This window comes from Rhizobium sp. BR 362, from assembly GCF_036528765.1.
Classification (GTDB): Bacteria; Pseudomonadota; Alphaproteobacteria; order Rhizobiales; family Rhizobiaceae; genus Rhizobium.
The window spans coordinates 1-56,252 of record NZ_JARWGH010000021.1 but is presented as its reverse complement, the minus strand read 5'-3'; the positions used below and the strand labels follow the sequence as shown (position 1 = coordinate 56,252).

The window sequence follows — 56,252 nt, the reverse complement described above, 5'->3', positions numbered from 1 at the left end:
CGCTGACGGGCCATTCGCTCGGCGCAGCCGGCGTGCAGGAATCGATCTACTCGATCCTGATGATGCAGGAGCGCTTCATCGGTGAAAGCGCCCATATCAGCGAACTCGATCCGGAATTCGAAGATGTGCCGATCGTCCGCAAGCGTATCGACAACGCCAAGTTCGATATCGCTCTCTCCAATTCCTTCGGCTTCGGCGGCACCAACGCCACGCTCGTATTCCAGCGCTATAACGGATAAAGCAATGACGGGAATCATGCAGGGTAAGCGCGGCCTCATCATGGGCGTCGCAAACAATCACTCGATTGCCTGGGGTATTTCAAAGGCGCTTGCAGCCGAAGGCGCGGAACTGGCTTTCACATTCCAGGGCGAGGCGCTCGGCAAGCGCGTCAAGCCGCTCGCTGCCGAAGTCGGCTCCGATTTTCTGCTGCCCTGCGATGTCGAGGATTTAGCTTCGGTCGATTCTGTCTTCGACGAGATTAGGGCACGCTGGGGCAGGCTGGACTTCATCGTCCACGCCATCGGCTTTTCCGACAAGAACGAGCTGAAGGGGCTCTATGCCAACACCACGCGGGACAATTTCACCCGCACCATGGTGATTTCCTGCTTCTCCTTCACCGAAGTCGCCAAGCGCGCCGCCGACCTGATGGTCGAAGGCGGCAGCATGCTGACGCTGACCTATAACGGCTCGACGCGCGTGATACCCAACTACAACGTCATGGGCGTCGCCAAGGCCGCGCTCGAGGCTTCCGTTCGCTATCTCGCCGCCGATTACGGACCGCGCGGCATCCGCGTCAATGCCATCTCCGCCGGCCCAATCCGCACGCTCGCCGGCGCCGGCATTTCCGACGCCCGGGCCATCCTCTCCTGGAACCAGCGCAACGCCCCGCTGCGCAAGACGGTCACCATCGACAATGTCGGCTCATCGTCGCTCTATCTGCTTTCCGAGCTCTCGGCTGGTGTTACGGGCGAGATCCACTATGTCGACGCCGGATACAACATCACCTCGATGCCGACGCTGGAAGCGCTGACCAAGGCTGACGTCGAATAAATTTCCGCTCGAAATTGTCCCCCGCCGCCATCGGCTGCGGGGACAGGTTTCTCGGGAATATTGTCACCGGGATTATCAATGACGTTCAACAATGCTGAGCCTCTCGCATCCACCGAACGTCTCATTCTCCGCCGCTTCGTGCCGGAGGATTTCGAAGCCTACAGCGCCTATCGATCGCTGCCATCCGTCTATCGTTACCTTTATAGCGCTCCTCCATCGGAACAGGAGATGAAGGAGCGTTTCGACGCCGGCTTGAATACGCGTTTGTCTGAAGATGGCGATATGCTTCGCTGTGCCGTAGTAAGGCGCGAGGACAATATTCTGCTGGGGCAGGTCAGCCTCAAGCTGGCCAGCAAGGTCGCCCTTCAGGCCGAGATCGGCTACATCTTCAATCCGGCCTATTCCGGCAAGGGATATGTGACTGAGGCGGTGCGGGCGCTCATCACGCTCGGCTTCGGCAGCTTCGGCTTTCACCGGATTTTCGCACGGCTGGATGCGAAGAACATCGGATCCATCGGCGTCGTCGAACGGCTTGGTCTGCGGCGCGAAGCGCATCTGATCGAAAACGATCGCTTCGAGGGCATCTGGGGCGACGAATATGTCTATGCCGTACTGAGCCGCGAATGGACCTCAAGCCCACCGAATCGGGCGCGTTAATCTCCAATCGATAAGATTTTACGAAAATTTTAGGTTAATTCCATCTTGCCGGGGATGGCCCATTACGACGGGCCGGAATTCCGATACATCTGACGCATTCAACAGTATTTCCTGCATGTCCATCGGCATTCACCAGCTATTTACGGGAACCCCCAGCCGTGAACACCATAACTGTTGCCAGTCCCAAGCCGCTCGATCCATTGGACGAGGCGACATCGCTCGAAGCCGCAGTCAGTGCAAGGGCATTGGGCCCGGACATATTGCGCGCGCTTGCCATCCTGCTTGTCATGCTCGTGCATCTGCCGGAGGAAGCGACCCCATTGGCATTGGCCGGAATCAGGCCCTATGGATGGATCGGCGTCGACATATTCTTCGTGCTTAGCGGATATCTCATCGGAACCCGACTGATGGCGGAAGCCGCGCGTCGCAATGCCGTCGACTTCAAAGCCTTCTACCTTCGCCGGGCATTCCGCATATTGCCGGCCTTTCTGCTCGTGCTTGCCTTTTACGCGTTCATTCCCTTCTTGCGCGATGCGCCGACGATGCAATCGGACTGGCGGTTCCTGACCTTCACGGTCAATTTCGGGCTCGATCCGCGCTCGAGCGGCACGTTCACCGAGGCCTGGTCGCTGAGCGTCGAAGAGCATTTCTATTTGGTTCTGCCGGTTCTCGTCGTCTTTCTGAAACGGCGCGCGACAGCGATCTTCACCGCCTTTCTGATTACGACAATCGTAATTGCCGGCATGGGTCTGAGATTTGCGCTCTGGCAGAACGAGGTTGGCCCGGCTGCTGAAATGCACGCCTACAGGGCGGCGCTCGCTGTCTATCTGAGAGACGTTTATTATCCGACTTATAATCGACTGGATGGACTGACGTTCGGCGTCGTTCTCGCAGCGATCCGGCTGTTCAAGCCGCTGCTATGGGAAAGATACATGCCGCCATACATCGCGCTCGGGCTTGGCAGCACGTTCGCGATAGCGGCGCTTGTCATCTTTTCCATCCGCGGACCGTTCGCAGAAACCAATCTGCCGCTTGTGCTTCAGCCTCTTCCAGGCGCGGTCGTCGGTTTTCCGCTCTTCTCGGCGGGAGTGGCGTTCATTCTCGGCGCATTGCTGGATCTGCAGCCTAGGATCGCGCGCTGGCATCTTCCGGCGATATCAGGCATCGCGACGCTCTCCTACAGCCTCTATCTGACCCATAAGGGCATCTATCATCTCGACCAGATGGTATTCGGCAGGAGCAATCTTCAGGGCTTGTCCGGCTTTATCATCTATTTCGCCACTTGCTTCATCGTGGCGGCGACGCTCTGGTTTGTCGTGGAAAGAAACTTCCTGATCCTGAGGGATCACCTGCTGCCCCGTTCGAACCGAACCGGCTAAATCACGCGCGTATAAAAAAGGCGGTCATTGGCCGCCTTCATCGCCTATTTCTTCGCCCACAGCACCTTAAAGCGAGCGTTGCGGCAGGTCTCGCCATGTTCGCGGAAATTCTCCGCCAGTACCGGCTCGTAGGGCAGGCCGCGATTGGCGACCAGCATCAGGCGGCCGCCGCTGCGCAGTGCCGAGGATGCCGCCTTGATCATTGCCTGGCCGAGCGAAGGCTCGGCGGCATGGCCTTCATGGAAGGGCGGGTTCATGATGATCAGGTCATACTTGTCCTTGACCGGCTCGCTTGCCAGATCGTGCCAGAAGAAGCGCTGGGCGACCTTCGGGCAGTTTTCCAGGAGATTGGCGCGGGCGGCCTCTAATGCGGCGTAATGAGCCTCGTAGAGGTCCAGGCGCGCGGTCCGCGGCGATCTGGTCGCCAGTTCCACGGAGAGATAGCCCCAGCCGGCGCCGAAATCGGCGGCATCGCCGGAAAAATCGGTCGGCAGACGCGATGCCAGCAATTCGGAGCCAGCGTCGATGCGATCATGCGAGAACATGCCGGCAGCGGTCGTGAACCGGCCTTCGATGCGCGTCGCGGGCTTCGACAATTGCGCGGTCAGAGCGCTCGTGTCGGCCGGACGCGCAAACCAGAACGCCACGCCGTGATATTTCGGCATGTGCTCGACATCGAGACCAAAACCTTCGACGCGCTTGCGCAACGGCTGAATGCCGTCTTCCTTGCCGCCGGCGACGACGATCAGCCCACCCGCCTTCACGCGCGTCAGAGCGTCGGCGATATGGGCCTCGTTCTCGCCCTTGTGCTTGGTGCAGAGCACCAGCGCGCCGTCATAATTCTCACCCTCGATCTGCGGCGTGACCTCGACACGTTGCGCCTGAAGCTGGCGATAGAAGGGCCTGAACCCTTGAACGGCGGAGAGCTCGGCGGCGAAGGCGTCCGGCAGCGCAAAACCGGCTTCCGCGCCGAGAAACAGGATCCGCTCACCCTCGCCGGGCGCGTCGACAGTGCCGGAGGCAAAGGGATGGAACAGGGTCTTTAAGGCGTCGCGGCTCATGGGCGTGGTCTCGTCAGTGGGAATGAGTTTCGTCTGTCGGATGCACGCGCCGTTTCGACCTCGTGCTTGCCCCTCACCCTACCCCTCTCCCCGTCGGGACGGGGAGAGGGGACGACAGAGCAAGACTAGATGCCTCGGTTTGGTGGAGAGCGATCAACGAGCACAGTCGCATTCCCCTCTCCCCGCATTGCGGGGAGAGGGCTAGGGTGAGGGGCCGGGCACGCAATTTCAACGAAATCACGCCGGACCGACGGCATCCAATATAAAAAGGGCGCGGAAAGATCCCGCGCCCCGAAACGTGCGTGAAGGCGCGGCTTATTCGGCCGCGTCGTCCTTCTTCTTTTCGGCAACGATTTCCTGGCCGGTCGCCTGGTCGACAACCTTCATGGACAGGCGAACCTTGCCGCGCTCGTCGAAGCCGAGGAGCTTGACCCAGACCTTGTCGCCTTCCTTGACGACGTCGGTCGTCTTGGCAACGCGCTCGGAGGCGAGCTGCGAGATGTGGACAAGACCGTCGCGGGCGCCGAAGAAGTTGACGAAAGCACCGAAATCAGCGGTCTTGACGACCGTGCCTTCGTAGATCTGACCGACTTCCGGCTCGGCGACGATCGAGTGGATCCACTTGCGGGCCGCTTCGATTTCCTTGCCGGAGGACGAGGCGATCTTGACGGTGCCGTCGTCTTCGATGTTGATCTTGGCGCCGGTCTTTTCGACGATTTCGCGGATGACCTTGCCGCCGGAGCCGATGACTTCGCGGATCTTGTCGACCGGGATGTTCATGACTTCGATGCGCGGAGCGAATTCACCGAGCTGGCCGCGGCTTTCGGAGATGGCCTTGGCCATTTCGCCGAGGATGTGCAGACGGCCGCCCTTCGCCTGGTTCAGGGCCACCTTCATGATCTCTTCGGTGATGCCGTCGATCTTGATGTCCATCTGCAGCGAGGTAACGCCGGCTTCCGTGCCGGCGACCTTGAAGTCCATGTCGCCGAGGTGGTCTTCGTCACCGAGAATGTCGGAGAGAACGGCGAAGCGCTCGCCTTCCTTGATCAGGCCCATGGCGATACCGGCAACCGGCTTTGCCAGCGGCACGCCGGCATCCATCAGCGCCAGCGAGGTGCCGCAAACGGTCGCCATCGAGGAGGAGCCGTTGGACTCGGTGATTTCCGAGACGACACGCAGCGTGTAGGGGAACTGTTCCGCCGACGGCAGCATCGGGTGGATGGCGCGCCATGCAAGCTTGCCGTGGCCGATTTCGCGGCGACCCGGAGACCCCATGCGGCCGGTTTCGCCGACCGAGTAGGGCGGGAAGTTGTAGTGCAGCATGAAGTTTTCTTTGTACATGCCGGTCAGACTGTCGACGAACTGTTCGTCTTCGCCGGTGCCGAGCGTGGCAACGACGATCGCCTGCGTTTCACCGCGGGTGAAGAGGGCAGAACCGTGCGTGCGCGGCAGCAGGCCGACTTCGGCGAGGATCGGACGAACCGTCTGCAGGTCTCGGCCATCGATGCGGCTGGAGGTGTCAAGAATGTTCCAGCGAACGATCTTGGCCTGCAGGTGCTTGAAGATGGCGCCGACTTCTTCGGCTGTGTACTTGGCTTCGCCTTCTTCCGGCAGGAAGTGCGCCTTGACCTTCGCCTTGACGGCGTCGACGGCGGCGTAGCGATCGGCCTTCTGGGTGATCTTGTAGGCTTCGCGCAGCTCGGCTTCGGCAAGGCCGAGCATTTCGGTTTCGAGCGCGGAGAAATCGTCCGGAGTGAAATCGCGCGGTTCCTTGGCGGCAACTTCGGCAAGCTTGATGATCGCGTCGATCACCGGCTGGAAGCCGCGATGGCCGAACATGACGGCGCCGAGCATGATGTCTTCCGGCAGTTCCTTGGCTTCGGACTCGACCATCAGAACGGCTTCCTGCGTGCCGGCGACGACGAGGTCGAGGCTCGATTCATCCATCTCGTCGAGATGCGGATTGAGCACGTATTCGCCGTTGATGTAGCCGACGCGGGCGCCGCCGATCGGGCCCATGAACGGAATGCCTGACAGCGTCAGGGCAGCCGACGTTGCGACCATGGACAGCACGTCCGGGTCATTTTCCAGGTCATGCTGGATGACGGTGACGACAACCTGCGTGTCGTTCTTGTAGCCTTCCGGGAAAAGCGGGCGGATCGGACGGTCGATCAGGCGGGAAACGAGGGTTTCGTTTTCGCTCGGGCGACCTTCGCGCTTGAAATAGCCGCCGGGGATCTTGCCGGCTGCATAGGTCTTTTCCTGGTAGTTGACGGTGAGCGGGAAGAAATCCTGGCCCGGCTTCGGCGACTTGGCGGAAACGACGGTGGCGAGAACCACGGTTTCGCCATAGGTCGCGATGACGGCGCCATCGGCCTGGCGGGCGATCTTGCCGGTCTCGAGCTTCAGCGGGCGGCCGGCCCACTCGATTTCGACGGTATGGATATCGAACATATCTTGTCCTTGCGTGGTGCGGGAAAAGGCGCCGTCGTCCATGGATCGGCAAGGCGCATCTTCAACCGCACGAAGTGTGACGTATCACGGGCAAGACAACGAGAGGCTTTCGAAGATCGGCCGAAGCATGAAGCTTCGGCTGAAAGCATCCGGCAATCCTGCCCCATGACAGGTCAACGGTTGGTGTTGGCAGAACCGGCCCATCCGGCCTGCCGGCTGTCTCACATCGCGCAATCGGAAAGCGCCACGGAAACAAGTCTGACGGGTTTCAAACCCTTCATAAGCATCCGGCGGACGTTCACGCGAACGCCCGCCGGAAATTTGATTAGCGACGGATACCGAGGCTGGAGATCAGCTTGGTATAACGGCCTTCGTCCTTCTTCTTGAGGTAATCAAGAAGCGAGCGCCGGCTGGAAACCATCGTCAGGAGACCACGGCGGGAGTGATTGTCCTTCTTGTGGTCCTTGAAGTGGTCGGTGAGGTTGTTGATGCGCTCGGTCAGGATCGCAACCTGGACTTCCGGAGAACCGGTGTCGCCTTCGGCGGTAGCGTATTCCTTGATCAGCGCAGCCTTGCGCTCAGCAGTAATCGACATCGGATGGTCCTTTCTATGAGAGGAAATAATGTCGCCAAACGCCGGGATGTCGTCCAGCATTGGCCGCGAATGCAATCGGGCAGGCCCGATGCTGGCGCTGCCTATAAACCAAATGAGCGCCAATGGAAAGAGGGTTCTCCCCTGGGCGGCTTTCAGCGCCCCGCCATTGCATCGCGGATCATCGCATCGTAACCCTCGGGATCTTGGAGCATGGCGAAATGGCTAGCGTCCTTCAGGATAACGAGCTTTGCGCCCGGAATGTCCTTCGCCATCATCTGCGTATGGTCGAGCTTGATCGCCTCGTCATGGTCACCGATGGCAAGCGTGACAGGCACCGTTATCTTTCCAAGGTCGGCTGCCGTCCATGCCGGTTGCGTCGCCCACATCTGTGAAATCTGATTGACGAAGGCATCGTATTCGTTCGGCGTCGGCGACAGCTTTCTGTAATAGTCGCCGGCGACATTGATGTAGTCGTTGAAGGTCTTGTTGTTCATGACGTCAGGCTTTACGCCATCGGTTGTGACGTTTGCCGCCTGAGCGATCACGCGCGTCAGCTTGTTGGGGTATTTCATCGCCATGTCGATGCCGATGATGCCGCCATCAGACCATCCGACCAATGTCACCTTGTCGATCTTCAGATAATCGAGCAGCGCGACGTAGTCCGCGGTCATCAGGTCGCAACCGAAGGGCTTTTGGCTGCGCGTTGAGCGGCCATGCCCGCGACTGTCGGCAACGATGACCAGATGATCTCTAGCGAAATCGGCAACCTGCCTGCCCCAGACGTCAGCATTTCCAAGTCCGCCATGGATGAAGAGGATCGGGTCGCCCGCACCGTATTCGGCATAATACATCTTTATGTCGTTGACATCGGCCATGCCGCTCTTCTCCGCCTGCGGCATCGGCGGAAAAGCCGGCAGCCCGGCCCAGCGCTCGTCGGAATGCGCGCTCGCTACGGTGAGGAACAACGAAAGGACTGCCAGTATTCCGAGGGTAATTCTGCGCATGTTCTCTCCCTTGAGGGTCGCCATGGCCCGTCGGGGAGCATATCGCATCGCCATTACCCGCAATAGCTGTATTTACGGGCTGGCCGAAGGTCAGCCGAATACGCGCTTCGGCCGGAATTCGCCCTGGCCGATCTCGCCGATGGCGATCAGTTTGCCGCGTGCCGTGGCATAGGCCTCGCTCTCGGCAACCGGCGCATCGCGCCCGCGCACGAGAATGGGATTGCCCATCTTCAGACGATGCGCCTGGTCGTCGTTGATGACGAGATGCGGCAGTGCCGACAGCGCCTCCGCCGTATCGATCAGCAGAGCATCGAGGGCGGCGAGCCGTTCGTCCATATCCTCGATTGCCTCAAGTGCGACGAGATCGGCGAGCGGCACCATCGTCTCTTCGGCGAAAGGCGCGACGAAACTGCGGCGCAGCCCGGAAATATGGCCGTAGCAGCCGAGATCGCGGCCAAAATCGCGAGCGAGCGCCCGAACATAGGTGCCCTTGCCGCATTCCACTTCGAAATGCGCCGTATTGGCATCGGGGCAGGCGAGCAGCGTCAAGCGGAAAATTTCCACCTCGCGCGACGGAATTTCGACAGTTTCGCCATCGCGGGCAAGATCATAGGCGCGCTCGCCGGCGATCTTGATCGCCGAAAACTGCGGCGGGATCTGATGGATGACGCCCGTATATTTCGCCAGCAGCGCACGAATATTCTCTTCGCTCGGGCGCTGGTCGGAGGTCGCGGTCACCTCGCCTTCGAGGTCGTCCGTGCTGCGTTCCTCACCCCAGGTGACGGTGAATTCATAGATCTTCCGGCCGTCCATGACGTAGGGAACGGTCTTGGTGGCGTCGCCAAGCGCGATCGGCAGCATGCCGGAGGCAAGCGGATCAAGCGTGCCGGCATGGCCGGCCTTCTGCGCCTTGAACAGCCACTTGATCTTGGAAACGGCCTCGGTCGAGCCGAAGTCCACCGGCTTGTCGAGGATCAGCCAGCCGGAAATCGGGCGGCCTTTGGGCTTGCGTGGTTTGGACATTCTCTGTCTCTGTTATCGGTCTTCGTCGGTGTCGGTATTGCCGTCTTCGAGGTCGCGCTGGACCTCCGGCGAGCGCAGCAGCGCATCGATCTTCTGGTAGTTGTCGAAGCTGGTATCGTCGCGGAAGCGGACTTCGGGCATGTATTTCATCTGCCGAAGCTGCGGTCCGAGACGGCCGCGGATGAACTTCGCATGGCGATTGAGCGTCTCGATGACGGTCTGATGGTCGGCGACGCCGAGCGGCGTCACATAGGCCGTGGCGATCTTCAGATCCGGCGACATGCGCACCTCGGAAATGGAGATCACCGTGCGCTCGATCAGGTCGTCGCGCACTTCGCCGCGCTGCAGAACCTGGGTGATCGCGGCACGCACCTGCTCGCCGACGCGAAGCATGCGCTGCGAGGGCGCGGAAGAAGTTGGTCTTGTTGCCATTTGTCTTGTTCCCAAAAGGTTCGGGCGCCGGACTGGATGTTCCGGCGCCCGTCCCAATGTTCCAATCTATCCTGCTTACAGCGTGCGGGTGATGTGCTCCACGCGGAAGCACTCGATCGTATCGCCGATGCGGATATCTTCGTAGTTCTCGAACGCCATGCCGCATTCCTGGCCGACATTGACTTCCGAGACTTCGTCCTTGAAGCGCTTGAGCGTCTTGAGCTTGCCTTCGTGGATGACGACGTTGTCGCGCACCAGGCGGACGCCGACGCCACGCTCGACCTTGCCCTCGGTGACGCGGCAACCCGCGACCTTGCCGACCTTGGTGATGTTGAACACCTCGAGGATTTCGGCGTTGCCGAGGAAGGTTTCGCGCCGTTCCGGAGACAAGAGGCCCGACATTGCCGCCTTCACGTCATCCACCAGATCGTAGATGATGTTGTAGTAGCGGATTTCGATGCCTTCACGCTCTGCCAGCGTACGAGCCTGGGCATTGGCGCGGACGTTGAAGCCGATGATCGCCGCGTCCGATGCTCCGGCCAGCGACACGTCGGACTCGGTGATGCCGCCTGCACCCGAATGGACGATGCGGGCACGGACTTCGTCGGTGCCGAGCTTGTCCAGCGCGCCGGCAATGGCTTCGATCGAGCCCTGCACGTCGCCCTTGATCACCAGCGGGAATTCCTTCACGCCGACAGCCTGGAGCTGGGTCATCATCTGTTCGAGCGAGCCGCGCTGACCGGACTGACGGGCAGCCGCCTTGTCGCGCGCCAGACGCTGGCGGTATTCGGAAATCTCGCGAGCGCGGCTTTCACTTTCAACGACGGCGAACTTGTCGCCTGCCGCCGGTGTGCCCGAAAGACCGAGAACCTCGACCGGCGTCGCCGGCGTCGCTTCCTTCACATGCTCGCCCTTGTCGTTGACCAGGGCACGTACGCGGCCCCACTGATCGCCGGCAACGACGATCTGGCCTGGACGCAGCGTGCCCTTCTGCACGAGGACGGTGGCGACGGAGCCACGGCCGCGGTCGAGCTGGGCTTCGATGACGGTGCCTTCCGCCGTGCGGTTCGGGTTGGCCTTGAGATCAAGGATTTCCGCCTGCAGCAGGATGGCTTCGAGCAGCTTGTCGAGGTTGGTGCCGTTCTTCGCGGAGACTTCCACGTCGAGCACTTCACCGCCCATGGATTCGACGAAGACCTCGTGCTGCAGCAATTCCGTGCGGACCTTCTGCGGATTGGCCGTCGGCTTGTCGATCTTGTTGATCGCCACGATGATCGGAACGCCCGCCGCCTTGGCATGGTTGATCGATTCGATCGTCTGCGGCATCACGCTGTCGTCGGCTGCCACCACCAGAATAGCGATGTCGGTCGCCTGGGCACCGCGGGCGCGCATTGCCGTGAAGGCGGCGTGGCCGGGCGTGTCGATGAAGGTGATCTTCTGACCGTTCTGCTCGACCTGATAGGCGCCGATGTGCTGGGTGATGCCACCGGCTTCGCCGGCCACCACGTTGGCGTGGCGGATGGCGTCGAGCAGGGAGGTCTTGCCGTGGTCGACGTGACCCATGATGGTGACGACGGGGGGACGGGAAATCAGCTCGCCATCCTCGTCGGCAACGTTGAAGATGCCCTGTTCGATATCGGATTCCGACACGCGCTTGACGGTATGACCAAATTCGCCGGCGATGAGCTCGGCCAAGTCGGCGTCGATAACGTCGCCCGGCTTCATCATCTGGCCTTCCTTCATCAGGAACTTGATGACGTCGACGGCGCGTTCGGACATGCGCTGCGACAGTTCCTGGATGGTGATGGTTTCCGGCAGCACGACTTCACGCGAGATCTTCTCACGTGTTTCCTGCATCTGGCTGCGGCGGAACTTTTCCTGACGACGGCGCATGGCCGAAAGCGAGCGGCCGCGGGCGTTGCCGTCTTCGTCGACATCGGCCGTCGTTACCGTCAGCTTGCCGCGGCGGCGGTCATCGTCCGTCTTCGGGCGCGTGGTGACAGGCTTTGCCGGCTCAGGGCGCACGAGCTTGCCACGTGCCGGGCCGCCACGCGAGGGGCCGCGATCGTCTTCCTCTTCATTGACCCGACGGCGGTTGGCCGGCGTTTCCATGATAGCAGCGCCGGGCCGTGCAGCCTGCGGAGCCGTATCCGGGCGACGGGCAACGACGGGCGCTGCAGCCGGCTGGACAGCCGGCTTCGGTGCTTCCGTCTTGGCTTCGACCGGTACGGGCGTCTCAACCTTAGCTTCAGCAGCGCGGGCAGCCTCTTCGGCGGCGCGGCGGGCAGCTTCGGCCTGTTCGGCGATGCGGCGTGCTTCTTCTTCCTGCTGGCGGCGAGCCTCTTCCTCGGCGCGGCGGACCGCATCGGCGGCGTCGCGTGCCTGGGCTTCGGCAAGTGCGCGGCGTCGCGCATCCATCTCGCCGGCCGACAGGTGGTTGAGAACCACCGGCCGCGACGAACGATCCTGCTGCGGGCGCTGCTGATTGTTCTGGTTGGATTGCTGCGGTCGCTGCTGCTGGCCGCCTGGCTGATGAATGCGCGGAGCCGGCTGCGGCGGGCGCGGCGGCTGCGGTGTCGGTTCCGCGACGCGCGTCACGGACGCCGTGGCGGCAGCCGTCGTCGTCGGGGTGATCATCGGCTTTTCGTCTTCAGGGCGTAGCGGGCGGCGCTTGCGAGTTTCGACCACGACCGCCTTGGTGCGACCGCGGCCCATGTCCTGGCGCACGGTGCCCTGGTTCACGCCTGAGGGCTTCAGGGTGAGGGTCTTCTTACCCGAAACACTCAGCGTCTTGTCGTCTTTATTGTCGGTCATTCCGTTCCCGTTCCTTCGGACAGGGTACGGAATCGTCCGTCAGACCCTGTCGTTCAATGCATGTACCTTAATGAGGCGTCCGGCATCGGCCGGTGACCGCGTCATTGTTTTCGCCGGCCAGCGCCGCCCGTTGCCCGGGACTGACCGCCGTTGCGGTACCGTTCGAGCAGGTTTGCGCGCTTCACTACACCCTCACCTGCCTGCCCCGCAAGCGCTGCGGCATGGATAAAAGCGTTCTGGCCCATCAGTTCTTCCATTTCCGCCTCCGTGAAGACACGAAATGACGGTATTTCCTTTTCAGTCTCCATGCCAAGATGCCAGGCCTTGCGTGCCTGATCGATCTTGCGAACGCCGTCGGCGGCGGCATCCATCGCATGGAACACGGCAAGTGCCGAGCCGTTGCGAACGGCGCCATCGACCTTCGACGAGCCGCTGACGAACTGGCCCGCCTTGCGCGCCATGTTCATCATCCCGGCGAGTTGCGCCGCAAGAAGCCGGTCGACGGTGGCGCCGAGCTCGCTCGGTGCCGTCACCTCCGCCTTCAGGGCGCGAGAGAACAATTTCTTCGCCACTGCCTTGTCCACCAGCGCCCTGTCGAGCTTGACCCAGCAGCCGCGTCCCGGCAGTTGCCGCTTCAGATCGGGAACAACGGTCCCGTCCGGAGCGGCGACGAAGCGGATCAGCTCATCCGGCGATCCGCTTTCGCGTGTTACGATGCACATGCGGCCGTTCACGTCGCCACCGCCGAGATCGTCGTCCTCAGGCGGTGCCTCCGGCCCCTCGGTGCTCATCATGCTTCCTGCTCGGCCTCATCCTCCGTAGCCTCTTCCGCCTCAGCGGCGAGATCGGCTTCGGTGATCCAGCCGGCCAGCAGGCGGGCCTGCACGACCATCTGCTCGGCCTCGACGCGCGAGACTTCGAGCTTGGAGAACAGGCCTTCGAACTTCTTCGTTTCGCCGTTCTTGCGTTCGGTCCAACCGACGAGATCGTCGGCGGCGCAGCCGGCGAAGTCCTCGATCGTCTTGATGCCGTCCTCGCCGAGAGCGACCATCATCTGCGCGGTCATGCCGTTGATCTGGCGCAGCTCGTCGGACACGCCGAGCGCCTTGCGCTTCTCGTCCATTTCGGCTTCCAGGCGCTCCAGATATTCGCGGGCGCGATCCTGGATTTCCTGGGCGGTCTCTTCGTCGAAACCGTCGATGGACGAAATTTCGTCGAGATCGACATAAGCCAGCTCCTCGACGGCGGCAAAGCCTTCCGAGGCCAGAACCTGGCCGACCATTTCGTCGACGTCGAGCGCATCCATGAACAGATTGGTGCGCTCGTTGAATTCCTTCTGACGGCGCTCGGATTCTTCCGCTTCCGTCATGATGTCGATGTCCCAGCCGGTGAGCTGCGAGGCGAGGCGGACGTTCTGGCCGCGGCGACCGATGGCGAGCGAGAGCTGCTCGTCCGGAACCACGACTTCGATGCGCTCGGCATCCTCATCGAGAACGACCTTGGCGACCTCGGCCGGCTGCAGCGCGTTGACGACGAAATTCGCCGGCTCGCTGGACCACGGGATGATGTCGATCTTTTCGCCCTGCAGCTCGCCGACGACCGCCTGGACGCGCGAACCGCGCATACCGACGCAGGCGCCGACCGGATCAATCGACGAATCGTTCGAGATGACGGCGATCTTGGCGCGCGAACCCGGATCGCGGGCGACCGACTTCACCTGGATGATGCCGTCGTAGATTTCAGGTACTTCCATGGTGAAGAGCTTGACCATGAACTGCGGATGCGTGCGCGACAGGAAAATCTGCGGGCCGCGCTGTTCGCGACGGACGTCGTAGACATAGGCGCGAACGCGGTCGCCATAGCGGAAGTTTTCGCGCGGGATCATCTCGTCGCGGCGGATGATGCCTTCGCCGCGGCCGAGATCGACGATGACGTTGCCGTATTCGACGCGCTTGACGGTGCCGTTGACGATTTCGCCGACGCGATCCTTGAATTCGTCGAACTGGCGGTCACGCTCGGCTTCGCGCACCTTCTGCACGATGACCTGCTTGGCCGACTGGGCCGCGATACGGCCGAAATCCATCGGCGGCAGCGGATCGGCGATGAAATCGCCAAGCGCGGCATCCGGGTTGCGGTCGCGGGCCAGCTCCAGCGGGATCTGCGTGGAATAGTCTTCAGCCTTTTCGACGACTTCGAGCAGGCGCTGCAGACGGATTTCGCCGGTCTTCGGGTTGATGTCGGCGCGGATGTTCGACTCCGTGCCGTAACGCGAACGCGCGGCCTTCTGGATCGCGTCCGCCATTGCGGCAAGCACGATCTCGCGGTCGATGACCTTTTCGCGCGCCACTGCATCTGCGATCTGCAGAAGCTCTAGCCGGTTCGCACTGACTGCCATTGTCTTTAGTCTCCGTCTTCCTGCCCTGGGGTTCCCGTCCCGTACGGCGGTTCGTTGATCGGTTATTCTTCTTCGTCGTCCGCTTCGTTCTGGTTCGCAGCCTCGGCTTTCGCCAGCTTGTCGGCGCGCAGTGCATCGCGGATGAGATCGTCCGTCAGGATCAGCTTGGCATCGGCCAGCGTGCTGAACGGAATGGTCACCTTCGGTTCTTCCCCGTAGGCAACCTGGTCGCGCTCGATCGTAAAGCCGTCGGCGCTGACATCGGCGATCTTGCCGCGGAACCGCTTGCGGTTATCAACCAGGATCGAGGTCTCGCACTTGATGAGATGGCCGATCCAGCGGCTGAAATCCGATTTGCGCACCATCGGACGATCGATGCCGGGCGAAGACACTTCCAGATGATACGCTTTATCGATCGGATCTTCCACATCCAGCACCGGCGAAATCGCCGTCGAGACCTCTTCGCAATCCTCGACGGTCATGGTGCCGTCGTTGCGCTCGGTCATGATCTGCAATGTCAGGCCGTTCTGATTGAGGAGGCGCGCGCGCACCAAGCGGAAGCCCATGCCGACGAGCACGGGCTCGATGATGGCGGCGATCCGCTGGTCGAGACCGGTTTCGACGATCAGCCGCGGTTCATTGACATTGTCTGCGTTTGTCTCTTCCGACAAGCGTTCACTCCTGCATTGTCCATGCATTTGGAGATCGAGCTAATAAAAAAGAGCGGGTCCTTGCGGCCCACTCTTCATCACACGATCAAGAATTTGATGCCGATATAAGCCCGTTCCCACCAAATTGCAAGGTCTTCGCACCGAAACCCGGCTCGGCGGATTATTTCCGGAATTCTATCCTCATATCGAGGTTCAGAGATTCAGTTCCGTTGTGAAGCGTTATTCATTCTGCGGTGCAGCAGCAAAAGACTGAAAAGCGTGCAGAAGGCAAAAATCGAGACCGCAAAGGCCAGCCACAGAGCCGCATTAGGACCGGCAGAGGTCATGATGGCGGCGAATACCGGCGGTGCAGCGGCAAAGGAAAGGTTGAGGGGCACGGCCAGCTTCGCCGATGCGCGGGCATAGGCGCCGGCGGGGAAAATCTGCAACGGTATCATGGCGTTAGTCACGGCGGCGACGCCGCTGGCAATGCCATAGAGCGCGGCGAAAAACACGGCGCCGATGAAGCTGCTGGTCAGCAAAAGAACGATGAAGCTCAGTGGAAACAGGGCAAAGGCAGCAAGGCCTGTATCGAAGCCTGACCAGCGCCGGCCGCCGAGGAAATCGACCATGCGCCCCGCCCATTTCGCAATACCGATAAAGGCCGCGGCCGCCAGCGCACTGGCGTGATCGAGGCCTGAAGCCTCGAACAGGATGATAATCGTAAGGGCAAATCCCCAGGTTACGAAGCCATTGGCGGCAAAGCTTGTGGCTAGCAGGGCGAAACTCGGCCTATCGATGCCGGTAGGTTCGGCGGCCGCCTTCACGGCCGATTTTTCCGTGGGCCGGGGGGCAAGCGTGGTCCAATGCAGTGGCATGCAGACAAGCAGCATGAGGGCGGCATAGGCCAGTGTCGTGGCGCGCCAGCCCCACTGGGCCTGCAGAAATCCCGTCAGCGGCCAGACGATGGTTGATGTTAGCCCGCCGGCCATGATCAACACGCCGAGCGCCTGCCGCGCTTTCTCGCCAGCGATCTCGGTCACCGCGATCTGCGCGGGTGTCGTTAACTGGCAGGCACCGGCGAGGCCAAGAATGATCCACGACAGAACATAAGACACCGAACCGTTCGCAAGGCCCATGATCAGCAGGCCGGCTGCGCCCACCGGCGATCCCAAGGTCATAATCGGGCGCGCGCCATGGCGCTCGAACGCGGTGCTGAGCGGCCAGGATACTAGGGCCATGATGACAAGCATTATTGTCGGTCCTGCCATGACCATGGGCAGCGCCAAGCCCAACTCGGCGGCCATGGCAGGCCCGGTCACCACTGGCAAATAGAAGGTTGCACCCCAGCCGATGAGTTGAGTCAACGACAGCGCGAGAACGGCACGAACCGTGGGCGAGCGGAACGGCATCGCGGCATTTGGTGTGAAGGGCACGATCAAGTCGCGGTAGCGATGTAGAAACATCAAAGACCTTTGGATTGGCGAAATAATAAAGGGCTGCCGCCGGCGAGCGCGGAATAAAGAAAATAATGCTGTCTCGACCACCGCCCATGCTATGGCTTTGGTATGGATGGAAGATAGGTTTGAATGCATTGCCCATGCTGATGGGCTTTTCGGGTCAACTTGTGCTCGATTTTCGTGGGATGCTCAAACGAGGAATTTGCGGGGAGCTTGAGGAAAATTCATGCAGCAAAGACATCGCGTCTCTCTCAATGCCGTCAGAGTCTTCGCGATCGTGGCACGCACCGGCAGCCTGACGGCCGCTGGCGCGGAACTCGGCGTTACCTCCGGCGCGGTGAGCCACCAGCTCAAAAAGCTAGAAGATGAGCTTGGGGTGAGCTTCTTCCGCCGCGGAAATAACACGGTTTCGCTCACCGACATGGGACGACGGTTCTATGAGGAAGTCGCACCGGCGATCAAGCTCATCGAGCGTTCGGCTGATGCCCTTTATCGCGACGAAAACGAAATCAGCGTCCATGCCACGACGTCGCTTGCGTTGCGTTGGCTCATCCCGTCACTAGATCGTTTTCGCGCGCTCTGCCCACAGGTGCGCGTTCGGGTGGAAACGAGTTCTGCACGAGGTTTTCCAGCCGTCCCCGACTCTGATGTCAGCATCCGTTATTTCCGGACAGGGGACGCGACGGAAGGATGGGAGTTCCTGACTAGCGACCTGCGCCGCGCGGTCGTTTCTCCGGGCCTGCTGGCAAAAGATGCCAATAATCGGGAGATTGCCATTCGGCATTTGCCGGCTCTTCAATGCAGTGTGGACAACTGGGATTGGAAGCTCTGGTGCGAGACGTTTAGTGTTTCGCTAACTGGACTGTCCTTCGCCCACGCTTTCGACACCGACGACGCTGCTCTTCATGCCTGTGTTGCCGGTCTAGGGATGGTGCTTGCGCCGACGATTCTGACGGGCAGAGAAACCAAATCGGGCGCACTGGTAACCCTGCCAGGATATGAGGCGGTCGAGACCGGAACCTATCGCTACCAGCGCCGCTCGGAGTCGAGAGCGGTCCGGCAATTCTGTGGCTGGATGGACACAGAAATGCGCAACCTCGAATGAACGGCTTCCATCGGGAGCTTTGATTTCACAGGTAATTCTCACCACGTTTCAAGCGGCCATGACCACACCGCCGAAAGCTGCCCCCTGCTGGCGTCTGCCGCCGAATTCCGCTTATTTCAGCACACCGAGCATGGAGCTGTCGGGATAGCAGGTGGGTTTGCGGCCGCTCTTTTCCTGCCATTGGCCGATCGAGCGCCGGGTCTTGTAGCCCGGCAATCCGTCGGTGCCGCCGACGTCGTATCCCTTGTGCTCCAATGTCATCTGCATGCCGGCGACGTCGGAGCGCAGCATCTTGCCGACATCGCCCCATTGGCCCTGGAAGGCACCGGAACCATAGGCGATACGGTCGGCGAGATTGCCGATATAGAGGCCATAGAGATCGGAATTATTATATTCCTTGATGATGTAGAAATTCGGCGTGACGATGAATTCCGGCCCGTCGCGCCCGGCCGGCACCAGCATCATGCCGCTGGCGCGCAACTCGTCTGATGGAAAAGCCTTGCCGGAAATCCTGGCAATCCCGAGCGAGCTCCAATGTGAAATTGACTTGGCGAGATCCGGCCCCTCCTGCGCGCAGGATACGTTTTCCGGGATCGTCACTTCGTAACCCCAGCCGCGGCCGCGCTGCCAACCCTTCTGCACCAGATAGTTGGCTATGGAAGCAAGCGTATCCGGCACCGACGTCCAGATGTTGCGATGGCCGTCGCCGTCAAAATCAACCGCATATTTCAGATAGCTGGTCGGCATGAACTGGGGCTGGCCGAGCGCGCCGGCCCAGGAGCCCAAGAACTGATCGGGCGTGACGTCGCCATGTTCGAGAATGCCGAGCGCTGCGATAAGTTCGGTGCGGAACATCTCCTTGCGCGTCGACATGAAGGCCTTGGTCGCAAGCACCTGGACCGCCGAATTCGGCAGCTTCGCCGCTCCGAAGCCGGTCTCCCGGCCCCAGATCGCCAGCACGATCGGCCCGGGCACACCATAGACCTTCTCGATCCTTTTCAGCGTCGGGCCATATTGCGAAGCGAAGCTGCGCCCAGTCGCCGCCAGTCTCTGCAGCCGCGCCTCGTTGAAATAGGGAGCGGGCGAGGAGAATTCCGCCTGCGTCTGCGGCTGTTCCTTAGGCTTTGGAAAACCCGGCGGCACGAGATCCGGCAGATCCCAATTCAGCGTCACGCCGGAAAAAGCGGCCTTGAAGGTCCTTTCGGAAACGCCGTCCTTCTGCGCTTCCGGCCAAAGATCCTTCTGCACCCAAGTCTGGAACTGCGCCTCGACATCGGCCTTTGAGGCGGCGAGGGCGGGGACGGGGAGGAGCGCGAGGAGGAGGATAAGCAAGCGCAGAATATGCCGAGAGATACCCCCCTCTGTCCCTTTCGGGACATCTCCCCCACAAGGGGGGAGATTGTTAGCGGCGCGCTTCATGCCATATCGATAGTTCGAAGTTTCTGCGAATGCTGCGGCAGACTGTTTGGCGAACGACGTGCTGCAAGCAACCGATCTCCCCCCTTGCGGGGGAGATGTCACGAAGTGACAGAGGGGGGTGTGTACTCTCCTCATACTCCGTCTCTCCCTCAAATCGTCGTCCGTGCCCGCAGCGCCGCCGTCAGCGTGCCTTCGTCCAGGTAATCGAGTTCGCCGCCGACCGGGACGCCGTGGGCGAGGCGGGTGATTTTCACTTCGAGGCCGGCAAGCTGGTCGGTTATATAGTGTGCTGTGGTTTGCCCTTCGACGGTGGCGTTGACGGCGATGATGATCTCGCGGATGCCGCCCTCGCTGACGCGTTCGATCAAGCCGCGGATGTTGAGATCGTCCGGGCCGATGCCGTCGAGCGGCGACAGCACGCCGCCAAGCACGTGATAGGCGGCATTCATCGCGCCGGCCCGCTCCAGCGCCCAGAGGTCGGCGACATCCTCGACGACGATGATGACGGACTGATCGCGCCGATCATCGGTGCAGACGGTGCAGGGATCGACGGTGTCGACATTGCCGCAGCGCGAGCAGATCTTCACTTTGTCATAGGCTTCGCCCATGGCATGGGAGAGGGGACCGAGCAACTGGTCCTTCTTCTTGATCAGGTGCAGCGCAGCGCGGCGCGCCGAGCGGGGACCGAGGCCCGGCACTTTTGCCAGAAGCTGGATGAGTTTTTCAATTTCGGGGCCGGTGACTCGCTTTGCCATGGGAGGCTTTTAGCTCATATGCTGACGGAACGGAATCGCGGAAGGGATGATCGCCCTATGAAAATTCTGGCCGTCTGCATCGGTGCCGCCGAAAAACTCCCCGGCAAGAGCTACAGGACCGGGATCAACAAGCATGCGGTCGGCGGTGCGGTCATGATCGACGCCGAGGGTATCATCGGCGACGCCGTCTGCAACGGTCAACATCACGGCGGACGCGATCAGGCCGTCTATGTCGAGGGTTCGCTGACACTGGATTGGTGGTCGAACGAACTGGGACGCAAATTGGAACCCGGTACGTTCGGCGAAAATATCGTCATCGAAGGGCTCGACAACCGCGAGGTCGCGGTCGGAGACAGATTCATAACCGACGATCTGGTTTTGGAGGTAACCTCGGCCCGCATTCCCTGCGCAACGTTTGCGGCAAAGATGGGCGATCCGAAATTCGTCAAGCGCTATACGCAGGCAGGCCGTCCCGGCATCTATTGCCGCGTCATCAACAACGGTACCGCCACCGCCGGAACGCCGGTGACCTATATCCCCTATGCTGGAGCCAAGGTCACTATGCCGGAATTGATGGTAACCTTTGGCAGGCGTTTGTCCCCGGAGGATCGGGCGCGTTATCTCTCCGCACCCATTCACTATAAGCTGAGAGCGCTTCTTAACGACAATCCCTAGGCAAGCCCGGTGCGGAAACGGTCGAACAGCGCCCGCCCTTCCGGCCAATCGCCGATTCCCGAATTTGCATTGATATGGCCGAGCGCGCCGGCATTTATCAATTCGCTGCCCCAGACCGTAGCACTTTCCGTCGCATAGGCGAACGAGCCGAAGGGATCGTTGGTGCTTGTGACGAGGAGCGACGGAAACGGCAGTCTTTGGCGCGGCGGATTGGCGAAGCTCGGAGCCTCCGTCAGATAGATGTCGCCCGTGGGATCGGGTGCCGAGACGAGGAAAGCGCCGAGGATTCTTGCCGGCGCGGATGCCGCCCAGTGCGCGACCAACTGGCAGGCGAGGCTATGGACGACGAGAACCGGCGGTGTTTTGAAGCCGCTGATCTCCCGGTCGAGCGCGGCGAGCCAATCGGCCAATTCCGGCCTATCCCAGCTTGCCGGCTGAAAGCGGCGCATCTCAGGATTTTCTTGTTCCCACAGAGTCTGCCAGTGACCTTCCCCCGAACCGCCAAGGCCGGGCAGGACGATGATATGGCTCATGTCTTTCCTCTCTTACTGTTTTGACGGAGGGAAGTTGACATGCTGCATCGCCGGTTGACATCGCAATCCATCGGATAAAACCTACGTCGGCCGATGAATTCAAGGTGTCGCAATGGAAAGCTTCGAGAAAGAGCTGGACCCGACCGATCTGTCGATGATCGAAATCCTGCAGGAGGATGGGCGGATTTCCGTATCGGAACTCGGCCGCCGGGTAGGGCTTTCGCAGCCCGCCGCGTCCGAACGTCTCAAGCGGCTCGAGGAGCGTGGCATCGTTACCGGCTATCGCGCCGTCATCGATCCCAACGCCGTCGGCCTCGGCATGATGGCCGTCGTCCGGCTGCGGACGACCCATGAGCATATACGCCCCTGCCTGAAAAAATTTTCGGAAATGCCGCAGATTATCGAGGTCCTGCGGCTGACCGGCGAGGATTGTTTCCTGTTGAAGGTCCTGGTGCCGACACCATCGGACCTTGAAACCATCGTCGATTCCATCGCCCGCCACGGCGCCGTGACCACGTCGCTGGTGTTGCGCAATGAGCCGGCGAAACCGATCGGCCGCGAGCTCATCCGCAAGACGAGGGGGCGTTGAGCTCGCCTACGCTGAAAGAAGCGCTTCTCAGAACGGCAGTTTGAAACCGGGCGGGATCGGCAGGCCGGCAGTCAGTTCGCGGGTCTTTTCGGCGGCCAGCGCCTCGGCCTTTTCCTGAGCGTCCTTATTTGCAGCGACGATCAGGTCTTCGAGGATTTCGACGTCCTCTTCCTTGAAAAGTGACGGATCGATCTTGATCGCCAGCATCTGGCTCTTGCCGTTCACGGTGACGCTGACGAGACCGCCGCCGGCTTTGCCTTCGGCCCGGATGTCGGCGATCTCCGCCTGCATCTTTTCCATCTTGGCCTGCATTTCCTTCACTTTGCCCATCATGCCCATGATGTCGCGCATCGTTGCTGGTCCTTCTTTTTCGTCTTTATCTTGTTATTTTGGTTACAATCTACGTCGAAAACCGCTTTCTGCTTTTATTGTACGGCTCTTCGATTTGGTATCATACCCTTAGAATTCGATATCATCGCCTGGAAGGATATCGCCGTCGACGGATTCGGCAGTTGCGGGCGCGGCGGTTTGTTCTTCTTCCTCCGCATCCGGCGCGCGCACGCGAACGTCGATGATCTTTGCGCCCGGAAATTGTGACAGGATTGCCGCCACGTCCGGATCCTGGCGGGCATCGGCGACCCGCTGCTGCTGCGCGTTTGCCTCGGCCTCCACCAGCGTCGGCTCGCCCTGCTCACGGCTAAGGCTGACGATCCAATGGATGCCGGTCCATTCCTTCAGCTTGACGGCAAGTTCGTTCAGCAGCGTTGTCGGCGCGCCAGGCGCGAGGCTGACGTCGAGCCGGCCAGGCGCCAGCCGCACCGGACGAACGAAGCTGCGCACCAGCGCCTTCACTTTCGGATCGCGCTTCTGGCCGGCAAGTTCTGCGATATCGGCCATCGAATTGACGGGAACCAACGGCTTCGGCGCTTCGGCGGGTTTTGGCTCGATTCGGCCGACAACGGGGCTTTCTTGCGGTTTCGTATTCGGAACCGAGCGCAGCATGGCGACCGGGGCCGATGGCGACGGCGCGGGCCGCGATGGTGCGGTTTCGACCGCGCGCGCCATGACGTTGCCCTGATAGGAGACCGGCGTTCCCATGCCGTTGCCGCCCGACGGGGCCGGCGATGGACGAGTCCCGCCACCATTGCCGTCCGAAAATTCGGCAAGCCGACGCGCCGCATCTTCCGGCGCCGGCAGATGGGCGGCATGCGCCAGACGGATCAGCACCATTTCGGCGGCACCAGCCGTACGGGCGGCACTTTCAGTCTCTGGTATGCCCTTGAGCAGCATCTGCCAGAAGCGCGACAGCGTGGTGACCGCCACGCCTTGCGCGAATTCGGCCGCCTTCGTGCGCTCGACTTCGCTCAGCGACGGATCGTGGGCGGCATCGGGCACATATTTCAGACGGGTGACGAGATGGGTGAAATCGGCAAGGTCGGTCAGTACGACGACAGGATTGGCGCCGGCTTCATACTGGCTGTTGAATTCCGCCAATGCGGCGGCGACATCGCCCTTGATGATATGGTGGAAGAGATCGACGATGCGCGCGCGGTCGGCAAGCCCCAGCATCGAGCGGACGGCATCCGCCGCAACCACGCCGCTGCCATGGGCGATCGCCTGATCGAGCAGCGACAGCCCATCGCGGGCCGAACCTTCGGCGGCGCGGGCGATCATGGCGAGTGCTTCCGGCTCCGCCTCGATGCCTTCCTTGGCGGCAATGGTGGTGAACAGGCCGACGAGATCGGAAGCGCTGATGCGGCGGAGGTCGAAGCGCTGGCAGCGCGACAGCACCGTGATCGGCACCTTGCGGATCTCGGTGGTGGCGAAGATGAACTTCACATGCTCCGGCGGCTCTTCCAGCGTTTTCAGCAGCCCGTTGAAGGCGGCCGTCGACAGCATGTGCACTTCATCGATGATATAGACCTTGTAGCGCGCCGAAACCGGGCGGTAGCGCACCTGTTCGATGATCTCTCTGATATCGTCGATGCCGGTATGCGAGGCGGCGTCCATCTCGATGACGTCGACATGCCGGCCTTCCATGATCGCCTGGCAATGCTGGCCGGGCTCGCGCAGGTCGATGGTCGGGCGGTCGATCTCGGCGGTCTTGTAGTTGAGGGCGCGCGCCAGGATGCGGGCCGTCGTCGTCTTGCCGACGCCGCGTACGCCGGTCAGCATGTAGGCCTGGGCAATGCGGCCGGTCTCGAACGCATTGGTCAGCGTGCGAACCATCGGCTCCTGGCCGACCATCAGGTCGGTAAAATCTTTCGGCCGGTATTTGCGGGCCAGCACCCGGTAACCGGTGCCGGTCGAAGCGGCATCTTTTGCTTGTCGCTCGGTGTCGCTCATCGCCCTGCTTATTGCCCGCAGAAAGCCGGGCCTTGCTTTCGGAAAGGGTGGGAGGCTGGCACGATGACCCGTGCCGGGCTCGTTAGGGCTGCTTCCTTCCGGACCTGACCCGGTTGGCGAGTGGCTCGTCCACCACCAACCTCCCGGATGCACATATCGGCAATATCGGCATCAAAAGCAAGCCAAGGTCAAAAAAAACTGCTAAACATTTGATAAAACATCGGAGGAAGACCCATTGCAGGATTTTGCGCTCGACGATCGTCTGGCGAATGACAGCGTTTCCGTCGCCATGACCGGCCTTTGCGACGTTCGGCTGATGAAGGATCGCCGCTGGCCATGGCTGTTGCTGGTGCCCCACCGGCCCGGAATATCGGAAATATTCGAGCTGACGCCGCTCGACCAGGTGCTGCTGACCTTCGAGACCAATAAGGTCGGCGCCGCGTTGAAGACAGTGACGGGGGCGACAAAAATCAACATCGGGGCTCTTGGAAATATCGTCCGTCAGCTTCATGTTCATGTCATTGCGCGGTTCGAAGGGGACACGAATTGGCCCGGCCCAATCTGGGGCTATGGCAAAGCGGAACCCTATGCGGACGAAGATATGAACAGCTTCATAGCCAAGTTGCGGGAAACGCTTTCACAATGAATCATTCAATCTTCTCTACGGATGCCCCTCACCCGGAAGCGAGCAGCCTCACCGCCTTTGCGGAAAATCAGCTTAATCGGGACGCCGAGCACCGCGACGAGGAATCGATCAAGCACGCGCTCGCCAAGGAAGGCACGCATATCCTGGCATTCGCCCAGGATCGGCTTGTTCTGAAGCACGACGGTCAGGTCCTCGACCCGCTGTTTGCCCGCTACGAGCTGCAGGAACTTGATCCGGACTGGGAAGCGGCGGTGCTGCTCGGCTACCGCAAGACCGGCGAGCCGCGGCTGGCCGTGCCGGTGCGCATCAATGCCGACGATCTCGCCAGCCACTACAAGCCCGCCGACATGCGCTCGCTCTGGCGCGATCTGCTGCTCGAAGGCGAGATTCTCGGCGAAGCCGCGCAAGGCATGAGCCTTATCCGCTGGAACAGCGACAACCGCTTCTGCGGCCGGTGCGGCTCGGTCATGGAGCTTCGCATCGGCGGCTACAAGCGCGTCTGCACCGCCTGCGAACACATGATCTTTCCGCGCACCGATCCGGTCGTCATCATGCTGACGATCGACGAGGAGAAAAATCTCTGCCTGCTCGGCCGCAGCCATCATTTCGCACCGGGCATGTATTCCTGCCTCGCCGGTTTCGTCGAACCGGGCGAAACGATCGAAAATGCCGTGCGCCGCGAGACGCGTGAGGAATCCGGTATCCACATCGGCCGTGTGCGCTATCATGCCTCGCAGCCCTGGCCGATGCCGCATTCCCTGATGATCGGCTGCTACGCCGAGGCGAAGTCGAGGGAGATCCATATGGATGTTGCCGAGTTGGACGACTGCCGCTGGTTCACGCCGGAAGAGACGCTCGCCATGCTCGATCGCGTCTCGCCCTCCGGCAACACTTCGCCGCCCAAGGGCGCCATCGCCCATCGCCTGATGCGCGACTGGGTGGAATGGAAACGATAGGCGCTCGTCATGGCGCGCTCGGAACGGCTGCTGACCCTGCTGCAGACGCTGAGGCGCTATCGCCGTCCCGTCAGCGGCGCGATCCTCGCCGAAGAGACCGGCGTCAGCCTGCGCACGCTTTATCGCGATATCGCAAGCCTGCAGACGCAGGGTGCCATGATCGAAGGCGAACCGGGCATTGGCTATGTCCTGAAGCCAGGCTTCATGCTGCCGCCGATGATGTTTTCGCAGGATGAGATCGAGGCGCTGGTGCTGGGATCAAGATGGGTCGCGCGCGCCACCGATTCGCGATTGGCCGCAGCCGGTGCCGACGCCCTTGCCAAGATCGCTGCCGTGCTGCCCGCCGAGATGCGCGAGGCGGTCGATCAGGCGGCAGTGGTCGTCGCCACGCGGCGCATCACCGAGGACAAGGCTGATCTTTCGCTCATGCGCAAGGCGATCCGTACGGAACGCATGGTGCAATTGACCTATGGCGACGTGAACGGCGCCATTTCGACCCGGCGCATCTGGCCCTTTGCGCTCGGTTATTTCGACAATGCCCGCATTATCATGGCTTGGTGCGAGCTGCGCCAGGATTTTCGCCATTTCCGCGCCGACCGCATCGTCGATTTCGCGGTGCTGGAGGCGCGCTATCCACGCCGCCGCGTTACCCTCGCCAGGGAATGGAATGCCCGAGAGGGCATGCTCCACGATTGATTGCCGACGAAACGCTACTGCCAGAAACTGTCAGTATGCACGACTATGATGGCCACCATCCCAAGCAGGAAGGAGGACCGATCATGGCAAGTCACGCTTTCATCGTCACGAAACAAACCCATCGCGGCGTCATCGAGGCGCGCAACGGCAAGGATATTTCTGCGCCGGCATGGCCGGTCCGCCTTCTGCGGGTTGGGCTCGACTATCTTGCTCGCAGCCGAGATCGCCTCGATCTCGAAGACGCGACGGATTCCGTGAAGCGCGATCTGGGCTTCTTGGACGGCCGCGCCCCGTACCATGAGGAAGACTGGATGCGCTAAAGGCGCATCCTCAATCGACCATCCCCTGACAATTCCATCACCGGCAGGTTTCGCCTTGCCTGCCGGGCAGCATCCATCATGCCTTCATATCCCTAAAACCCAAGAGGAATGTCCAAATGACCAGCCCCAACCTCATCATTTTCTATGTCAAGGATCCCGGCGAAAGCACGCCGTTCTACCGTGACCTGCTCGGCCGCGAACCCGCCTTTGCCTCGCCGAATTTCGTCGCCTTCGGGCTCGACAATGGTTTCAACCTCGGTCTCTGGCGCCGCAGCAACGTCGAGCCCCAGCCCTCCGCCATCGGCAGTCGAGGCGAACTGGGCTTTATGGTCGAAGGCGACGGCGCTGTCGAAAAGCACTATCGGGATTGGAAGGCCCGCGGCTTGCCAATAGCACAGGAACTGACGACCATGGATTTCGGCCCGACCTTCGTCGTGCTCGATCCCGACGGTCATCGACTGCGGGTTTGTGAGCCGGATAAATAAGTTATAATCGCGATTCGCCCCTCACCCTAGCCCTCTCCCCGTTTTGACGGGGAGAGGGGACGACCTCAGACCCTCGCTAAGCCCGATGATGGAAGGTAGGCTGGGGGCGCGTCTATCCCCTTCTCCCCGCGAGCGGGCAGAAGGTGGCCGATAGGCCGAATGAGGGGCTAGAGGCGACGGCTAGAGATCGCTTCATCAAAGTGGCTTGCCGAGTAGGTATGCCGATCGATCCAGTTGACTTCCGGCATTCGGAGAAGAGACTGATCAATAAATCTAATGCCATGCGAGGACCAATTGCTGCATCATATTTCATTCGGTGTCTCGGATATCGAGAAGGCCGCCGCGTTCTACGACTCCGCCTTCGCGCCACTCGGCTATGTCAGGGTTTGGGAAGACTTGAATCCGGGCGAGCCTGAGCAGGCGATCGGATATGGTCCGCCCGGTGATGGCGATAAGTTCGCCATCAAATTGCGTGGCAGGGAGGCTCGCGCTCCCGGCTCAGGCTTCCACCTCGCTTTTGCAGCACCAAACCGTGACGCTGTCGCCTCGTTCTATAAGGCGGCCTTGGCTCATGGCGGCACGGACAACGGCACGCCGGGTCTTCGGCCTCATTATGGGCCAAATTATTTCGCGGCTTTCGTCATTGATCCAGACGGACACCACATCGAGGTCGTCACCAAAGCGGACGGATAACCGTTGGATGGAAATCGTACCGGTATCGCAACCCGCCCTCGTGGTTCGAGGCTGCAGCCCTTTGGGCTTTCGCACCTCACCATGAGGGCTGATCTTCGTGCGCCCAACCAACCGCATAACCTGCTCCGCCTCATCCTGAGGTGCGGAGCGCGAAGAGCGAAGCCTCGAAGGACGAGGTGGCCTCCGAGACAACCTGCTTAAAGATCGCCCCGCATCGGATGCCCCTTATAGACGCCGAGGATGCGGACCTTCTCTGAGAAGAACCGCAACTCCTCCAGCGCGCGGCGCACATGCGCGTCGGACGGATGGCCCTCTATGTCGGCGTAAAACTGCGTCGCTACAAAACGGCCGCCGAGCTGATAGCTTTCGAGCTTCGTCATGTTGATGCCGTTGGTCGCAAAGCCCCCCAGGGCCTTGTAGAGCGCAGCCGGAATGTTGCGCACGTTGAAGACGAAGGTAGTGACGATCTTTTCCTCGGGCGAACTGCGCTGCGCCCAGTTCTCGTCGCGCGACAGCACGACGAAACGCGTCACGTTGCTTTCGGTATCCTCGACATTTTCCGCAACGATTTCGAGGCCATAGAGGTCGGCCGCCAATCGCGGCGCGAGCGCCGCCATGGTGCGGTCGCCGGTTTCCTGCACGAGCTTTGCCGCACCCGCCGTGTCGCCGGCGATGATCGGTTTCCAGCCATTGGCGCGTACGACCTTGCGGCATTGGCCAAGCGCATGGATGTGGCTGTGCACCGTGCGGATATCTTCCTTCTTCACGCCCGGCAGCACCATGAGCTGGAAGTGGATCGGCATGAAATATTCGCCAACGATATGCAGTCGCGATTCGGGCAGCAGATGATGGATATCGGCGACCCGACCGGCGATCGTGTTCTCGATCGGAATCATGCCGAGATCGGCCTCACCATTATCGACGGCGGTGAAGGCGTCCTCGAAGGTCTGGCAAGGCAGCGGCTCCATCGTCGGGAACATATCACGGCAAGCCATGTCGGAATTGGCGCCGTAGTCGCCCTGGAAAGAGATCTTGTTGGTCTTGGTGATCATGGGACTGCCTTTGGGGAAATTCCGTCAGAGAGAGGCGCCGGAAAGAATCCGGCGGGCCTTTTCGAGGTCGGCGGGAGTATCGACACCGAGTGGTATCGTGTCAACGATCTCGACATCGATGCGCATGCCGGCCTCAAGCGCCCGCAACTGCTCCAGTGATTCGCGTTTTTCCAGTGTCGAAGGGCCGAGCCTGACGAATTTCTCCAGCGCGGCGCGGCGATAGGTATAAAGGCCGATGTGATGATAAAGCGCCCCGTTGCCGTAAGGCGCAGTGGCGCGTGTGAAGTAGAGCGCGCGCAGGCGATGCTCCGAAATGGCCGAGCCGACGACCTTGACGACGCTCGGCAGCGTCTTTTCTTCCTCGTCTCTGATCTCGACGGTCAGCGTGGCGATATCGACCGCCGGATCTTCCAGCGGCCGCAGCGACGCGCGGATGGTCTCGGGATCGATGGTCGGCAGATCGCCCTGGACATTGACGACGATCTCGGCGCGGCCTTCGGGATCCACGGCCTGCAGGGCTTCATAGATTCGGTCCGAGCCGGATTGATGATCGGTGCGCGTCATCACGACTTCGAAGCCCGCATTCTTGACGGCGGCAAAGGTGTCCTCATGGTCGACGGCGACGACGATGCGACCGATCGCCGCCTCGCGTGCGCGTTTGGCAACCTGTACGATCATGGGCAGACCGCAGATATCGGCGAGCGGTTTGCCGGGCAGGCGTGTGGAGGCCATCCGGGCAGGAATGAGTACCAGCGTCTTGTCCAAGTTGGGATCTGTCATTGTTGGGCCTTCTATTCCCGCCGGAAAAGTGTCAAAAAGTCTCACGGTGGAGACCGTTTACAGAGTTGCAAGAAACAGTCAAAAGACATAGGTTTCGCGCGAATTCAAGATGGGCCGGCAGCCGCTGCCGGGGGCGAGGGGAGCATAGCAGATGAATTCATCCTACGTGAACATGGGTGTCGGGGCACTTCTGGCCACACTTTTTGTGCTGAAGTCCGTGTCGCTCGCGTCGGGATTTATTTTCCATTCAGAGACACCCGAAAAGCCGGGCTTCGCAATTATCGCCGCTGAAGAGACCTCTGGCGGGGCAGGCGGCAAGGAGGCCGCCGCCAAGCAGGAAACGCCGATTGCGCAATTGCTGCAAAAAGCCGACGCCAAGGCCGGCGAATCGATCTTCAAGAAGTGTCAGGCCTGTCATGACGGCACCAAGGGCGGGCCGAACAAGGTCGGTCCTGATCTCTGGGGCGTCGTCGATCGCCCGATCGCCTCGCATGAAGGTTTTGCCTATTCCTCCGCCATGAAGGATTTTTCCAAGGGCAGCAGCGAAAAGTGGACCTACGATCATCTTTATCATTTCCTCGAAGCTCCGAAGAAATTCATTGCCGGGACGGCGATGGGCTTTGCCGGGCTGCCGAAGGAAGAAGATCGCGCCAACGTCATTGCCTATCTGCGCACGCTGGCCGACACGCCTCAGCCGCTGCCTGACGCGAACGCTCCGGCAGCGACGAACTAAGCTGCTTCAAGCGAACAATTGCCAAAAGCCCGGTCGTCTCGGCCGGGCTTTTGCGTTGCCGGTCAGCCATTCAAATCGAGCTTGAAGCGCCAACGCCTATGAATGCGCAGGCCTCTCGTCGCTAGCCGAGCATATAGGCCCAAAGTGACACCGAAAGTACGCCGAATGCCGTTGTCAGCGTAATCGTCGAGGCAGCGAGGCTGTGGCCAACACCGAAGCGGTTGGCAATCAGCCAGGCGTTCACGCCGGTAGGAACGGCCGCAGTGAGTACGATCGCCTCACGCCACTGCGAGCTGAGGCCGAGAAGATATCCGGCCGAAAGCACGCAGGCCGGCAGCAACAGAAGCTTGAACATCGACATAATGCTGGCAATCCCGAGATTGCCGGAAAGCCCGTATTGCCGCAGCGCCATACCGAGCGAAATCAGCGCCGCCGGCCCCGCCGTGTTGGCGATGCTGTCGACGACGGTGCCGACCGTTGCCGGCAGGGGAATGCCGATGAGATGCACGACAAGTCCGGCAACAAGGCCGATGACCAGCGGATTGCGGACGAGATTTCTGCCGACCCGTCGCAGGAGTTCGCCCGTGCTTCGCCCGGTGCCGCCGTTCGCCTTGCGCTCGGCCTGCTCCATCAGCATCGTGCCGGCAATCATCATGACGGGCAGATGCACCGCAATCAGGATCGATAGCGCTACGATGCCCTCGGGTCCGACGACGCGGCTCACCAGCGGCAGGCCGATAAAGGCATTGTTGGCGAAGGCGGACGACACGCCGGCGAGCACCCCGATCCGCGCATCCCGCCCGAACAGCCGTGTCGCCGCCAGATGGCCGGCCGTCCAGGCAACCGCGACGCCGGAAAAATAGGCGATCCACAACCGGAATGGCGACGCCCCGTTAAAATGGGCGCCCGCAATGGTCTGGAACAGCAGCAGCGGCACGGCAATCTTGAAGACGAACTCGCTCATCGCCTCGCCGACGCTGGCCGTCAATACGCCGGCACGCACGATCAACCAGCCGACGAGGATCAGCAGGAAAATCGGCAGGACATCGGAGAAGATTTCGGACATGCCGTGCGAGGGAGCTGTGGCGGGATCTTGAGAATTGATCCCAGAGTAGTAGCAGCTTGCCGCATCGTGAGAAGCCGAAAAGCGGTCGGCAACAAAAAAAGCGGGCCTCGCCCGCTTTTCCGAACCCGGCTACCGCCGGAGTCCTCCCGGTGCACAAGCCGCCAGTTCATCCGTGGTCGGCGCGCGTACCGGTGAGGCGGAAGGTATCATACCTTCCAGGAGCTGGCCGTGAATGCCTTGTCCGCATCCCATGCCAGTTCGCTTGATAAATGTTTACAGATGGAAAGTGACAGGCAAATGACTGGTTGAGACTTAGTTAACTCGCGGGGCACCGATTTCCCTTCCAAACTTCGGAAAAACCGCTAATACCGGATACCGGCTATCACCAATACCGGGGACCCCCTACTTGATGACTCGTTTCGATGTACTGACCGTTGGCAATGCTATCGTCGACATTATCTCCCGCTGCGACGATCAGTTCCTGATCGACAACAAGATCACCAAGGCCGCGATGAATCTCATCGATGCCGATCGGGCCGAACTGCTCTATTCGCGCATGGGTCCGGCGCTCGAAGCTTCCGGCGGCAGCGCCGGCAATACGGCGGCAGGCGTTGCGAATTTCGGTGGCCGCGCAGCCTATTTCGGCAAGGTCGCGGAAGATCAGTTGGGCGAAATCTTCGCGCACGACATCCGCGCCCAGGGCGTGCATTACGAAACCAAGCCAAAGGGTACGTTCCCGCCGACCGCCCGTTCTATGATCTTCGTCACCGAGGATGGCGAGCGTTCGATGAACACCTATCTCGGCGCCTGCGTCGAGCTTGGCCCGGAAGATGTCGAGGAAACCGTCGTCGCGGATGCAAAGGTCACCTATTTCGAAGGTTATCTCTGGGATCCGCCGCGCGCCAAGGAAGCGATTCGCGAATGCGCCCGCATTGCCCATGCCAACGGCCGCGAAATGTCGATGACGTTGTCCGACAGCTTCTGCGTCGGCCGTTATCGCGACGAGTTTCTCGATCTTATGCGCTCAGGGACCGTTGATATCGTCTTCGCCAATCGCGACGAGGCCTTGTCGCTCTACGAGACGGACGATTTCGAGAAGGCACTGACGCTGATTGCCGGCGACTGCAAGATCGCAGCCGTAACGACTGGCAAGGATGGCGCCGTGGTCGTCCGCGGCAACGAACGCTATGTCGTCGATGCCCATCCGATCGAAGCGCGCGTCGATACGACCGGCGCCGGCGATCTCTTCGCCGCCGGTTTCCTCTTCGGCTACACGCAGGGCCGTACGCTTGAGGATTGCGCCAAGCTCGGCAATCTCGCGGCAGCGATCGTCATTGAACAGATCGGCCCGCGGCCGATGCGGTCGCTCTCGGAAGCTGCAAAGGAATTCGGGCTTCTCTAATATAGCGGGACCCGCTGGCTCACGCTGATATCGAAAGCCGCTTGTGGAGCATAAATATCGCACGTTCGTCAATACAAACGGGGCGATGGCAATGCCATGGAGCCTTGAGGGGCTTTCGTTTACTTGAAGGCTTCGCCGGGATAGGCGCCCCAGATTTCAGATTGTGCCACCCAGCCTTCGGTGCCGTCGGCAGTCGCCAGGCACCAGTCGCCGGTGCATTCGCGGATGTTCATCATCACACCCGGCTGGAGCTTGGCGATGACGGTGCTCGACGGCTGCGCGTCGCGGCGCATGTTGACGAAGACCGCCTTGCCCTTGCCCTTCATCCACGGCGCGGCGATGGCCGAGCGCTGGCCCGAGAGCAACGACTGGTTGACCCAGCCCTCCGTACCGTCGGCGTCACGCACGCGGCGCCAATTGTCGTATTCCTGAATGATCTCGACCGGCAATCCCTGCTTGAGATACATCCATGACACAGCATAATCGGCGCTGGGGCCGACACGCAGGTTGACGCGCTTCGACTTCAGCGTGACGAACCTCGGCAGCGGCAATCCACTCGGTCCCTTGGCGGCCTGGGCCGCGGCAAGATCGGCGGTGGCGCCGGCCATCATCAGGCCGATCGCGAAAATAGCGCAGGACTTCAGGACTTTGCCACGCATTGGATTTCCGTTCGCTTATCATGACCAAGACGCCGTCGGGCGGCCTTTCGTTCCGGTGATAGAAAATCCCTGCGCCGCGCCCGCGAGTTTTGTTTGTCTTCGCCTGCCGGTCTGGTAGAAATGCCCGGAACGGGAAAATTATCCTGCTTCTTGGTTAAGAACATCTGAACAAGGCATCGCCGGTCGCCATGACGACGAAGAAAAAACCGAAGGTCTATATCACGCGTAAATTGCCGGATGCGGTGGAGACGCGGATGCGCGAACTCTTCGATGCCGAGCTCAATATTGACGATACGCCACGCACGCAAGCCGAGCTTGTCGAAGCGGTCCGGTCGGCCGATGTGCTGGTGCCGACCGTCACCGATCGCATCGATGCCGCGCTGATCGAGGAAGCCGGGCCGCAGATGAAGCTGATCGCCAGCTTCTCCAACGGTACCGACCATATCGACATAGAGGCCGCCGCCCGCCGAGGTATCACGGTCACCAATACGCCGAATGTTCTGACCGAGGATACGGCCGACATGACCATGGCGTTGATCCTTGCCGTGCCGCGGCGCCTCGCCGAAGGTGCGCGCGTGCTGACGGACAAGCCCGGCGAATGGGCCGGCTGGTCTCCCACCTGGATGCTCGGCCGCCGGATTCACGGCAAGCGCATCGGCATTGTCGGCATGGGCCGCATTGGCACCGCCGTCGCCCGCCGAGCCAAGGCCTTCGGCCTCTCCATTCACTATCACAACCGCAAGCGCGTCAGCCTGGCGACCGAAGACGAGCTGGAGGCGACCTATTGGGACAGCCTCGACCAGATGCTCGCTCGGGTCGATATCGTTTCCGTCAACTGCCCCTCGACGCCTGCGACCTTCCATCTGATTTCGGCGCGCCGGCTCGCTTTGCTGCAGCCGACGAGCTACATCGTCAACACGGCGCGCGGCGATGTCATCGACGAGACGGCGTTGATCAAGATTTTGCGCGAAGGCAAGATTGCCGGCGCCGGCCTCGATGTGTTCGAAAATGAACCGGCCGTCAATCCGAAGCTGGTGAAGCTCGCCAATGAGGGCAAGGTGGTGTTGCTGCCGCATATGAGCTCCGCCACGCTCGAAAGCCGCATCGACATGGGCGACAAGGTCATCATCAACATCCGCGCCTTCATAGACGGCCATCGCCCCCCAAATCGCGTTCTGCCGTTTCGGTGAGCTAAAGCATGTCGCGCAAAGTGTGCAGCGGTTTGCGATGACGACATGCCCAACATCAGGTTAGGATTTTGCGCATCTCGATCGACGTGGTGCGATCGAAGCCCGGATGGCGGTTCTCCGCGGTTTTCCGGAATCCCCAGTTGGCAAAGATTGCGTGATTGCCGATCAGCTCGATCCGTGTTTCCAGCCGCAATTCTGCTAGGCCAAGCTCCCGCGCGGTCGTCTCGGCAAGCCTCAGCAAGTGCCTGCCGATCCCCATGCCCTGCGCGGCCGGCAGGATAGCGAGCTTGCCGATATAGAGGCCGTGCGGTTCCGGACGGCAGAATATGCAGCCGGCTAACTGATCGTTGTCGAATGCAACATAGGCGATTTCATTCCCTGCCTTTTCCCTGAGCAATCGCGGGGTCAACGACAGCGCCGAGGAGGGTGGATCGATCTTCCCGAGCATGTAAGCGAAGGAGGCGAGAATGAGCTCAAGCAGTTCTTGCCAGCGCTCGAAGCTGTCATCGAGACGCTGAAAGGTGATGTCGCTCATTCAGCCGCGGCCGCCCTGGCACGCTTGCGGCGATAGCGAACGGTCTCGAAGCGGGCGGCCAGCCCGTCATAGAGCAGCAGCCGGCCGATCAGCGGTTCACCGATGCCGGTGATAAGCTTGATCGCCTCCATCGCCATTAGCGTGCCGATGACGCCGGTCAGTGCGCCGAGGATGCCAGCCTCGGCACAGGCGGGAATAAGGCCCTCCGGCGGCGGTGCCGGAAACAGATCGCGATAGCTCGGATTGGGCAGGCCATCGGCGTCAACTTCATAAGGCTTCAGCGTCGTCACGGACCCGTCGAACCGTCCGACTGCGCCGGTCACGAGCGGCAGACGCGCCGCCTCGGCCGCATCGGCGGCGGCATAGCGCGTGTCGAAATTGTCGGAGCCGTCGATGACGAGATCGAAACCGCCAAGATGTCGCGTCGCGGTATCGGGGCTGAACCGCTCCTCGAAACGGATGACCCGAACATGCGGGTTCAATCGCGCGATAGCATCCGCCGCGCTTTGCGTCTTCAGTTCGCCGATCGTTCCCGTATCGTGAATTACCTGCCGCTGCAGGTTGGAAAGCGAAACGCGGTCGTCATCGGCAATACCGAGTGTGCCGACACCGGCGGCGGCGAGGTATTGCAGCACCGGCGCACCAAGGCCGCCAGCGCCGATAACAAGCACGCGTGCCGCCTTCAATTTTTGCTGGCCGGCGCCGCCGACCTCCGGCAGGAGGATATGGCGCTGATAACGGGCGATTTCGTCTGAGCTCAAAGGGTCCATGCGAGCGAGCCTATCACAATCGGGGCAAAGGAGCCGCTATGATTTCGTAATGCCGCCATGCGCGACGGTAAAGAATTGCGCCCGTTCGCCGAGTGCAGAAAACATCGCTTTGTCCGTGCCGGTCATGAAGGCCTGGCCGCCGAGCCCGTCGATCAGGTCGAAGAGAGCAGCGCGCCGGCCTTCGTCCAGATGCGCGGCGATTTCGTCGAGCAGCAGGATCGGCGCATGGCCGGTCAGGTTGCCGACGAGACGGGCATGGGCGAGGATGAGACCGACCAGCAACGCCTTCTGTTCGCCCGTCGAGCACCGCTCCGCCTCCATATGTTTTTCGCGGTGACGCACCAGCAGATCCGCCCGGTGCGGGCCGTCAAGCGTACGCCCGGCAGCCGCGTCGCGATAACGCCCGTCACGCAGCATCTCGGCATAGCTGTCCTCGAGATCGACGGCCGGACGATCGAACTGCCCGTCGAGGAAACCGGAGAGCTCGAGCGTTGCCGATGGAAAAGGCGTCGCCTCGCGGCTGTCGTCGATCAATCGGGTAAGGAGGCCGAGCATTTCCTGCCGGGCGAGCGCCATGGCGATGCCGAGGCTTGCCATCTGTTCCTCGATGCCGGCAAGCCAGGACGGATCGAATCGGCTCTCTGCAAGCAGTTTGTTGCGGCTGCGCATGGCGCGCTCGAAATCGCTGGCACGGCGGCCATGCGCCGGATCGAGCGACAGCACCAGCCGGTCGAGGAAACGGCGCCGCTCGGACGAGCCGCCGGTAAACAACCCGTCCATGGCCGGAGTCAGCCAGAGCACGCGCAAATGATCGGTCAATTCGTCGACGGTCTTGGCCGGCGTACCGTTGATCCTGAGCCTGCGCGCCGTCGCCTCGTCAGTCGCGTCGACTCCGGTGCCGATCTCGACTTCGCCGTCCATACCGTCGAGCTCGGCGTAGATGGAAAAGCCGCCCGGCGCGTCGATGCGGGTGACATCCGCATAGGCGGCGCGCCGCAACCCGCGTCCCGGCGAAAGGAAGGACACCGCCTCCATCAGATTGGTTTTGCCGGCGCCGTTGTCGCCCGTCAGCACCGCATGCCGCTCGTCAAGCGCAAGCGCCGCCGCCGCATAATTGCGGAAGTCGGTCAGCTTCAGGCGTGAGATGAAAACCTTGTGCGGCATCGGATTTCCGGATTCGTGTCTATGGCCGAGGGGTATGCCGAACCCTGCGCAAGTGCAAGGATTTTGCCGATGGTCATGGAAGAGAGGAGCGTGTCGTCCGTGGCCACCCTCGTCCTTCGACGGGCTCAGGATGAGGGTGGAGTGAACTCCAGGTCTGCGGTGCAATGGGAGGCTACAGGCCGGATGAAAGGATCGGTCCTCATGATGAGGAACCTGACGACGCCACCCTCGTCGTTCGACGGGCTCAGGATGAGGCTGGAGTAGCCCGGTGCTGAATCGCGTAGACCAGCCCTCATGGTGAGGAGGCCCGTGGGGCCGTCTCGAACCACGAGGGCGGGTGATTCGCCCATCAAATAAAAAACCGGCCGAATCACCGGCCGGTTTCACGTGAAGCAATGTGATTCGCCGCTCAGTCGCTGAACGTGTCGAAGAAATCCTTCATGCGGGCGAAGAAGCCCGTTGATTCGGGATTGTTGTCCTTCGAGGAGATCTGTTCGAATTCCTGCAGCAGTTCGCGCTGACGTTTGGTGAGCTTTTGCGGCGTTTCGATCTGGATCTGGATGTAGAGATCGCCAACCTGGCTGGAGCGCAGCACCGGCATGCCCTTCGCCTTCAGGCGGAATTGCTTGCCGACCTGCGTGCCTTCGGGAACCGTAACGCGCGATTTCGTGCCGTCGAGCGTCGCAACGTCGAAGGTGCCCCCAAGGGCAGCCGTCGTCATCGAGATCGGCACCGCGCAATAGAGATCGGCCCCATCGCGCTGGAAGAACTCATGCGGCTTGACGGAAAGGAAGATGTAGAGATCGCCCGATGGTCCGCCGCGTAGGCCGGCTTCGCCTTCGCCCTGCAGCCGGATGCGCGTGCCATCCTCGATTCCGGCCGGGATATTGACCGAGAGCGAACGCTCTTCGGTCACGCGGCCCTGGCCGTGGCATTTGGTGCAGGGATCGGGAATGATCTGGCCGCGGCCATGGCAGGTCGGGCAGGTGCGCTCGACCGAGAAGAAACCCTGTGCGGCCCGGACGCGGCCCGCACCCTGGCACGTGCCGCAGGTCTTGGGCTGCGTGCCCGGCTTGGCGCCGGAGCCGGAACAGACGTCGCAGGTGATCGAGGTCGGCACGCGAATCTGCGCCGTCTTGCCGGTAAAGGCCTCTTCGAGCGAGATTTCCATATTGTAGCGAAGATCGGCGCCGCGTTCACGACCGCCGGAGGAGCGCCCGCGCGACCGTCCGCCGCCCATCATCTCGCCGAAAATATCTTCGAAAATATCGGAGAAGCCGCCGCCGCCGAAACCACCGCCGCCAAAGCCGCCGCCACCGCCCATGCCGCCATGCTCGAAGGCAGCATGGCCGTAACGATCATAGGCCGCGCGCTTCTGCGGATCCTTGAGCGTCTCATAGGCTTCGTTGATTTCCTTGAACTTTCGCTCGGCGTCTTTGTCCTCCGGATTCTTGTCCGGATGAAATTTCATCGCCAGCTTACGAAAAGCGCTTTTCAGCTCCTTTTCGTCTGCCGTCCTGGCGACACCCAACGTGTCGTAAAAGTCCGCTTTTGCCATTAAGGAATAGACCCCGAAAATGGATTTCCGGCTGCCCCAAGGGCAGCCGGATCTGAGTTTCAGCAAAACCAGTTAAGGCTTGCGACTATGCAGACCGCTTGCGGTCGTCCTCGTCCTTGATTTCCTCATAGTCGGCATCGACGACGTCGTCCTTGCCGCCTGCAGAGGCTTCACCCGAAGCTGCTTCCGCCTGCTGGGACTCATAGATCGCCTGGCCGAGCTTCATGGACACTTCCATGAGCGTCTGGGTCTTGGCCTTGATGTCTTCGGCGTCCGGCTCGGAAGCTTCGGTTGCCGCCTTCAGCGCTGCGATCGCCTCGGAGATCGCGTTGCGGTCGGCTTCGGTGACCTTGTCGCCGTAATCCTTCAGCGACTTCTCGCTGGAGTGGATCAGGCTTTCGGCCTGGTTCTTGGCTTCCACGCCTTCGCGGCGCTTCTTGTCCTCGGCGGCGTGCGCTTCGGCATCCTTGACCATCTTTTCGATGTCGGCGTCGGAGAGACCGCCCGAAGCCTGGATGCGGATCTGCTGTTCTTTGCCGGTGCCCTTGTCCTTGGCCGAAACCTGGACGATGCCGTTGGCGTCGATATCGAAGGTGACTTCGATCTGCGGAACGCCGCGCGGAGCCGGCGGCAGGCCGACGAGGTCGAACTGGCCGAGCAGCTTGTTGTCGGCAGCCATTTCGCGTTCGCCCTGCGAAACGCGGATGGTCACGGCCGACTGGTTGTCGTCGGCGGTCGAGAAGACCTGCGACTTCTTCGTCGGGATCGTGGTGTTGCGTTCGATCAGACGGGTGAAGACGCCGCCGAGCGTTTCGATGCCGAGAGACAGCGGGGTCACGTCGAGCAGCAGAACGTCCTTGACGTCGCCTTGCAGAACGCCGGCCTGGATGGCGGCGCCGAGTGCCACGACTTCATCCGGGTTGACGCCCTTGTGCGGATCCTTGCCGAACAGTTGCTTGACGACTTCCTGTACCTTCGGCATGCGGCTCATGCCGCCGACGAGAACGACTTCGTCGATTTCAGCGGCGGTCACGCCGGCATCCTTGAGAGCTGCCTTGCAGGGAGCGATGGTGCGCTGCACGAGATCGTCGACCAGGCTTTCCAGCTTGGCGCGGGTCAGCTTCAGCGTCAGGTGCTTCGGACCGGTGGCGTCTGCCGTGATGAAGGGCAGGTTGATTTCGGTCTGCTGCGAAGAGGACAGTTCGATCTTGGCCTTTTCGGCAGCTTCCTTGAGGCGCTGCAGAGCGAGCTTGTCGCCCTTGAGATCGATGCCGTTGTCCTTCTTGAATTCGGCAACGAGATATTCGACGAGACGCATGTCGAAGTCTTCACCACCGAGGAAGGTATCGCCGTTGGTCGACTTCACTTCGAAGACGCCGTCGCCGATTTCCAGGATCGAGATATCGAAGGTGCCGCCGCCAAGGTCGTATACGGCGATGGTCTTGCCGTCCTTCTTGTCGAGGCCGTAGGCCAGCGCGGCAGCGGTCGGCTCGTTGATGATGCGCAGGACTTCAAGACCGGCGATCTTGCCGGCATCCTTGGTTGCCTGGCGCTGCGCGTCGTTGAAGTAAGCGGGAACGGTGATGACGGCCTTTTCGACCTTTTCGCCGAGATAGGATTCGGCGGTTTCCTTCATCTTCTGAAGGATCATTGCGGAAACTTGCGCGGGCGAATAGCCCTTGCTCTGTGCTTCGACCCAGGCATCGCCATTGTCGCCGCGGACGATCTTGAAGGGAACGAGATGCTTGTCCTTCTCGACGGTCGGATCTTCGTAGCGGCGGCCGATCAGGCGCTTGACAGCGAAGAGGGTATTGGTGGGGTTGGTGACCGCCTGGCGCTTGGCCGGCTGGCCGACGAGGCGTTCGCTGTCGTCCGTGAAGGCTACCATGGAGGGGGTGGTGCGGGCGCCTTCGGCATTCTCGATCACTTTCGCGTCTTTACCGTCCATGACGGCGACGCAGGAATTCGTGGTTCCAAGGTCGATACCAATTACTTTTGCCATGTCATTCTCTCCTTGAAGCAAGCTATCGGAACCCCTGTCAGGCATTCCATTGACAGCCCCTTACGGGATGGTCTTGAGGATTGCGCAGCCATGACTGCGGTGATGCCGCGTATATAAGTAGCGGTTTTACTGACTGCAAGGCAGGAAATCACCCGGAATCCAGCAAAACGAATGGTTTGTCGTCCAAATTCCACAGTGTCCCATCGAGGCGGTGAGCCTGCGGAATTTGCGCGACCATCTATCAGATCAGCCTTGACCCGGCCATGCAAGCGGCAATGCGCAGAATCGCCTGTTATTGACCTAAGATGACGTCGAGTAACGATGAGCGGTGTGGTCGCACCCTGACCGGCATCGGATCGGGATCGCCGATATCGGCAGGCGGGATATCCTCGTCATCGTACCGGTCCGCGCTATAGGGATTGTTGTCGGCAAGACCCACGGGCGGCAGATCCTCGGGATCGTCGTTCGCCAACGCCGGATCGACAGGCTGTTGCTGCCGCTGGATCGGTTGCTGCGCCGGACGTTGCTGGAACGCCGGCTGGCTCTGCTGCTGCGCAGCCTGGCCGCCGTTGCCGCCGTCGAGCGCACCGGAGATGATGGAACCTATCGTCGTCGGCTGGTCGATATTCGGCCCGGATTCTGCGACCGGCACCCCGTTGTCGATGATCTGGCCGCCGCCGAAGATCGGGGTAGGCGTCAGGCCCTTGTGGGCGGCGATCATGAATTCCTTCCAGGACTTGGCCGGCAGTCCGCCGCCCGTCACCTTCTTCATCGATTTGCCGTCGTCATTGCCGAACCAGACGCCTGTCGTCAAATGGCTGGTGAAACCGACGAACAGCGCATCGCGGAAGGATTGCGTCGTGCCGGTCTTGCCGGCCGCTTGCCAGCCCGGAATGCGGGCGGCCTTGCCAGTGCCGAAATTGATGACGCCGGTCATCATCGCATTCATGTTGGTAACGACGTCAGGGTTTAGAACCCGTGGCGGATTGTCGAAATTTGCCTGGTAGAGCACCTTGCCGGAGGCCGTCGTCACCTTGGTGATGACATGCGGCGTCGCCTTGTAGCCGCCGTTCATGAAGGAGGCATAGGCCGAGGTCAGCTCCAGCAGCGACACTTCAGATGTGCCGAGCGCGATCGAGGCATTGGCCTGCAGGTCGGATTCGATGCCGAGCCGATGCGCGACCTTGACCACCTGCTCCGGTCCGACCTCCGTCGCAAGCTGTGCAGCCACCGTGTTCAGCGAATGGGCGACGGCCGTGGCGAGCGTCACCGGCCCGCTGTATTTCTGCTCGTAATTCTCCGGCGCCCAATTGCCGATCTTCACCGGCGCGTCGTTACGGATCGAGTTCGGCGTCAGGCCCATCTCCAGCGCCGCGGTATAGACGAAGGGTTTGAAGGCCGAGCCCGGCTGGCGCTTGGCGGTAACGGCGCGGTTGAATTGGCTCTGCGCATAATCCCTGCCGCCGACCAGCGCGCGGATGGCGCCCGTTGCGTCCACGGAAACGAGGGAGGCCTGCGAAGCGTTGAGTTTCTTGCCGTCCTTGGCAAGCACATCGTTCAGCGCCTGTTCGGCCTTTTGTTCCAGCGAGGTGTCGATCGTGGTGTCGACCGTCAGATCTTCCTTGACGTCGCCGCCGATGAGGCCAGGAAGCTGGTCCATGACCATGTCAGCCACATAGTTCTGCGCGCCGCTCCAATAGCTTTTCGCCCGCGTCGGCGGCTGCGACATCGCCGTCTTGATATCGGCTTCGCTGATAAAGCCCTGGTCGCGCATTGCCTGCAGCACGAGCTGGGCGCGCGCCTCGGCAGCGGCGGGATCGCGGGCAGGCGACAGCTTCGACGGCGCCTTGACGAGGCCGGCGAGCATCGCCGCTTCGCCGAGATTGACGTCGCGGGCCGATTTGTTGAAGTAGCGTTGCGCCGCCGCCTCGACGCCATAGGCGTTCGCGCCGAAATAGACGCGGTTGAGGTACATCGTGAGGATTTGATCCTTGGTGTAGTTGTGCTCCAGCCAGACGGCGAGCAGCACTTCCTGCACCTTGCGTTCCAGCGTGCGCTCCGGCGACAGGAAGAGGTTCTTGGCAAGCTGCTGCGTCAGCGTCGAGCCGCCCTGCACGGCATGGCCGGTCAGCACGTTCGTCACGACCGCGCGGCCGAGGCCGATCGGATCGAAGCCGAAATGCGAATAGAAGCGGTGGTCCTCGATGGCGATGATCGCCTCGGGAATATAGGGCGACATATCTTTCAGCGTCAGAGCTTCGCCGCCGGTCGCACCGCGATTGGCGATGACGGTGCCATCGACATCGGCGATCTTGACGTTCGGCGGCCGGTCGGGAATGGCCCAGGTGCTGGCGTTCGGCATGCGCGATCCGTAATAGACCACAAGACCGGCGGCGCCGATGCCGGCCCAGATGCAGAGCACGAGGCTCCAATAGATCACCGAGCGGACGAAGCCGAAGAAGCCACCGCCGCGCTCTCGCCGCGGCTGCTTGCGCCGGCTCTTGGAGCGGCGCGGTTTGTCGGGCAGGGGATCCTCGCCGCGCCCGGAAGAGCGTCCGCCGCCGGCAATCCGCTCGCCTGCGCTGAAACCATCATCGCTGCGTTCGTTACCGCTTGAAAACGAGGGCTCTATCCTCTGGCGTGATCTGCTTTTGCCTGCCATTGCGGACCGGTCGTACCCCCGATGATTCTATATTCCAATGTCTGATGCCGGACGGCCCACGCGCCCGCTCGTCCCTCGCGCTCGTATCGCCTCGGCGCCATAGCCCCGGGTGAACTCTAAATGCGGCGATTTAAGGAGGGATTAAAAACATCCTTAACCTATCGCAGCGGCAGCATTCGTCTATCCACAACGGGTTTGTTCAAGGAACTTTTGCTCTTCTCGTGCATTGTCTCATCACAAAATAAGGGGGCGATCAAATGAGTTCACTTATCAACCTCGATAAAGTCGGTGAAAATAAGCTGCGCGAAGTCTGGAGTGTCGAGGATTTCGTGCGGCGCCATCGGATTTGCAAAGAGGAGGAAATCCGGCTGAAGAAACTGTTTGGCGACTTCGCCACCAAGCAGGAATTGCTGTCGAACGCGCAGAGGCCGCCGCTGTTTCGCTAAGGCGGACGGACAGGCCGGACGCGACGTTCACCGTGGACCGCTACGACCAGGTGGCCGTCGCGGGGAGGCCTTATGAATGTGGAAACGCTTTGAATTATGGCTGATCGATCAGCTCGACCGAATTTTCGGGCTCGAGCGGCTCGCCCGCCGCGCCGGCTTCTCGGCCGACGATGCTAGGCGGATTGCACGCGAAAAGTGAGCGTTTGGCATTCGCCTAACAAGATTCATCACCTGGCCGATTGATCCGCTCTGCCGCCCTACCTTTAATTTGAGAATTGCAAAATTCCCACTTCCTCCTGTTTGCAGGAAAATGGCCACTCCGGTCACGCTGGAACTTTACGGTCGTTAAAACCTTTATCATTTCGTGCAAGTATCCAATTCGCTGGCTGCTTCATTCAGCCGGCGGATTTACCCTCTTCGGATCGATTTGATTCTATGGAAGTGTTGGCAACGTACCATATTTTCGAATGCTCTGATTGAGGTTATAGTGGAGTTGCGTGATCGTCCTGGAGAACGGTCCAAAGCACTTCGTAGCGCGTGAGGAGGAGTATTCATGCGACACATCAAATGGAGCAATCCGATCGAGTTCGGTTTCGCTCACGGCAGCTCTCAGATGGTGACGGGCCCCTCCGAGGCCCTCAATTGCATGGCCAACCTCTGGCCAGATCGGCGCGGCCCGCAATATGTGGCTGCGAGAAGCGTTTGCCGAGCTGCGATCGACGGACGGAAATCGGCCGAAGAAGCCCGTGAAATGTTCATTTCGGCGATGCGGGAAGCGCATTTGACGACCCATTGAGGCAGTGCGGCGCTTCGCCGCCGCCTGATCGCTCAATCCTTCCGAGCCGGCCAATGCCGGCGCCGCGGTGCAGCTTCGAAGGCGCGTTCCCCGACATCGTCACTCTCGGTTTCGCCGTCGTGTTCCCGCCCGAAAGGCGGGATCTTCCAAACACAAGTGAGCCCATGCAAAAGGCCAGCGATGTCACTCGCTGGCCTCATCATTTCGCTGCCGTGAAGGCCGTGTTACCGGTTGAAGCCCCTTGGCGTCATGCGGCAATCAGGCTGTCCTGCCGGGCAGGGATCGACATGGTCAGGGCTGTATGGAGCTGGCGGACGGGCGTTCGGCCGAGAATTGTTCTGGCCTTGCTGTGGCTGCACCTGCTGTGGCTGCTGCGCCTGTTGTTGCTGCGGCTGAGGACGGCGCTGCTGGTCGTCCTGGCGGTTGTTGTCACGCCGGCGGTTGCTCCAACCCTCGTTGTCGTCTGACTGCTGCCGACCCCAGTCCTGATTATTGTCCTGGCTGCCCCAGTCGCGATCGCGGTCCCGTCGCCGGCGCCAGTCATCGTTGTCCTGCCTACCCCAGTCACGGTTTCTGTCCGGGCGGCGATCCCAATTGCGGTCCGGTCCATCGTTCCAATCCGATCCGCGGTCCCAACCCGGCCGACGGTCGACCCAGCCCGGTCCTCGCCGCCAACGATCGCGATCGCGGTAAAAGTCGCGGCCACGATAGTAGCGATCCCAGTAATCGTCGAAATTGAAGGTGATGGTCGGAATGCCGAGCGGTCGGTAGTATCGCGGTCCGACATAGATGCGACGCGATTGATAGGTCGCCTGGATGTATTGCCCGGCAACCCAGCCGCGGCCGCCGAAGAAGGAGACGTCGCACCATGGCGTAGTGTTGAGGCAGCCGTTGATTTCCAGCGGCGCGCCGACGGGGATCATGGTCACTGCCGGATACCGCGTGCTCGGGCCAGACCTCATATTGACGTTGGCGGTGGCAAAACCCTCTGCGGCTTCCGCGATTGCCGGTATCGCAATGAATGCGGTCAGCGCAATTGCGGCAAGAAGCTTATGTCTCATCAATGCTCTCCTTTGCGCGTCGCCGGCAGGATTGCCCGGCGGCAGCGCCGATTGCTGTTGCCCGTTTGCCCGGAATATCCGGCAACGGGCATGCGATGCGGTTATGGACTCGGCAATGCCGATTCCAGTTTCGATAAGATGAAAGTTAGCGCGGTCGCAGGATTTGGTTAGGTCCGGCGCTATTCTCTCAATCTTTTCAGCGGTTATACAAGAATTTGCATGAATGCAGGTTGAATGGATGCGCGCAAACCCGCAGAATTTGTATTAGTTTTTAGAAAGGCTTACTTATTATTGAGGGGTTACTGCCGCTTGGTGAGCAGAACGCTGAATTTCATAATAAAAGCATCTGGAAGAGTCACTGGTCTTGAAATCGCCACCTTGCCACACGACATAGGGTGCAGTCATGCAGTCGGGAACGCTTGGCGCGCTTCAAAGCGAGCCGTGTTCATTCCTGAAGATTGCGGAAGCGGTGTTAATCTCGTGTTAACCTTTCCCGATCAATCTGGCTGCAGTTCCACCTTCCCTTTGACCACGGATGTACTGGCATTGATGTGAGGGTGGATGACGAAAGGCCGGCTTGCCCCGGCCTTTTTGTTTTTGACGTTTGAGTGGCGTGCTTTGCGAAAGCGGAGCGCGCCATTTTTAATTTGGCCCATTTATTTCGGCCAAAGAAAAAAACCGCCGCAGTTGCCCGCGGCGGTTCGTATGAAAAGCGCCCGATAGAGCCGGGCTATCTCTTTAATTGACGGTCTTTTTGGCTGCGACCTTGACGACCTTGGCCGGCGCCACGGCAACGATTGCCTTTTTGGCCGGAACATAGCCGGCGCCGATCGCGACGTTCAGGTTGATGTAGTCGAGAGCGCTTTGCTGGACCGCTTGGGCGAGGCTTTCCTGCGCGGTTGAAACGTTGCGTTGTGCATCGAGCACGTCGAGCAGCGAGGATGCGCCGTCCTTATAGCTTGCCGTCGAGAGTTCGAGGGCTTCCTGATAGGACTTCACCTGCGCCCGCAGTGCGGCAACGGTCTGGGCATCGCGGGTGATGGCAGACAGGTAGTTTTCGACCTGTTCGACGGCCGACAGCACGGTCTGCTTCCAGACGATATACTGCTCGCGGCTTGCGGACTCGGCGTTCTTGACGTTGGCGCGCAACGCGCCGCCGTCGAAGATCGGCAGCGACAGGCTTGGGCCGAACGACCAGGTTGTCAGGCTGCCGCTGATGGACTTCGTGTGGATATAGGACGGCGAAATCGAACCGCCGAGCGTGATCGTCGGAAAGAGCTGGGCCTCCGCCACCCCGATCTGAGCGGTCGCAGCGGCAAGGTTACGCTCGGCGACACGGATGTCAGGCCGGTTGCGGATGAGATCCGCCGGGACGCCGGTATCGACGCGTCCGCGGAATACTGGCTGGCCACCGCCTCCCTGCAACTGGGCGATAATAGTTGCCGACGGCACGTTCAGCAGGGTTGCGATATGATGCACCTGCTGGCGGTAGCTGATTTCGAGGCCTGGAATTTCAGAAAGCTGCGAATTGACGAGACCCTCGGCCTGGACCACGTCGAGGCGGGAAGCGGCGCCGGCATCGAGCTGGAACTTGGTGAGTTCAAGCGTTTCGCGGCGAGACCTCAGGTTGTCCCGTGCGATCGCCACGCGGGCCTGGTAGTAGCGGACGTTGACATAGCTGCTTGCCAGGTCCTGGAGATAGGTCAGGCGAGCAGTGTCGACGCTGGAATACGCCGCATCCAGCGATGCATTGGCGCTTTCCTTGGCCCGGCGGTATTGACCCCACAGATCGAGCAGCCACGAAGCCGTGGCATCGCCGGCGCTGGTGTTTCGCGTTTCCGGCTCAGTGCGCAGGCTACCCTTCTGGCCGCTGGTCGTGTGACTGCCTGACACGAGAAGGCTCGGCATTCCGCCAGCCGCGGCGCTGACGACCTGTGCCTGCGCCTGATTGATGCGCTCCAGCGACTGCTGGATATTGAGGTTTTCTGCAAGTCCTTGCTCAGCCAAGGCGTTCAGCTTCCTGTCTCCGAAAGCGGTCCACCATTGTGAACCGGAGACGTCGCCGTTGACCTTCGTACCGCCCTCAGAGAACTTGGCCGCGAGAGGCATTTCCGGTGGCTTATGATCGGGGCCGCTGACGCAACCTGCTAGAAGAAGCAGCAGGGCGGGGGCGGCAGTACGAATGGATACCATCACATTATCCCACAATTCATTTTACATGGTCACTATCTTACGGAGTCAACGTGACCCCATGTGTGTAGGCGCTTCTGTCTACGCAATACCAACAAACGACCCGAAGCATTCGGCGTCAATCTATCAACAAGTTTGCAATAGCACAGTGCCTTTTGCGATTTTTCGCGGCCGAACAGCTGTGGGAACATGACAAATAGGGGGGTTCAGGTAAAAAAATTATGAAGTGTTGCAAAAAACATACCCTCAGTCCTGCTACTTAAAGCAGCAGGTCGCCAGTGTTTCGGGATACGGCGCAACTCAAAGGTGGTCATCCCGTGTCGTAGCACAGGGTGAGTGACCAGTCGGACGGTTCCGTTATGGGAAATAGTGGGAGAGGCTTGCGCGAACCCGGTCGCGCGGTGTTGCACCGCGGTCGTCGGGAACGAAAGGCGTAGCCGTGATCGCTTCGTAAGCGCGGATGTACACCTTTGAGGTCTGCTCGATTAGATCGAGCGGAATTTCGGGGATCTCGTCCTTGTAGGGATCGCACCGCTCGCTGACCCAGGCACGGACGAAATCCTTGTCGAAACTTGCAGGCCGCGCGCCCTTTTCGAAGCTCTCTTGGTAACTGTCGGCCAACCAATAGCGGCTGCTGTCCGGCGTGTGAATTTCGTCGGCGAGAAGGATGTCGCCGTTTTCGTCGGTACCGAACTCATATTTTGTGTCGACAAGGATCAGCCCTCGTTTGCGGGCCATCTCCTGGCCGCGTGCGAACAGAGCCAGCGCGTAATCCGACAAGGTCCGCCATTGCTCCTTCGTCAGTAACCCGTGTTCGACGATCTGCGTTGGGGTCAACGGCTCGTCGTGGCCGCCGTCGAATTCCTTGCTGGTCGGCGTGATAATCGGCTCCGGTAGGATCTGATTGTCGCGCATGCCGTTCGGTAACGTAATGCCGTACATCTCGCGCTGACCCTTTTTATAGAGCGTCAGGATCGATGTGCCGGTCGTGCCGGCGAGATAGCCGCGCACGACTACCTCCACCGGCAGAATGTTCAGCCGCTTGCCGACCACGACATTCGGGTCGGGATAGGCGATGACGTGGTTTGGGCAAATGTCCTTCGTCGCCTCGAACCAGTAGCGCGCCGTCTGCGTCAGCACCTGTCCTTTATATGGTATGCAGGTGAGGATGCGGTCGAAGGCGCTTAACCGGTCGGTGCTGATGATGATGCGGCTGCCATCGGGCAGGTCATAATTTTCGCGCACCTTGCCGCGGTAATAATTGGGCAGTTCCGGAAAATGGGCTTCGGAGAGAATTCGCAACATCGTCACCAGCAGGCTCGTGCATCCGCCCGGCGGATGCTTCATGGTTGGACCCTTAACGCATAATATCAGAAATCGGAATCGCTTTTCGGGCGGGGATTGCTATCACCCCCTATGTGCGGCTGCGCCCTCAAACCCAGAACCAGCCGATCAAGGCGAGCACCAGCCCGTAGCTGATAATGGTCAACGGCCAGCCGGCGCGCAGGAAGTCGGTGAAACGATAGCTGCCGATGCTCATGGTCAGCGTATTGTTGTGATGCCCGAACGGCGTGATGAAATCGAGCGAGGCGCCCGCCGCAACCGCAATCAGATAGGCATTGGCCGAATGCCCGGCCTTTGCCGCCAATTCGAAGGCGATCGGCGTCAAGACGATGGCGACGGTGGCATTGTTGACAAAAGGGGTGATCACCATCGCCAGAAACAGGATGAGTGCGACGCCGAAAACCGGCCGTTCGATCGGCAGGGCGGTGCCGAGCCCGCCCGCCAGCATCTCAGCGGTCCCCGATGTCGCGACTGCGGTGCCGAGCGGGATCATCGCCGCCAGCATGATGATGATCGGCCAGTTGAGATCGGCAATCGCGGCGCGCAGGTTGATAAAGTTTAACAATGCCATCGCCAAAATGACACCGGCAAAGGCGATTTCCGGACGCAGCAGGCCGGTGGCGGCCGCAAGCACGCCGCAGGCAAAAAGCAGAAGCGGCCAGAAGGACCGCAGCGGCGGCGTATGGTCGTAGCTTGCCGCCAGCGGCAGGCATTCGCATTCCTCCAGCGCCTCGACGATGGCATGCTTCGGCCCTTCCAGCTTGAGAATATCGCCGATCGAAAGCGCAAGATCATCGAAACGCCCGTCGATGCGCGGCGAGCGCATGGAAAGCCCGGTGATCGCAACCCCCCGCGAGCGGAAAACCTCCAGCGATTGGATGCGCGAGCCGATCAAAGTGCTTTGCGGCATGACGACCGCTTCGCTGCGAACGAAGTCGGATCTATAGAGATCAGGATGGGATTCGAGCATCAGTACACCCTTTGCCGAGAGCCTGTCGAACAGCACGTCCGGCCCTTCGGCAAGTAGAATGTCGCCCGCCTCGATGACGGTGCCTTCGACAGGGGAGGCGAAGCGGCTGCCGCGGATCAGTGCGTGCGGGTGGATACCAAAAGCGCGGCGGCAGTCCGCCAGCCGCTGCCCGACCAAGGGAGAGCCATGCGGTATCCGGCGTTCCGCGATCATCTGCCGGTCTATCGTCTGGCCGGGCGCTGCATCCTCCTCGCCCGATTTCGGAAATAACCGCGGAACCGTTGCGGCGATCAAAATCACGCCGATCACGGCAACCGGTAAGCCGACATAGGCGAAATCGAAGAAGTGAAAGCCGCGTCCCGTCGCCCGGAGCAGGGCGTCGCTGACCAGAAGATTGGCCGGCGTGCCGATCAGCGACACCAATCCGCCGAGCAATGCAGAAAACGAAATGGGGATCAGCAATTGTCGCCGCGGAATGGCGGTAACGTCGGCAATGCGCAGTGCGACCGGCAGCGCGATGGCATAGGCGCCGATATTGTTCATGAAGATCGAGATAAAGGTCGTCAATCCGGACAGCGCAGCAATGATCACAAAGGACGGTGGATCTGCGGCAAGCAGGCGATCCGCCAGCGGACCGAAAAGCTGCGCCCGCGCCAGCACCTGGACGATTAGCAGGATTTCGATCACGGTGATGACGACCGGGCTCGAAAGCCCGGAAAACACCCCCTCCGCCGGATAAAGGCCGAGCACGTATCCGGCAAGCACCCCGGCGATGGAGATAACCTCGATCCGGAAACGGTCGAGACAAAACAGCGCCAGCATCAGGCCCAGAAGGATCAGCAGGGATGCTTGTTCGAACGTCATGGGCGGGCCCCGGAGATTCGCCTGTACCCAGAATGAACTAGCCTGCCGATTCTGTACAGCCCCGCCGCGGTTGCCCGTCAGGCAGGCCTATGCCACCAGCCGTTTCTGCCCCTTTCGAGGATCGGCGTCGAAAACACGCCTACGATCCGCTCGCTCCAAGGTCTGCCGGTAGAATCGACCCGCTCCCGCCAGCGCTCGGATTGCAGCATGGCCGCCCCGATCACGACTGGCTCGATACCGCATGCGGCCAAGAGCTCCAGGCCGGAGACGATCGAGGCGCCGCCCGAGATCACGTCGTCGATCAGCGCAACCCGCCTGCCTTGCAGGAGCGGCAGCATGCGCGGGTCTATATAAAGCCGCTTCTCCTGGTCCGGCGTGGTGATCGAGGACAGCGCAACCGACAGATCCTCGCGGTACCAGAATTTTCGCGAGGTGCCGAGCGGAACGTAACGCTGATGACCGAGCGCACGGGCGACCGCGCTTGCCAGTGTTAGCCCGAGTGTCGGCAGCCCGGCAACGACATCGACATCATGCGCGGCGATGCGAGCGGCCAGCGCCCCGGCCAGGGCCTCCTGCACGGAAAAGCTCGCCTGGTCGATGATCAGCGAGGCAAGTGCATGGTCGCCATCGGCGAGCACACGGATTGGCAGGCGCAATTGCCGTCCGTCGGGCAGTTCCGCCACATAGAAATCACGAAATTCGCCGCTTGCATCAAAGCTTTGTGGCGGATGGATTTCCTGCCAGAAGTCATGAGGCTGCATTGCGTCCCGCCTTCAGGCCATTTCGTCCGTTCTTTTCCATGCCCGCCCAGCGGCGAAGCCCGAGGATCTCTGCCTCCGTCAGCGCCCGGACCGTGCCTTTCGCAAGATCGCCGAGCGCGATGTCGCCGAAGGCGACGCGCACCAGCCGCAGACATTCAATGTCGAGCGCCTCCAGCATCCGCCGGATTTGCCGGTTGCGCCCCTCCCTGAGCTCGACCTCGATCCAGGCATTGCGGTCGCCGCTGCGCAACAGACGGGCGGAGATGGCGGTCAGAAGCTCACCGTCATGCATGATTCCACGTTCCATGCGGTCCAAGAGCTCCTGGTCCATGATGCGGTTGACCTGGACATGATAGACCTTGCTGACATGGGTGATGGGATCAAGCAGCGCCTGCGCCAACACGGTATCGTTGGTGAAGAGAAGCAGCCCTTCGCTCGCCTTGTCCAACCGCCCGACGGGCGCAAGATGCCTGGCATCGATATCTTTTAGACAGTCGTAGACCGTCGGCCGGCCCTCGGGATCATCGCGTGTCGTCACCAGACCGCGCGGTTTGTTCAGCATGAAATAAAGCTGCTTTTCCGCAGATATTTCGACACCGTCGACGGCAATCCGCGCCCGGTCGAGATCGATCCAGGCGGCCGGATCGGTGATTTTACGACCGTCGACCGCAACGCGGCCGGCAGCAATCAGTGTTTCCGCCTGGGTGCGCGAGCAATAGCCGAGCTTCGACAGCGCCCGCGGCAGGGTCACGCGCTTGCCCTCAGCCTCCTGCCGGCCTTTCGCAGCCTTGCCTGATCGTTGCGGTGCATGCCTTTGGGTCACCCGTCGCCTCGTCCTTGGTGTTGTCGATGGTCAAGCATATCAGCCCGACAAGGCCAATCCTTCGCACCAGGCCAACCATTCGCATGAGGAACGCTGCGACGCAAATCGCGGCAAAGGGAAACACACAGGACAGACAGGGCTCGCGCCTTGTCGACGCGAGCCCTGCCGGCGGCCCGGAGCGGCGATGGGTCGGGTGCGGCGACGCCGGGGTATTTGTCGCCGTCCGCTCCGTAGGGGGGCCGTCGCGGCGAAACCTGCATGGCGTCTGTTGCCGGAATTTTTCAGAACGGCGGAAATTTGTTACAGTTTGTAACGCCGGCCGTTTCTCTGTTGTCAAAACCGCCCTTCGCCTCGCATGGATGCGCCATGGTTTCTGCATCGCTTCTTCTGGTCGAGGACGACCGCGAAATTAGGGCGCTTCTGGAGGAGTTCCTGAGCCGCGAGGATTTTGCCGTGGAAGCGGTCGAAAGTGCCGCCGCCATGGATCGCGCACTCGCCCGGGGTTTTCCAGATCTCATCATTCTCGATCTGATGCTGCCGGGCGAGGATGGCCTGTCGGCCTGCCGGCGCATACGGGCGCGCAGTCAGGTGCCGATCCTGATGCTGACGGCGAAGTCCGACGATATCGACCGCATCCTCGGCCTTGAAATGGGCGCCGACGACTATCTCGGCAAACCTTTCAACCCGCGCGAGCTCCTGGCGCGCATCCGCGCCATCCTGCGTCGCTCCGGTCCCGAACGTCCGGAGGAAGGCTGCGGTCCGCGGAGGCGCAAGAGTTTTGCGGGCCTGATCGTCGATCTCGACGGCAGGGCCATCGAGATCGAAGGTGAGGGTCCGGTGCGCCTCACGACCGCGGAGTTCGATCTGCTCGTTTGCTTCCTGGAGCGACCGCGCCGGGTGCTGTCGCGCGACCAATTGCTCGACTGGACGCGCGGCCGCGGTGCCGATCCCTTCGACCGCACCATCGACGTGACCGTCTCGCGCCTGCGCACCAAGCTTGCGCATTATCTACCCGATGGCGCGCAGGTCATCACCACCGTTCGCAATGCCGGCTACCTCCTGACCGTCGATGTGAGGGATGTCTGAACCATGCTGAAACTCGGCCTTGTTTCCCGCATCATCATGATCGTCGCCGTGGCGCTGTTCATCATCCAGCTTGCCGCCTTCGTTGCCGCCAGTTTGAAACCGGATTCACCGCTCAGTCACCAGCTATCGCCGGCGATGCAGGTCAAGTCGGCGGTTCGCCTCCTCGATGCCATTCCGCCGGAGGCGCAGGAGCAGGCCGTGCGGGCGCTGAACGCCACGGGTCTTGATCTGCGCCTGGTCGATGCCGCGGTGCCCGCGCAAAATGATGCGGCCGATCCCACCCTTGGCCGTAAATTGGCCCGCGAGCTTGCCAACATGGCGCTCGGCGATCGCTATTTCGGCTTGCGTTCGCTTCCCGAACGGCCGCAAGGCTGGTTTTCCGTCGGTGCTCCCGACCGGATCATCGAAGTGTCGATCGGCGTTGCCGGCGGCAAGCTCGCCGTCTTCAGCTTGGCCGATACGCCGACGGTGCGGTTGCGCGGCGTGCCGGTGGGTTTCATGGCCGGACTTTTAGGCGTGCTGGTGGCGGTGATCGCCGTCGTCGCCGTCGCGCGCGAGACGCGGCCGCTGACGCGGCTTTCGCGCACGGTCAATTCCATCGGAAAGGGCCTGCAGCCCATCGAAATTCCCGAGCGGGGCGCCTGCGAGTTGCGCCTGCTGATCCGCGCCATCAACGGCATGCAATTGCGCATTGCCGCGTTGATCAACAACCGTACCCTCATACTCGGCGCGATCTCCCATGATCTTAGAACCTATCTCACCCGTTTCCGCCTGCGCATGGAGATGATGCCGGAGACGCCGCATCGCGAGCGGGCGATCGCCGATATCGAGGCCATGCAGCGCCTCGTCGAAGAGGCGCTGGGACTTGCCCGCAGCACCGTCGTTTCGGGAGGAAGGGATATCGCCGATCTGAATGTGGCTGTTTGCGCTGTTGTCGCCGAGCGGCAGGACGGACCGGATCTTGTCTCGCTTTCACCGCTCGGAAGAGAATTGGCGGTGACGACCCCACAGACGGCGCTGGCCCGGGTGCTGGACAATCTGATCGACAATGCGCTGCGTTATGGCGGCAGGGCCGATATCAGCATCGAGCGCCGCGGTGATCATGCCGCCATTATCGTCGGTGATCGTGGCCCGGGTATTCCGAGGGAGCGGCGCAGGGATGTGCTTGAACCCTTCGTTCGTCTGGAGGAATCGCGCAATCGCGATCTTGGCGGGAGTGGGTTGGGATTGACGATCGTCCGGCAGATCCTTGATGCGCACAACGGCGCGCTTTGCCTGGAGGATCGTGATGGCGGCGGGCTCAATGCCATCGTGCTTCTGCCGCTTGCCACAAGCAGTCGGGTGGCCGCCTGAAGTCAGGACACAACAAAGGGCTCGCGCGCAAGTGCGCGATCTGTGCCATCTATCGCGTTACCGCTCAATGGCGGGTGAGGAAGCGCTTCAGTTCCTCCCGGCTAACGACGATGCCTGCGGCGGCCTTTTGCGGGTCCGGATGGGTATAGGTGAAGCTCGGCAGGTCAGGCAAATCCAATGCCTGGCGCATATTCATGATGCCGAGCGCCCTCCGTCCGGTGGCGCTGTCGACGCTGACTTCGACGATGCTCTCTGGTCTTGTTGTTTCCATGGTGTCCTCCCACCTTCTTTTATAACAGAAATCTCATGTAAAATATTGGTTTTTATGAGACCTCGCTTAGATAAAAAGGCTTAAAGGAGCGCCCTTGGCTGCAAGGATCCATTAACCATGAATTCGCCTCGCCGCCCAGAAACGCGATTTTCCCTGTCGGTCCGCAATGGCTTACCTTCGCCGAAAACCGAAAATTTTGACCAGTCGGACAAAATTTTTTGCCGACTTTACGGAGGGGTAAAACGCTTTTCCCAGGCACAGCGAAAATCCCCCAGTAAAATCAATCAGATAAAAAAATGTCAGAATTTTTACAGTTGGGCAGTTGACTATGCTCGGGGCTGGGGTCTATAAGCCCGATCACTGACGAGGGCGGCGGCGCTGCTGGCGACGAAGTCTCTCGCTCTAGAGTTTCCTGGATTGGCTGCGATGCTGATTGATGGTTCTGGGCTTAGGTGCTTGGGCTTGCGGGAAGGATATTCGACCGGGTTTTCTGGTCTGTTATTTGACAATTGAAGATAGGAA

At 61.0% G+C, this 56,252-nt stretch carries 54 protein-coding genes and 1 other RNA gene (1 of these 55 running past the window's edge); 21 read left to right on the top strand and 34 right to left on the bottom strand.

What is annotated here, in order from left to right:
• The 4 genes from fabB to QDY28_RS21775 form a co-directional block, all read left to right on the top strand.
• On the top strand, positions 1–239 hold the 3' portion of the coding sequence (fabB, locus tag QDY28_RS21790) for a beta-ketoacyl-ACP synthase I (RefSeq protein ID WP_331383707.1). 985 nt of this gene lie to the left of the window's left edge; only the last 239 of its 1,224 coding nucleotides appear in the window; the start codon falls outside the window, past its left edge; the stop codon is at positions 237–239.
• A 4-nt stretch (positions 240–243) separates the two neighbouring features.
• Positions 244–1,050 (top strand): enoyl-ACP reductase FabI, encoded by an 807-nt coding sequence (fabI, locus tag QDY28_RS21785; protein ID WP_331383706.1) that lies wholly within the window; start codon positions 244–246, stop codon positions 1,048–1,050.
• A 78-nt stretch (positions 1,051–1,128) separates the two neighbouring features.
• Positions 1,129–1,707, top strand: coding sequence for a GNAT family N-acetyltransferase (locus QDY28_RS21780; RefSeq protein ID WP_331383705.1), 579 nt, complete (start codon positions 1,129–1,131; stop codon positions 1,705–1,707).
• A 158-nt stretch (positions 1,708–1,865) separates the two neighbouring features.
• A complete protein-coding gene (locus QDY28_RS21775) occupies positions 1,866–3,086 on the top strand; it encodes an acyltransferase family protein (RefSeq protein WP_331383704.1) in 1,221 nt (406 codons plus the stop codon).
• 44 nt (positions 3,087–3,130) lie between these two features.
• Here QDY28_RS21775 and QDY28_RS21770 read toward each other — a convergent pair whose 3' ends face one another.
• From QDY28_RS21770 to QDY28_RS21720, 11 genes are all read right to left on the bottom strand, one after another.
• Positions 3,131–4,147 carry a class I SAM-dependent methyltransferase gene (locus QDY28_RS21770; RefSeq protein ID WP_331383703.1) on the bottom strand — a complete coding sequence of 339 codons (1,017 nt, stop codon included), beginning with the start codon at positions 4,145–4,147 and terminating at the stop codon, positions 3,131–3,133.
• A 315-nt stretch (positions 4,148–4,462) separates the two neighbouring features.
• Positions 4,463–6,601 (bottom strand): polyribonucleotide nucleotidyltransferase, encoded by a 2,139-nt coding sequence (gene pnp / locus QDY28_RS21765; RefSeq protein WP_331383702.1) that lies wholly within the window; start codon positions 6,599–6,601, stop codon positions 4,463–4,465.
• Positions 6,602–6,926: 325 nt separating this feature from the next.
• Positions 6,927–7,196, bottom strand: a complete 270-nt coding sequence (gene rpsO, locus QDY28_RS21760) for a 30S ribosomal protein S15 (RefSeq protein WP_028754662.1) — start codon at positions 7,194–7,196, stop codon at positions 6,927–6,929.
• 152 nt (positions 7,197–7,348) lie between these two features.
• A complete protein-coding gene (locus QDY28_RS21755; protein ID WP_331383701.1) occupies positions 7,349–8,200 on the bottom strand; it encodes an alpha/beta fold hydrolase in 852 nt (283 codons plus the stop codon).
• 90 nt (positions 8,201–8,290) lie between these two features.
• Positions 8,291–9,223: a tRNA pseudouridine(55) synthase TruB gene (gene truB / locus QDY28_RS21750; protein WP_331383700.1), complete on the bottom strand. Its 933-nt coding sequence runs from the start codon at positions 9,221–9,223 to the stop codon at positions 8,291–8,293.
• A gap of 12 nt (positions 9,224–9,235) precedes the next feature.
• Complete coding sequence (gene rbfA / locus QDY28_RS21745) at positions 9,236–9,655, bottom strand: 30S ribosome-binding factor RbfA (RefSeq protein ID WP_331383699.1); 420 nt, start codon at positions 9,653–9,655, stop codon at positions 9,236–9,238.
• A 75-nt stretch (positions 9,656–9,730) separates the two neighbouring features.
• The gene (infB, locus tag QDY28_RS21740; RefSeq protein ID WP_331383698.1) at positions 9,731–12,469 is read right to left on the bottom strand and encodes a translation initiation factor IF-2; all 2,739 of its coding nucleotides are present in this window, start codon (positions 12,467–12,469) and stop codon (positions 9,731–9,733) included.
• A 101-nt stretch (positions 12,470–12,570) separates the two neighbouring features.
• Positions 12,571–13,263, bottom strand: coding sequence for an RNA-binding protein (locus QDY28_RS21735; protein ID WP_331383697.1), 693 nt, complete (start codon positions 13,261–13,263; stop codon positions 12,571–12,573).
• Entirely contained in the window at positions 13,260–14,864 is a 1,605-nt protein-coding gene (nusA, locus tag QDY28_RS21730) for a transcription termination factor NusA (RefSeq protein WP_331383696.1), read from the bottom strand. Before nusA ends, QDY28_RS21735 begins: the two co-directional genes overlap by 4 nt.
• 62 nt (positions 14,865–14,926) lie before the next feature.
• Positions 14,927–15,535 carry a ribosome maturation factor RimP gene (rimP, locus tag QDY28_RS21725; protein WP_331383695.1) on the bottom strand — a complete coding sequence of 203 codons (609 nt, stop codon included), beginning with the start codon at positions 15,533–15,535 and terminating at the stop codon, positions 14,927–14,929.
• A gap of 200 nt (positions 15,536–15,735) precedes the next feature.
• Complete coding sequence (locus tag QDY28_RS21720) at positions 15,736–16,980, bottom strand: MFS transporter (RefSeq protein WP_331383694.1); 1,245 nt, start codon at positions 16,978–16,980, stop codon at positions 15,736–15,738.
• Between the two features lie 220 nt (positions 16,981–17,200).
• Between QDY28_RS21720 and QDY28_RS21715 the strand changes: the two genes are divergently transcribed.
• A complete protein-coding gene (locus tag QDY28_RS21715) occupies positions 17,201–18,079 on the top strand; it encodes a LysR family transcriptional regulator (RefSeq protein ID WP_331383693.1) in 879 nt (292 codons plus the stop codon).
• A 111-nt stretch (positions 18,080–18,190) separates the two neighbouring features.
• On the opposite strand, the gene QDY28_RS21710 is transcribed toward QDY28_RS21715, so the two are convergent.
• Positions 18,191–19,633, bottom strand: coding sequence for a lytic murein transglycosylase (locus tag QDY28_RS21710; protein ID WP_442967570.1), 1,443 nt, complete (start codon positions 19,631–19,633; stop codon positions 18,191–18,193).
• A 14-nt stretch (positions 19,634–19,647) separates the two neighbouring features.
• Positions 19,648–20,253 carry a recombination mediator RecR gene (gene recR, locus QDY28_RS21705; RefSeq protein ID WP_331383691.1) on the bottom strand — a complete coding sequence of 202 codons (606 nt, stop codon included), beginning with the start codon at positions 20,251–20,253 and terminating at the stop codon, positions 19,648–19,650.
• 18 nt (positions 20,254–20,271) lie between these two features.
• Here recR and QDY28_RS21700 point away from each other — a divergent pair, with 18 nt between their 5' ends.
• Complete coding sequence (locus QDY28_RS21700) at positions 20,272–20,928, top strand: MOSC domain-containing protein (protein ID WP_331383690.1); 657 nt, start codon at positions 20,272–20,274, stop codon at positions 20,926–20,928.
• Here QDY28_RS21700 and QDY28_RS21695 read toward each other — a convergent pair.
• The gene (locus QDY28_RS21695; RefSeq protein WP_331383689.1) at positions 20,925–21,461 is read right to left on the bottom strand and encodes an RBBP9/YdeN family alpha/beta hydrolase; all 537 of its coding nucleotides are present in this window, start codon (positions 21,459–21,461) and stop codon (positions 20,925–20,927) included. The genes QDY28_RS21700 and QDY28_RS21695 overlap by 4 nt on opposite strands.
• Positions 21,462–21,573: 112 nt before the next feature.
• Between QDY28_RS21695 and QDY28_RS21690 the strand changes: the two genes are divergently transcribed.
• On the top strand, positions 21,574–22,050 hold the full coding sequence (locus tag QDY28_RS21690; protein WP_331383688.1) for an Lrp/AsnC family transcriptional regulator: 477 nt from the start codon (positions 21,574–21,576) through the stop codon (positions 22,048–22,050).
• A 27-nt stretch (positions 22,051–22,077) separates the two neighbouring features.
• Here the strand turns inward: QDY28_RS21690 and QDY28_RS21685 are convergent, their stop codons facing one another.
• From QDY28_RS21685 to ffs, 3 genes are all read right to left on the bottom strand, one after another.
• Positions 22,078–22,401, bottom strand: coding sequence for a YbaB/EbfC family nucleoid-associated protein (locus tag QDY28_RS21685; protein ID WP_331383687.1), 324 nt, complete (start codon positions 22,399–22,401; stop codon positions 22,078–22,080).
• A gap of 108 nt (positions 22,402–22,509) precedes the next feature.
• Complete coding sequence (locus QDY28_RS21680) at positions 22,510–24,396, bottom strand: DNA polymerase III subunit gamma/tau (RefSeq protein WP_331383686.1); 1,887 nt, start codon at positions 24,394–24,396, stop codon at positions 22,510–22,512.
• Between the two features lie 47 nt (positions 24,397–24,443).
• An RNA gene (ffs, locus tag QDY28_RS21675) (signal recognition particle sRNA small type) lies at positions 24,444–24,540 on the bottom strand.
• 91 nt (positions 24,541–24,631) lie between these two features.
• Between ffs and QDY28_RS21670 the strand changes: the two genes are divergently transcribed.
• From QDY28_RS21670 to QDY28_RS21645, 6 genes are all read left to right on the top strand, one after another.
• Positions 24,632–25,042 carry an HIT family protein gene (locus QDY28_RS21670; protein WP_331383685.1) on the top strand — a complete coding sequence of 137 codons (411 nt, stop codon included), beginning with the start codon at positions 24,632–24,634 and terminating at the stop codon, positions 25,040–25,042.
• Positions 25,039–25,998 (top strand): NAD(+) diphosphatase, encoded by a 960-nt coding sequence (gene nudC, locus QDY28_RS21665; RefSeq protein WP_331383684.1) that lies wholly within the window; start codon positions 25,039–25,041, stop codon positions 25,996–25,998. The genes QDY28_RS21670 and nudC overlap by 4 nt, the downstream gene beginning before the upstream one ends.
• A 9-nt stretch (positions 25,999–26,007) precedes the next feature.
• The gene (locus QDY28_RS21660; RefSeq protein ID WP_331383683.1) at positions 26,008–26,694 is read left to right on the top strand and encodes a helix-turn-helix transcriptional regulator; all 687 of its coding nucleotides are present in this window, start codon (positions 26,008–26,010) and stop codon (positions 26,692–26,694) included.
• Between the two features lie 83 nt (positions 26,695–26,777).
• Positions 26,778–27,014 carry a hypothetical protein gene (locus QDY28_RS21655; protein ID WP_331383682.1) on the top strand — a complete coding sequence of 79 codons (237 nt, stop codon included), beginning with the start codon at positions 26,778–26,780 and terminating at the stop codon, positions 27,012–27,014.
• 116 nt (positions 27,015–27,130) lie between these two features.
• A complete protein-coding gene (locus QDY28_RS21650) occupies positions 27,131–27,499 on the top strand; it encodes a VOC family protein (RefSeq protein ID WP_331383681.1) in 369 nt (122 codons plus the stop codon).
• 294 nt (positions 27,500–27,793) lie between these two features.
• The gene (locus tag QDY28_RS21645) at positions 27,794–28,192 is read left to right on the top strand and encodes a VOC family protein (RefSeq protein WP_331383680.1); all 399 of its coding nucleotides are present in this window, start codon (positions 27,794–27,796) and stop codon (positions 28,190–28,192) included.
• Between the two features lie 197 nt (positions 28,193–28,389).
• Here QDY28_RS21645 and QDY28_RS21640 read toward each other — a convergent pair whose 3' ends face one another.
• Positions 28,390–29,244, bottom strand: coding sequence for a prephenate dehydratase (locus QDY28_RS21640; RefSeq protein ID WP_331383679.1), 855 nt, complete (start codon positions 29,242–29,244; stop codon positions 28,390–28,392).
• Positions 29,245–29,268: 24 nt separating this feature from the next.
• Positions 29,269–30,024 (bottom strand): 3-deoxy-manno-octulosonate cytidylyltransferase, encoded by a 756-nt coding sequence (locus QDY28_RS21635; protein ID WP_331383678.1) that lies wholly within the window; start codon positions 30,022–30,024, stop codon positions 29,269–29,271.
• 151 nt (positions 30,025–30,175) lie between these two features.
• Here QDY28_RS21635 and QDY28_RS21630 point away from each other — a divergent pair, with 151 nt between their 5' ends.
• Positions 30,176–30,757: a c-type cytochrome gene (locus tag QDY28_RS21630; protein ID WP_331383677.1), complete on the top strand. Its 582-nt coding sequence runs from the start codon at positions 30,176–30,178 to the stop codon at positions 30,755–30,757.
• A 121-nt stretch (positions 30,758–30,878) separates the two neighbouring features.
• Here QDY28_RS21630 and QDY28_RS21625 read toward each other — a convergent pair whose 3' ends face one another.
• Positions 30,879–31,823, bottom strand: coding sequence for an AEC family transporter (locus QDY28_RS21625; protein WP_331383676.1), 945 nt, complete (start codon positions 31,821–31,823; stop codon positions 30,879–30,881).
• A gap of 409 nt (positions 31,824–32,232) precedes the next feature.
• On the opposite strand from QDY28_RS21625, the gene QDY28_RS21620 reads away from it, so the two are divergent.
• Positions 32,233–33,225 carry an adenosine kinase gene (locus QDY28_RS21620; protein ID WP_331383675.1) on the top strand — a complete coding sequence of 331 codons (993 nt, stop codon included), beginning with the start codon at positions 32,233–32,235 and terminating at the stop codon, positions 33,223–33,225.
• A 119-nt stretch (positions 33,226–33,344) separates the two neighbouring features.
• On the opposite strand, the gene QDY28_RS21615 is transcribed toward QDY28_RS21620, so the two are convergent.
• Positions 33,345–33,884 carry an SH3 domain-containing protein gene (locus QDY28_RS21615; protein ID WP_331383674.1) on the bottom strand — a complete coding sequence of 180 codons (540 nt, stop codon included), beginning with the start codon at positions 33,882–33,884 and terminating at the stop codon, positions 33,345–33,347.
• 188 nt (positions 33,885–34,072) lie between these two features.
• Between QDY28_RS21615 and QDY28_RS21610 the strand changes: the two genes are divergently transcribed.
• On the top strand, positions 34,073–35,074 hold the full coding sequence (locus QDY28_RS21610) for a 2-hydroxyacid dehydrogenase (protein WP_028754635.1): 1,002 nt from the start codon (positions 34,073–34,075) through the stop codon (positions 35,072–35,074).
• A gap of 55 nt (positions 35,075–35,129) precedes the next feature.
• Here the strand turns inward: QDY28_RS21610 and QDY28_RS21605 are convergent, their stop codons facing one another.
• The 6 genes from QDY28_RS21605 to QDY28_RS21580 form a co-directional block, all read right to left on the bottom strand.
• Positions 35,130–35,609 carry a GNAT family N-acetyltransferase gene (locus tag QDY28_RS21605; RefSeq protein ID WP_331383673.1) on the bottom strand — a complete coding sequence of 160 codons (480 nt, stop codon included), beginning with the start codon at positions 35,607–35,609 and terminating at the stop codon, positions 35,130–35,132.
• Positions 35,606–36,379 carry a molybdopterin-synthase adenylyltransferase MoeB gene (locus QDY28_RS21600; RefSeq protein WP_331383672.1) on the bottom strand — a complete coding sequence of 258 codons (774 nt, stop codon included), beginning with the start codon at positions 36,377–36,379 and terminating at the stop codon, positions 35,606–35,608. The genes QDY28_RS21605 and QDY28_RS21600 overlap by 4 nt, the downstream gene beginning before the upstream one ends.
• A 36-nt stretch (positions 36,380–36,415) precedes the next feature.
• Positions 36,416–37,543: a DNA replication/repair protein RecF gene (gene recF, locus QDY28_RS21595; RefSeq protein ID WP_331383671.1), complete on the bottom strand. Its 1,128-nt coding sequence runs from the start codon at positions 37,541–37,543 to the stop codon at positions 36,416–36,418.
• A gap of 409 nt (positions 37,544–37,952) precedes the next feature.
• The gene (gene dnaJ / locus QDY28_RS21590; RefSeq protein WP_107106488.1) at positions 37,953–39,101 is read right to left on the bottom strand and encodes a molecular chaperone DnaJ; all 1,149 of its coding nucleotides are present in this window, start codon (positions 39,099–39,101) and stop codon (positions 37,953–37,955) included.
• An 85-nt stretch (positions 39,102–39,186) separates the two neighbouring features.
• Positions 39,187–41,103 carry a molecular chaperone DnaK gene (gene dnaK / locus QDY28_RS21585; protein WP_331383670.1) on the bottom strand — a complete coding sequence of 639 codons (1,917 nt, stop codon included), beginning with the start codon at positions 41,101–41,103 and terminating at the stop codon, positions 39,187–39,189.
• 292 nt (positions 41,104–41,395) lie between these two features.
• Positions 41,396–43,765 carry a transglycosylase domain-containing protein gene (locus QDY28_RS21580; RefSeq protein WP_331383669.1) on the bottom strand — a complete coding sequence of 790 codons (2,370 nt, stop codon included), beginning with the start codon at positions 43,763–43,765 and terminating at the stop codon, positions 41,396–41,398.
• Positions 43,766–44,022: 257 nt separating this feature from the next.
• Between QDY28_RS21580 and QDY28_RS21575 the strand changes: the two genes are divergently transcribed.
• The 3 genes from QDY28_RS21575 to QDY28_RS21565 all read left to right on the top strand — a co-directional run bounded on the left by QDY28_RS21575 (position 44,023) and on the right by QDY28_RS21565 (position 45,007).
• On the top strand, positions 44,023–44,211 hold the full coding sequence (locus QDY28_RS21575) for a hypothetical protein (RefSeq protein ID WP_331383668.1): 189 nt from the start codon (positions 44,023–44,025) through the stop codon (positions 44,209–44,211).
• Positions 44,212–44,287: 76 nt separating this feature from the next.
• The gene (locus tag QDY28_RS21570; RefSeq protein ID WP_280750491.1) at positions 44,288–44,410 is read left to right on the top strand and encodes a hypothetical protein; all 123 of its coding nucleotides are present in this window, start codon (positions 44,288–44,290) and stop codon (positions 44,408–44,410) included.
• A 354-nt stretch (positions 44,411–44,764) separates the two neighbouring features.
• On the top strand, positions 44,765–45,007 hold the full coding sequence (locus QDY28_RS21565) for a DUF982 domain-containing protein (RefSeq protein WP_331383667.1): 243 nt from the start codon (positions 44,765–44,767) through the stop codon (positions 45,005–45,007).
• A 224-nt stretch (positions 45,008–45,231) separates the two neighbouring features.
• Here QDY28_RS21565 and QDY28_RS21560 read toward each other — a convergent pair whose 3' ends face one another.
• From QDY28_RS21560 to QDY28_RS21535, 6 genes are all read right to left on the bottom strand, one after another.
• A complete protein-coding gene (locus QDY28_RS21560) occupies positions 45,232–46,068 on the bottom strand; it encodes an SH3 domain-containing protein (RefSeq protein WP_331383666.1) in 837 nt (278 codons plus the stop codon).
• 738 nt (positions 46,069–46,806) lie between these two features.
• The gene (locus QDY28_RS21555) at positions 46,807–48,261 is read right to left on the bottom strand and encodes an efflux transporter outer membrane subunit (protein WP_331383665.1); all 1,455 of its coding nucleotides are present in this window, start codon (positions 48,259–48,261) and stop codon (positions 46,807–46,809) included.
• Between the two features lie 354 nt (positions 48,262–48,615).
• Positions 48,616–49,560: a phosphoribosylaminoimidazolesuccinocarboxamide synthase gene (locus tag QDY28_RS21550; protein ID WP_331383728.1), complete on the bottom strand. Its 945-nt coding sequence runs from the start codon at positions 49,558–49,560 to the stop codon at positions 48,616–48,618.
• Between the two features lie 130 nt (positions 49,561–49,690).
• Positions 49,691–51,436: an SLC13 family permease gene (locus QDY28_RS21545; protein ID WP_331383664.1), complete on the bottom strand. Its 1,746-nt coding sequence runs from the start codon at positions 51,434–51,436 to the stop codon at positions 49,691–49,693.
• Positions 51,437–51,513: 77 nt separating this feature from the next.
• Positions 51,514–52,197: a phosphoribosyltransferase gene (locus QDY28_RS21540; RefSeq protein ID WP_331383663.1), complete on the bottom strand. Its 684-nt coding sequence runs from the start codon at positions 52,195–52,197 to the stop codon at positions 51,514–51,516.
• Positions 52,184–53,020 carry a pseudouridine synthase gene (locus QDY28_RS21535; protein ID WP_442967569.1) on the bottom strand — a complete coding sequence of 279 codons (837 nt, stop codon included), beginning with the start codon at positions 53,018–53,020 and terminating at the stop codon, positions 52,184–52,186. The genes QDY28_RS21540 and QDY28_RS21535 overlap by 14 nt, the downstream gene beginning before the upstream one ends.
• Positions 53,021–53,386: 366 nt before the next feature.
• Between QDY28_RS21535 and QDY28_RS21530 the strand changes: the two genes are divergently transcribed.
• Positions 53,387–54,106, top strand: a complete 720-nt coding sequence (locus QDY28_RS21530) for a response regulator (RefSeq protein WP_331383662.1) — start codon at positions 53,387–53,389, stop codon at positions 54,104–54,106.
• Between the two features lie 3 nt (positions 54,107–54,109).
• Positions 54,110–55,459, top strand: a complete 1,350-nt coding sequence (locus QDY28_RS21525; protein WP_331383661.1) for an ATP-binding protein — start codon at positions 54,110–54,112, stop codon at positions 55,457–55,459.
• A gap of 64 nt (positions 55,460–55,523) precedes the next feature.
• On the opposite strand, the gene QDY28_RS21520 is transcribed toward QDY28_RS21525, so the two are convergent.
• A complete protein-coding gene (locus QDY28_RS21520) occupies positions 55,524–55,730 on the bottom strand; it encodes a hypothetical protein (protein ID WP_028754618.1) in 207 nt (68 codons plus the stop codon).
• Positions 55,731–56,252: the final 522 nt, after the last annotated feature.

Excerpts from the sequence above, each read along its gene's own strand:
- QDY28_RS21700 (WP_331383690.1), top strand. The coding sequence starts at position 20,272 with ATGCTGACGGAACGGAATCGCGGAAGGGATGATCGCCCTATGAAAATT.
- QDY28_RS21615 (WP_331383674.1), bottom strand. The coding sequence starts at position 33,884 with ATGCGTGGCAAAGTCCTGAAGTCCTGCGCTATTTTCGCGATCGGCCTG.
- QDY28_RS21610 (WP_028754635.1), top strand. The coding sequence starts at position 34,073 with ATGACGACGAAGAAAAAACCGAAGGTCTATATCACGCGTAAATTGCCG.
- recR (WP_331383691.1), bottom strand. The coding sequence starts at position 20,253 with ATGGCAAAGCGAGTCACCGGCCCCGAAATTGAAAAACTCATCCAGCTT.
- QDY28_RS21660 (WP_331383683.1), top strand. The coding sequence starts at position 26,008 with ATGGCGCGCTCGGAACGGCTGCTGACCCTGCTGCAGACGCTGAGGCGC.
- QDY28_RS21545 (WP_331383664.1), bottom strand. The coding sequence starts at position 51,436 with ATGACGTTCGAACAAGCATCCCTGCTGATCCTTCTGGGCCTGATGCTG.
- QDY28_RS21680 (WP_331383686.1), bottom strand. The coding sequence starts at position 24,396 with ATGAGCGACACCGAGCGACAAGCAAAAGATGCCGCTTCGACCGGCACC.
- QDY28_RS21770 (WP_331383703.1), bottom strand. The coding sequence starts at position 4,147 with ATGAGCCGCGACGCCTTAAAGACCCTGTTCCATCCCTTTGCCTCCGGC.
- infB (WP_331383698.1), bottom strand. The coding sequence starts at position 12,469 with ATGACCGACAATAAAGACGACAAGACGCTGAGTGTTTCGGGTAAGAAG.
- QDY28_RS21755 (WP_331383701.1), bottom strand. The coding sequence starts at position 8,200 with ATGCGCAGAATTACCCTCGGAATACTGGCAGTCCTTTCGTTGTTCCTC.
- pnp (WP_331383702.1), bottom strand. The coding sequence starts at position 6,601 with ATGTTCGATATCCATACCGTCGAAATCGAGTGGGCCGGCCGCCCGCTG.
- QDY28_RS21720 (WP_331383694.1), bottom strand. The coding sequence starts at position 16,980 with ATGTTTCTACATCGCTACCGCGACTTGATCGTGCCCTTCACACCAAAT.
- QDY28_RS21710 (WP_442967570.1), bottom strand. The coding sequence starts at position 19,633 with ATGAGGAGAGTACACACCCCCCTCTGTCACTTCGTGACATCTCCCCCG.
- rpsO (WP_028754662.1), bottom strand. The coding sequence starts at position 7,196 with ATGTCGATTACTGCTGAGCGCAAGGCTGCGCTGATCAAGGAATACGCT.
- QDY28_RS21630 (WP_331383677.1), top strand. The coding sequence starts at position 30,176 with ATGAATTCATCCTACGTGAACATGGGTGTCGGGGCACTTCTGGCCACA.
- nudC (WP_331383684.1), top strand. The coding sequence starts at position 25,039 with ATGAATCATTCAATCTTCTCTACGGATGCCCCTCACCCGGAAGCGAGC.
- QDY28_RS21565 (WP_331383667.1), top strand. The coding sequence starts at position 44,765 with ATGCGACACATCAAATGGAGCAATCCGATCGAGTTCGGTTTCGCTCAC.
- dnaK (WP_331383670.1), bottom strand. The coding sequence starts at position 41,103 with ATGGCAAAAGTAATTGGTATCGACCTTGGAACCACGAATTCCTGCGTC.
- QDY28_RS21655 (WP_331383682.1), top strand. The coding sequence starts at position 26,778 with ATGGCAAGTCACGCTTTCATCGTCACGAAACAAACCCATCGCGGCGTC.
- QDY28_RS21560 (WP_331383666.1), bottom strand. The coding sequence starts at position 46,068 with ATGAGACATAAGCTTCTTGCCGCAATTGCGCTGACCGCATTCATTGCG.
- QDY28_RS21695 (WP_331383689.1), bottom strand. The coding sequence starts at position 21,461 with ATGAGCCATATCATCGTCCTGCCCGGCCTTGGCGGTTCGGGGGAAGGT.
- nusA (WP_331383696.1), bottom strand. The coding sequence starts at position 14,864 with ATGGCAGTCAGTGCGAACCGGCTAGAGCTTCTGCAGATCGCAGATGCA.
- QDY28_RS21620 (WP_331383675.1), top strand. The coding sequence starts at position 32,233 with ATGACTCGTTTCGATGTACTGACCGTTGGCAATGCTATCGTCGACATT.
- fabI (WP_331383706.1), top strand. The coding sequence starts at position 244 with ATGACGGGAATCATGCAGGGTAAGCGCGGCCTCATCATGGGCGTCGCA.
- QDY28_RS21555 (WP_331383665.1), bottom strand. The coding sequence starts at position 48,261 with ATGGTATCCATTCGTACTGCCGCCCCCGCCCTGCTGCTTCTTCTAGCA.
- QDY28_RS21520 (WP_028754618.1), bottom strand. The coding sequence starts at position 55,730 with ATGGAAACAACAAGACCAGAGAGCATCGTCGAAGTCAGCGTCGACAGC.
- QDY28_RS21690 (WP_331383688.1), top strand. The coding sequence starts at position 21,574 with ATGGAAAGCTTCGAGAAAGAGCTGGACCCGACCGATCTGTCGATGATC.
- dnaJ (WP_107106488.1), bottom strand. The coding sequence starts at position 39,101 with ATGGCAAAAGCGGACTTTTACGACACGTTGGGTGTCGCCAGGACGGCA.
- QDY28_RS21575 (WP_331383668.1), top strand. The coding sequence starts at position 44,023 with ATGAGTTCACTTATCAACCTCGATAAAGTCGGTGAAAATAAGCTGCGC.
- QDY28_RS21640 (WP_331383679.1), bottom strand. The coding sequence starts at position 29,244 with ATGATCACCAAGACCAACAAGATCTCTTTCCAGGGCGACTACGGCGCC.
- QDY28_RS21600 (WP_331383672.1), bottom strand. The coding sequence starts at position 36,379 with ATGGACCCTTTGAGCTCAGACGAAATCGCCCGTTATCAGCGCCATATC.
- QDY28_RS21625 (WP_331383676.1), bottom strand. The coding sequence starts at position 31,823 with ATGTCCGAAATCTTCTCCGATGTCCTGCCGATTTTCCTGCTGATCCTC.
- rbfA (WP_331383699.1), bottom strand. The coding sequence starts at position 9,655 with ATGGCAACAAGACCAACTTCTTCCGCGCCCTCGCAGCGCATGCTTCGC.
- QDY28_RS21525 (WP_331383661.1), top strand. The coding sequence starts at position 54,110 with ATGCTGAAACTCGGCCTTGTTTCCCGCATCATCATGATCGTCGCCGTG.
- recF (WP_331383671.1), bottom strand. The coding sequence starts at position 37,543 with ATGCCGCACAAGGTTTTCATCTCACGCCTGAAGCTGACCGACTTCCGC.
- QDY28_RS21685 (WP_331383687.1), bottom strand. The coding sequence starts at position 22,401 with ATGCGCGACATCATGGGCATGATGGGCAAAGTGAAGGAAATGCAGGCC.
- truB (WP_331383700.1), bottom strand. The coding sequence starts at position 9,223 with ATGTCCAAACCACGCAAGCCCAAAGGCCGCCCGATTTCCGGCTGGCTG.
- QDY28_RS21735 (WP_331383697.1), bottom strand. The coding sequence starts at position 13,263 with ATGATGAGCACCGAGGGGCCGGAGGCACCGCCTGAGGACGACGATCTC.
- QDY28_RS21635 (WP_331383678.1), bottom strand. The coding sequence starts at position 30,024 with ATGACAGATCCCAACTTGGACAAGACGCTGGTACTCATTCCTGCCCGG.
- QDY28_RS21570 (WP_280750491.1), top strand. The coding sequence starts at position 44,288 with ATGTGGAAACGCTTTGAATTATGGCTGATCGATCAGCTCGACCGAATT.
- QDY28_RS21650 (WP_331383681.1), top strand. The coding sequence starts at position 27,131 with ATGACCAGCCCCAACCTCATCATTTTCTATGTCAAGGATCCCGGCGAA.
- QDY28_RS21540 (WP_331383663.1), bottom strand. The coding sequence starts at position 52,197 with ATGCAGCCTCATGACTTCTGGCAGGAAATCCATCCGCCACAAAGCTTT.
- QDY28_RS21780 (WP_331383705.1), top strand. The coding sequence starts at position 1,129 with ATGACGTTCAACAATGCTGAGCCTCTCGCATCCACCGAACGTCTCATT.
- QDY28_RS21605 (WP_331383673.1), bottom strand. The coding sequence starts at position 35,609 with ATGAGCGACATCACCTTTCAGCGTCTCGATGACAGCTTCGAGCGCTGG.
- QDY28_RS21530 (WP_331383662.1), top strand. The coding sequence starts at position 53,387 with ATGGTTTCTGCATCGCTTCTTCTGGTCGAGGACGACCGCGAAATTAGG.
- QDY28_RS21715 (WP_331383693.1), top strand. The coding sequence starts at position 17,201 with ATGCAGCAAAGACATCGCGTCTCTCTCAATGCCGTCAGAGTCTTCGCG.
- QDY28_RS21580 (WP_331383669.1), bottom strand. The coding sequence starts at position 43,765 with ATGGCAGGCAAAAGCAGATCACGCCAGAGGATAGAGCCCTCGTTTTCA.